Genomic DNA, 51,210 nt, shown 5'->3' with positions numbered 1-51,210 from the left:
GACCAGCCACGACGGCGCCGCACCCGAAGTCCGCCCCGGCCCGGCAGCACCCCAAAGGGGCGCGGGCCCGTATCCGATATGCGGCTGCCGCCACGTGGACGCGACCAGCCACGACGGCGCCGCAGTCGACACACGGCATACCGCGGCACTTCCGGACATCGCGGCGCCCCCAGCGGAGCGTTCCCGTGGCCCGGAGGCTCGGCGGCTGATCCGGATGCGGGCGATCCTCGCCCTGGACTCCGACCGGGTGACCGAGGCCCACGACCAGGTCGTCCCGCTGCTCGCCGCGACCGGCGAACCGGCCGGGGCCGAGGAGACCGTGGCGACCCTGGTGGCGCTGACCCGGATCCAGGTGCGTGCCGGGCACTGCCGGGAGGCGCTGCGCACCGCGGCCCGCTGCTCGCGCGCCCTGCCCGAGGCGGCTCCGGCGCTCTACGCGGCGGCCCTCGCCGCGACCACCGGCGGCACCCCCGCGGAGGCCCGGCAACTGGCCGCACAGGCGGTCCGCGCCTCGGAGGCCGACGGCGACCGGCTGTTCCTGCTGCGCGCCCTCGCCGTCCTCGGGCAGGCCGAACTCCTCGGCGGCGATCCGCGCGGGGCGGCGGCCGCCGTCGAGGCGCTGCAACGCGTCAGGGAACTCGGCGAGGCCATGTGCGCCGCCGACCCGCCGCTGCTGCACTGGCACGGCGATCTGGCCGAGGCCCTGGTCGTCCTCGGCGAGACGGAGGCGGCCGGGGCGGTGCTCCACGACGCCCGCGCGCGGGTGCCGGACGGGGCGCCCGGCAGTGTCCTGGCGGCGCTGGACCGGGCGGAGGGGCTGCGCGAGGCGGGGCTCGGCCGGGCCCGGGAGGGCGCGGAACGGCTGCGCACTGCCGTCGAGCGGCTGCGCCCGCTGCCGCTCCCCGTGGAGCTGGTCCGCACCCTGATCGCGCTCGGCGCGGTCGAGCGCCGGGCCCGCCGCCGCAACGCGGCCCGGGAGGCACTCTCCGAGGCTCTGGAGACGGCGACCCGGATCGGCGCGGCCCCGTTCGCGGCCCGCGCCAGGGACGAACTGGCCCGGCTGGCGGCCGGGGAGCGCGGCGCCGAGGCGGGCCCGGGCAGGCCCGACCTCACGCCGACGGAGGCGAGGATCGCCGAACTGGTCGGCGGCGGGGCGACCAACAGGGAGGTCGCCGCCGAGCTGTTCATCAGCGTCAAGACGGTCGAGGGGGCGCTGTCCCGGGTCTACCGCAAGGTCGGCGTCCGCTCGCGCACCGCGCTGGCGCACGCGATGGCGGTCGCCGTCATCGCCGCCGGCGCGGCGGTGGACACCGGCGACGACGACCAACCCGCGCCCACCGCACAGACGGTGACGGTGAGCCAGGCCGGGCGGGTCCGGCTCCCCCGCCCGCTCGACACACGCCGTTGACGTGACACAGGCAGTTAACACACAACGCAAGGGTTCCCCCGCTTACGGGGGTGGGGCCGCAGTTCCTACGGTGATCCCGTTCCGCTTCCGGAACACTCCCCACCCCCCACCCCCGGAGGAATTTCGGTGAAGTCACGCCTGAAACTGCTCGGTCTGGTCGCCGCGCCGGCGCTGATCGCGGCGGTCGTCCCCGCCGCCTACGCGGCCGACGCCCCGCACACCGCCCGGGCCGCCGTCGCCGGGGACGTCCTGCCCGGCCTGAAGCACGACGCGTCCCGCACCGGCGAGGTCGCCTCGGGCAAGCGCATATCGGTGGCGATCAGCCTGACCCCCCGCGGCGGCAGCGCCCTCGACACCTTCATCGCCAAGGTCAGCGACCCGCACTCGGCCTCCTACGGCCACTACCTGACGAAGGGCCAGTTCGCGGCCCGGTTCGGCCGGACCGACGCCGAGGTCAAGCAGCTGAAGGACTACCTGCGTGCGCAGGGCGTCACCGTCGGCAAGGTGCACTCCGGGAACCTGCTGGTCGACGCCAGCGGCACCGCCGCCCAGCTGCGGAAGGCGTTCGGCACCCGGCTGTCGACCTGGAAGGACTCGGCGACGGGCCGCTCCTTCTACGCCAACGACAGCGCGCCGACGCTGCCTTCCTCCCTCGCCGCCATCGTCAGCGACGTGGCCGGCCTCAACAACCGCGTCCAGCTGCACCACCAGGCGACCCCGCACACCGTCTCCCCGCACAACGGCCCCGGCGGCGGCTACACCCCGGCGCAGCTCAAGGGCGGCTACAACGTCTCCGGCACGTACACCGGCAGCGGCCAGAAGATCGCGCTCCTGGAGTTCGACGGCTTCCAGCAGTCCAACATCACCAAGTACGACACCAACTACAGCCTCGGCTCACCCACCCCGACCGTGTCCAAGGTGGACGGCGGCTCCGGTGCGCTCGGCGACGGCCAGGTCGAGGTCGAGCTGGACATCGAGGTCCTGCACGCGATCGCCCCGAAGGCGAACGTGACGGTCTTCGAGGGTCCCAACTCGGACGCCGGTGAGGTCGACACGTACCAGGCCATCGTCGACAGCGGCATCCCGACCACCTCGATCAGCTGGGGCGCGGCCGAGTCCGCCCGCACCACCTCCAACATCAACGCGGTGGACGCGGTCTTCAAGGCGGGCGCCGCCGAGGGCCTCGGCTTCTACGCGGCCTCCGGTGACGACGGCTCCGACGACGCGGGCGACGGCGGCACCTCCGTCGACTACCCGGCCAGCGACCCGTACGTCACGGGCGTCGGCGGCACCAAGCTGACCGTCACCTCAGCCAACGCCTTCAGCAAGGAGGTGGCCTGGTCCGGCGGCGGTGGCGGCAAGTCCTCCGTCTTCAAGATCCCGAGCTGGCAGACGGCCGTCCAGAAGAGCGCGGGCGGCGGCTACCGCCAGGTCCCGGACGTCTCGGCGCACGCCAACCCGAGCCCCGGTGTCTCCATCTACTCGCAGGGCTCGTGGTCCTCGGTCGGCGGCACCAGCGCGGCGGCCCCCGAGTGGGCGGCGTTCGCGGCCCTCTACAACCAGCAGGCCGCGGCGGCCGGCAAGGCCAACCTCGGCTTCGCCAACCCCGCCCTGTACGCGGCGAGCGGCACCGGCTTCCACGACATCACCAGCGGCAGCAACGGCGCCTACTCCGCGGCCACCGGCTGGGACTTCACCACGGGCTGGGGCTCGTACAACGCCTCGACCCTGGCGACGAAGCTCCTCGGCTGACGCCACGCCCCTGAACCACCCGCCCCTGCGCGCACCGGGAACCGCCCGGCCCGCGCGGGGGCGGTCGTGCTCACCGGCCCTCACCGCACGTCGTTCTCACCTGACGTCGACGAAGTCCCCGGCCGCGGTGGCCGGGCCGGTGGTGGCCGTGCCGGCGAAGACGAACCGGAAGTAGCCGTCGGCCTTGGCCTTGGTGGTGGTCCTCAGCGCTCCGGCGCTGCCGCTGGTGACGGTCTTCAGGGTGGTGTAGGTGGAGCCGCCCTTCTTGCGGAACTGCAGCTCGACCGCCTGCCCCCGGTAGCCGGTGTAGCTGCCGCTCTCCCAGTTCGCGCGGCTGAGCTTGCCGGTGACGGTGATGGTCCTGCCCTTCTTCACCGGCTCGGGCGAGGCGTTCACCGTCACCTTGGCCAGCCGCTTGACCCGGGCCGTGCCGGCCTCGTCGATCTCCGTCCAGTCGTCGGTACGGTCCTGGGCCCCGGCGAGCACCTTCCAGGTGCCGGCGAGGCCGTTGTGGCCGAAGTCCCGCGCGGCGTCCACGGCGATGCTCACCTCGCAGGTGGAGGTGGTGGGGTCGGTGGCCGACACGGTGCAGATACCCGTCGGCGGGTACAGCGGCAGGTGGCCGTCCTCGTCGTCGGTGTTCGGTCCGTGCCACAGGTAGGCCCAGGAGGCGGCGACGCCGTCCGGGTCGGTCGCCGTCCAGGTGATGGTGACGGTCTTCTTGGTGGTGAGGCCGAGGACGATGTCCTTGCCGCCGTTGACGACGACGTGCGAGAACACCGTGTCACTGGACGCGGCCCGGTCCGCCGCCCGGGCCGCTGCCGGGAGCACCGACACGGAGAGGGCGGAAAGGCCGGTGGCAAGGGATACGGCGGCGAGGGCCGGGCGGATGCGCATGGGATACCCCTTCGGGATCGACGGCTCGCCGCCTCCGTACGGCGAGTCCTGATGCTGTGTCACACCCGCTAGACATGCGAAGAAGGGCCATGGTTGCCCTGTTGTTCCCTCCGTGTTCACAGAGATCGGACGGGTCCCGCCGCTCCGCCGGGGATCAGGATCCGCGCAGGACCCGGTTGGCCCCGCCACGACCGTGGTCACGAGGACCCAGCCGACGCTGACCAGGACGTCCACCGCCCACCGCAGGGCGCCGTGGGAGCTGTCCGACCGCTCCTGCCCGAAGTCGACCACCGGAAGCAGCAGGTCGAGGGGGTACCCGGCCGGCTGGAAGTCCGGGGGCGTACCGGCGCCGTAGGGCGGTGGCGGCCAGGTCGCAAACAGCGCGGTGCCGACGGTGAGGTCCTGGAGGAGGCAATCCGGGGTTGTTGGCATCCGTGGGCGACAGAGGGGGCTCTGCTCCGGCGGCGGGGACGCCGGTGGTCACCGCGATGCCGGGGCGCCGGAGCCCGCGCCCCCCCTCGGCCCGTGGGCCCGCACCTCCCGCGCATGCCGTGCGGTGCGCGCCGGCCGTGCCCTCCCTCGCCGGCACCGGGCGGTCAGAGCCGGTCGGAATGCGCCCTGTTGACGCCATACGGTGTTCGGCACCGGGCTCGGAGGGGCATCGTGAAGACAAGGCGGTACGGCGGCGGAGCCGTCCCGCGCGACCGTGTGGGCCGGGGGGCGCGAAGGACCTGTCGACTCTTTCAGCAGGCCGGTGTCCGACTTCCGGCGCGGCGTGCGCGCCCCCTACCATCACACCCTGCCCATGGGTGCTGACCCACGGCGGTCGCGCGGCGCTGCGTACGCGCGGTATCGCCGGCCATGCCGGACACCGCGCGGACCGTGACGGAGGGGGGAGAAGGCCATGGTGACAGCGCGGGGCGCCCGCTTACCGCGACCGTTCGGGGCGGTTCCCCCGATCGTCCTCGCCGGCGCCGGGGCACTGGCCGCCGGCACCGTGTGCGGGCTGGTCCTGCAGGTCACGGGCGTCGCGGACACCTCGGCCCTGGTGGACTCCCGCAGCTATGTGTTCGGCGCCGGGCTGCTGCTCGCCGTGGGCCTGTACGGCAGCACGTACGGCATCGACCTGAAGGCGCTCCGCGCCGACCTGCGCGGGGTGGTGGCGGCGGTCACCCTGGGCGTGGTGCTGAAGGCCGCGCTGATCACCGGGACGATGCTGCTGGTCTTCCGCAGGCCGGAAGCGCTGGTTCTGGGGGTCGCGGTGGCCCAGATCGACCCGCTGTCGGTGGCCGCCCTCGGCCGGAACGACCGGATGTCGCCACGGGCACGGTCGCTGCTGACGGCGTGGGCGTCCTTCGACGACCCGATGACCGTCCTGCTCACGCTGTACCTGGCGGGCATGGCCTACCCGTTGACCGGCGGCACGGGCACGCCCGGGATCACCGGCGGCGGCACCGGCGGCTATCTGGCCGGGCTCGGCCTCAACGCCGCGCTGCTGGCCGGTGTGCTGCTGCTGTGGTTCACGGGGCGCCGGCTGGTCTCCCGGGCGCCCGACACCCCGCCGGCCCGGCGGACCGTGGGCGGGGCCGCGGTGCTGCTGGTCGGGGCGCTGCTGGTGCTGGCCGCCGCGCAGCAGCTGATGCTCGCGGTGGCGCTGGCCGGTCTGGTGGTGCGCTCCACCGTCCTCGGCAAGGTGCTCGACCGCGCGGTCGGCGGCGCGTACCTGGCCGCGTTCTCGGCGCTCGGCCTGCTGCTCGCGCACGGGGTGGCGTGGTGGCCGGGACTCGTCCTGGGCGTGGCGGCGTTCGGCGCCCAGGCCGTGGTGGCGCTCACCGTCATGCCGCTGTTCGTCAAGGGGCTGGCGCGCACCGACCGGATCGAGCTGGGCCTCGGCCAGCAGAACGGCATCACGGCCGTCCTCATCGCCCTCACTCTTGAGCGTGATTTTCCGGGCACCGCCGCCACGGTCGGTCCGGCCGTCATCACCGTCAACATCCTTTACGGCGCCGGGCAGGCGCTGCGCTCCCGTCCTCCGCGCCTGCGGCGCGGCGGCGGTGCCGGGGAGGACGCCGGGGAACTCGCCGCGGAGCCCGGGCGTCAGTCCCTGTACGGCCAGGAGACCCGGGGCGAGAACGTGCTGGAGCGGCGGTCGGTCGCGTAGCCGCCGGCACCCGCGAGTCGTACCAACCACCGGACGCCGGTGGCCGAACGGGGAGAGACGCATGACGCAGACGACGGAACGCGGTCGGCACGGGTTATCGGGGCGGGGTGCCCGTGCGCGGGGGGTTCGTGCGCTGGATGCCCGTGCGCCGGATGCCGGGCCCGCGCGGCGGACCGCCGCGTTCCGGCACCGGCCGGGGCTCTCCGCGGTCGCGCTCACCGCGGTCTGCGCCTGCGGGGCCGCGCTGTTGCTGTCGGCCGCCGCCCCGGCGTGGGCCGGGCCTGCCGGGTCCAAGGAGCGGGACGTCCAGCTCGTGTACTGCCTGGACCCCGCCCGCCTCGACAGCCTGGTCGCCGCGGCGGTGCGCCTGCGGCTGCTGCGCGCGGACAGCACGACGGGCCCGGCCGGGGTGCGGCCCGTCGGCTCCGCCGAGCGGCTGACCGCGCAGGAGTGGGCCGACCGGCACGAGGCCGACTTCTCCCGGGCCTGTTCCGCGCTGATGGCCGCCACGTCCGGCTCCCCCGCCACGGCGGCGGGGAAGGACGGAGGCGGCGGGGGCGGCGGCTGGCTGACGGCGCTCTGGCAGGGCGTGCTGCTGTCGGCTGCCGGTGCGCTGCTCACCCTGCTCGGCCAGACCTCGGAACGCGTCTCCGCCGAACGGCGGGAGCTGCGCAGGCGGTTGGCCGCGGAGGAGGCCGCGTTCCGGTCGACGGCGCGCACCTATCTGACGGACTACGAGAGCGATCCCCGGGGCGCCGACCACCCGGCGGTGCGTGCGGCGCGCGAGGCGCTGGCGGCCACGCTGCTGCGGGTGCCGGGCCCCGAGGTCCGGCGGCGCGCCGCACGGCGCCTCGCCGAGGGGCTGCCGCTGCCCCGGCCGCTGCCCGCCGTGCGCAACGGCACGGTGCTCGGCGCGGACGCCCGTACCGGCGAGGCCCGCGGGCCCGGCGAGGCGCTGGACACCCTGCCGGGCGCCGTGTCGGACCTCGACCGCCCGCCCGGCTACTGGAGCCTGCGCGCGGTACGGGAACGGAGCACACGGCACCCACGGAACACACCGCACACACCGCACACACCGGATACGACGCCGGGGGCGGCCGTATGACCCAGTCCGTGGAGACGAACCCCTACGGCGTCCGCGTGCCGGGCGACGGTTCCGGGCTGTGGTGGGCGACCGAACCGCTGGACGACCATCCGCTGGTGGCCTGGGAGGAGGACAGCCATGCCCGGGCGTGGGTGGACGTGGACCACGCCGAGGAGCAGGTGCGCAAGTTCGAGGCGAGCCTCGCCCGGCTGCCCGAGATGATCCTGCCGCAGGTGGACCGCGGGCACGTGGTGGTGGTGACCGGGCCGGTCGGCATGGGGAAGACCACCCTCATCCACCGGTGCGTCCATCTGATGCAGGAGCGGCTGCGGGAGGCCGCCGAGCGGGCCGGGCACAGCCGGCTGGGACCTGACGACATCCGGCCGCCGCGTCCCGTGGTGGTGATGACCGGCGGGTACCGCAACCACCCCGACTCCGTGAGCGTGGACGAGCGGGGCCGCTTCGCCACCACCGAGGGCATCAACAGCGCCATCCGGAAGAAGATCGTGTCCGAGCTCGAACTCCGGTTCACCGACGCCGTCAAGGGCCGGGTACCGGTCGACGGGTCGGTCCTGGACACGTTCGCGGAGATCAGCCGGCTGCTCGCGGAACAGGACGCGATGCTGCTGGCCCTGGTGCCGCACCTGGGCTGGCGTGACGACATGGGCTCGGTGCGCACCGAGTTCCTCAGGAGCTGCCTGAGACACGCGCGCAGCCGGATCGTACTGTTCGTCGAGGTGGGTCACCACGACCCGCACACCGCACACGACGAGGTGATCGCGGTCCTGGGCAGCCAGCCCGCGCTCACCCACCTCTCGCTCGGCAGCCTCAGCCCGGAGGACACCGTGAAGTTCAGCCAGGCGGCGCGCGGGGAGCATCCCGACCCCGACGCCTTACCGTCGACGGCACCGGACGCGCCCCGCGATCCGGAGGCCTGGCGCCGCTCGGACGTACGGGAACTGCGGAAGATCTGCTTCAGCGTCGCCGAGGAACAGCGCAGAAGACACGGCCGGGTGCGGGTCACCGCCTCCGACCTGCCCACGCCCACCCCCGATCTGGCCTCCCTGGCCCGCGTACCGCCGAGGGCGGAGCGGGCGGCGGTGACCGCGGCGGCGGCCCGGCCGTACGGGGCGGCGACACCCGCTCCGCTCCCCGTGCCCCCGCAGCCGGCACCCCCGCCCTCGCCCGGCGCCTGACCGGCCCTTGCCCGGGCCGCCCGCATCCCAGGACCCGGTCCCCACATCCGCCCCCGCCCCGCCGCTCGGAACGCCCGAACCGGACACACGAGGAGTGCCCCCGTGGCCCCAGACAGTGGAGAGATCTGGCACAGGAACCCGTTCCCCCGCAGCCCTGTCGTACGCCTGGGGCCGTCGTCCGATCTGGGGGACGCGGCGGTCCAGGGCGCCGACTCCGGCAACGCCCACATCGACACCCCGCTCGTCGCCGACCTGGAGGGGCTCGTCGACGACTACTTCGCGCCGCCCGCCGCGGGCGGCCGGCGCGGCCTGGCCGTCGCCCTGGTGGGCGGGTTCGGGCTGGGCAAGAGCCACGCGCTGCGCAGGGCGTACCAGAAGGTGCGCACGGACCGCCCCGAGGCGGCGATGTGGACCGTGGACGAACCGGCCCAGGACATGGGGCGGCTCTACCGGGACCGGCTGCGCGGCCCCACCGACCTCCCGCAGGGCCGCCAGGCCTTCGAGGAACTGGTCCGGGACTACTACGCGTACGTGACGGCCGGCTGGGTCGGCGCCCAGGAGGACGACCCGCGCCGCACCGCCCTGCAGGACATCGCGGCCGGTCTGCGCGACCGCACCCTCGACCCGGACAAGGTGGTCTCGGCGCTGCGCTACGACCCCGAGGTGATCCACGCCGATCTCCGCGGCACCCTGGGCGAGGTCACCGAGCACCGCGGGTTCGCCACCGCGCTCGCGCTGCTGCTGGAGCCGCCGTTCAAGCCCATGGTGTGGCAGTGGCTGCGCGGCGGGGAGCCCGCGGAGCCGCTGCGCGAACGCGGGGTCACCGAGCCCATCGGCCCGGCCGCGGACCGCGCGGACACCGTCGCCGGCATCGACCGGGTCTTCGACGCGCTCGCCGTCCAGGGCTTCCTGCACGGCCGGGTCGGCCGGCCGTACGTGCTGCTCATGGACTCCCTGGAGAAGGTGCTGGACTGGCGGGAGGAGCTCCGGCGCACCTTCATGGACGCCTTCGAACGCCTCGTCAACATCTACACCAGCCACGGCGGTCTGCTGGTGTTCTGCACCTCGACGGACGGGCTGCGGGCGCTGCGCCCCAGCGTCCACGAGCGGATGGTGCAGCTGTGGGCGAACGGTCTGGACGAGGACCGCACCCGGCAGCTGGTGGCCCGCTACCTGGCCGCCGGCGAACCGGCGGCCGACGCCGCCCGGCCGGCCACCGGGCCCTTCGACGAGGAGGGGCTGCGGCTGGTGTACGGGCTGGCCGAGGGGGTGCCCCGCCGGGTGCTCAGGATCTGCCGCGAGGCCTGGCAGATCAGCGAGGACGACGACGGGCTGGTGCGCGCGGTGCCGGGGGCGACGGTGCTGACGGCGGCCCGGCGGCTGCACGAGCGGGTGACGTACGAGCAGGTGCTCAGCGATGTCCACGACGCGCTGGACCTGGGCCAGTGGCGGATCGCCTCGCGCGACCCGGTGCCGGTCCGGCTGTCCCGCTCGGCCAACAAGCGGGAGGAGGTCATGTACTGGCTGTCGCCCGCCCCGAACTCGTATCTCGCCGTGATCTACGCCCGGTCGCTCCTGCTGGCCGACGACGCCGAACGGGTCACCGCCCTGGTGCACGGGTTGCGCAGCGCGGTGAGTCCGGGACGGTTCGAGGCGCTGCTGGTCGTCAACGGACTGGTGTCGCAGGCGATGCAGGACCGGCTCTGGCGGTCCATCGGGTCCCGGCCGCTGGTGTACCGGCAGACCGGCTTCCCGCAGAGCGTGCACGAGGCGCTGCTGCATTTGGCGCAGCGGCTGGTGACGGAGCGGCGCGACGGCGACCTCGTCGAACTGGGCGAGCAGCTGCGCCGCGACCTGGACCAGCAGACGGCACGGCTGGAGGAGTTGAGCCGGGCGATGGCCGCGCTGGCCCTGGAGCCGCGCCCGGGTACGCCGGCCACGGCCACGGTGCTGCCGCCCGTCTCCCGGGGCGCCGGCGGCGAGTTCGGGGAGGAGCTGCCGGGACCGGTGGGGCGGCGGTTCCGGGACGCGCTGGTGATGCTGGAGGGGGTCACCCGGCAGGCGGCGGACCGGGCCGTGGCCCGCCGTTCCGCGACGAGCTCGGCGGAGCTGAGCGTCTTCGGCTGCGCCACCCTCGTCCAGGCCCTGACGGAGAAGTTCCGCAGCTCCGTGGCGGTCTGGTCGGCGGCCACCGCGGACACCGCGCCGACCGAGCGTCAGCTCGGCGAACTGCGCCGGATCTGCCGGGAGTACGAGCGGGCGGTCGAGGTACTGCCGGTGCATCTGCTGGACGACACCGACCAGGCGCACGCGCCGGCCCCCGCCGGTACCGTCGAGGGCCTGGCCGAGGAGGTGTGGGGGACGCTCAGCGCGACGGCTGCGGCATGACCTCGGGCACCGCCCGGGCGAGTCCCGCCAGGCGCCGGTCGGCGTGGCCGACCTGCCGCTGGTCGAGGGTGACGCCCAGCATGAAGGAGCGGGGCGAGGTCCACAGCACGTAGACGGCGCCCTCCTGGACGTCGAGGACGATCCGGTCGAGCGGGGCGCGGTCGACGATCGGCGGGCCGACCGGGCCGATCGCGTCGGTGAGGCGGACCAGATGGCCGCGCAGGCTGCGGGACAGGTCACGGTAGGCGGTGCGCCGGGTGCGCACGCTGACGCCGAGGAAGCGCGGGCCGAGGGAGTGCGCCTCGAAGACGTCGCCGACGCAGACCAGGGTCCAGTCCTGGTAGTAGGCGGCGTAGTGCAGGTCGGTGGTGTTCACGTGCTCGCGCCACAGGTCGCGCATCCGCTGCTCGTACGCGGTGTCGGCGGCGGCGGCCGTGCCGAAGTCGATGCGCGGGCTGCCGTCCTCCACCGCCTGCGGGCGCGGCCCGTCCGGATGGGGCTCGGCCGCGGTGTCGCCGCCGAGCAGTTCGTCGGGCAGGGAGTGCACCTCGGTACGGACCCGGGCCACCAGGCGGTTCATCGTGGCATCCATCGCCGGCACGCCGTCGGGGCCGTCCGCGGTGGCCGCCAGGAACTCGCCGGGCCGGGCCCGGCCGCCCCACAGCCCGCCGCGCTGGTTGACGACGACGGTACGCATCAGCTCACCGGTGCCCAACGGGCGCAGCACACCGCCGAGATCCTGCGCGGACAGCAGCAGCCGGCTGCCGGGCAGGGCCTCGTTGCGGGCCTCGTCGCCGGCCTCGGTGACCAGGGAGCTGAGCGGGGCCCTGGGCACGCGCAGGACGGCGAAGTCGAGGATGCCGTTGCTGTAGTGGCAGAGCGACCGCACGGCGGGCGTCGCCGCGACCGCCTCCTCGCACATCTCCGTGATCCGGCCGTGGCCGGCGACGGTCCAGTGGGACTCCTTGAGCGTCTGCGGGTGCCGGTTCGCGGGTGCTGCCACAGGGGGTCGCCTTTCCGTGGGGTGCTGCGCTACCGCCTCGCGCGGGTCACACGCCGGGCAGCTCCAGGTCGATGTCGTAGCCGGAGGTCGGTGCGGGGCGGCCGGTGTCGGTGCCGGCGAGCAGGTCGAGGTGGGCGCGGACCCGCTGCCCGTCGGGCCGGTCCGCCATCCCCAGGTCGCGCAGCCGGTCCAGCGCGGACCTGCCGAACGCGACGGCCTCCCCGGTACGGCCGGCCGCCGCGAGGGTGACGGCGAGGGAGTGCTCCGCCGCCGCGACCCAGGGGTGGCCCCGGCCCACCGCGTGGCCGAGGAGGGCGGCGGCGCCGCGCCCGACCGCCTCGGCCTCGGCCAGTCCCGCCTCGGCGTCCGGCAGGCCCGCCTCGGCCGAGTCCCGCAGGTAGACCCCGTGCCGTACCTGGCACAGCGCGCTGTACGGGTGGCCCAGTCCGAACAGCCGGGCGACGGCCTCCGCGCACTGCCGTGCCTGCTGCTCGGCCTCCTGGGCCTTGCCGAGCGCGTGCAGGTCGGCGGCGTAGCTGAACTGGCAGCGCAGGGTGTCGTAGCGGTCGGCGCCGAACCGGCTCAGGTAGACGTTCAGGGCCTGCTGGTCGCGCTCGTGGGCGAGTTCGTAGCCGTAGCGGGGGTCCTTCACGGCGGGGAAGCCGTCGGCGAAGCGGCGTTCGCTGATCGCGAGGCCCACCTCGGCCCGGAGCCGGACCATGCCGGAGGCGTCGCCGAGCCGGCGCAGCTGGCGGCGCAGCAGGTCGCGGGACTCGCCGTCGCGTCCGACGCAGCGGTAGAGGTAGGCGAGCAGGTCGGCCTGCCCCCAGGCGACCGGGTCGTCGGGGCCGCCGACGGCCTGGCGGTGGCGGAAGCGGTTCTGGACGCGGGCCAGGGCGGGGGCGACCCGCCCGGTGAGTGCCTCGGTGAGGGCGAGGTTGTGCTCCACCTGGATGGTGGCCTGGTGCTTGGGGCCCAGCAGCAGCGTCAGCCCGTCCAGGGCGGGCCGCAGTTCGAGCAGCGCGTCCTCGAACCTGCCGAGGGCGCGCAGGGTGGCGGCGTAGGAGTCGGCGGAGAGCAGGGTGCGCGGGTGGGTGAGGCCGAGCAGCCGGCGGTGGCCGCGCAGGGCCTCCTGGGCGAGTTCCCGGGAGTGTTCGTAGGCGCCGCGCAGCCGGTGCGCGCGGGCGGTGAAGTTGAGCAGGCGCAGGTATTCCGGGGACTGTTCGTCGCCGTCGCGCCGCCACTCCTCGCGGGCCCGGCCGGCGATGTCCAGGAGGCGGTCGAGGTCGGCGGTCTCGGCGCGCCCGCCGAGGGCGCCCAGGTGCCTGAGCAGCGAGCGGCGCACCCGGGGCCGGGGGTCCTCCCACATGCGCAGCGAGTACACCTCGCGGGCCCAGTCGGCGGGCAGGTCCTGGTTCTCCTGCTGGCTGTACTCGGCGAGGACGCCGCGCAGCACCGACTCGATGTGCTCTCGCTCCTCGGGGTCCATGCGGGCGCGGATCAGGTCGCGCAGTCCGTGGTGCTGGGCGAGCGGCTGCTGTCGGCGGTCGAAGTCGACGTCGAGCAGGCCGACCCGGCCGAGCGCCCACAGGGCGACGCTCACCATGTGCTCGTCGGGCAGCTGGACGTCGTCGGGGTGGCGGGGGACGGTCCGGGACCGGCCGTTGCCGGGGTCGGCCTCGTCGTCGCGGCCCAGTTCGGACAGGATGCGCCGGGAGCGGAGCAGTTCCAGGCCCATGCCGCGGCCGGTGAGCAGGGACGCGGCGTCCAGCAGCCACCCCAGGGCGTCCCGGTCGGGGCTCTCGGCGCTCCAGGCGGCGGCGCCCGGGGTGGTCAGGGCGAAACGCCGGGCGACCTGGACCATCACCTCGACGGCGGAGACGGCCGGGACGGTGCGCAGCAACTCGGTCTTGTCTGCGCGGAATTCGGCGACCAGATCCGCGACGGCCGCGCGGACGGCGGCCTCCGGGGTGAGGTGGTCGTCGCTCCGGTGCAGCGCGGTGCGTTCGGCGAGGCAGTGGCCGGCCAGGTTCAGGGCGTGCGGGACGGAGTCGACGACGCCGGCGATCTGGGCGGCCTGCTGTGCGCTGATCTCCGCGACCCGGTCGGTGAGCAGCGCGCGGCTCTCCTGCGCGGTCATCGCGGGCATCGCGAGGGGGGTCAGGTGCGGTGGCCGTTCCTCGGTGTCCGGTGCCTGGTCCGGCAGCACCCGGCTGGTGATCAGGACGTGGCCGTCGCGGTGCGGTACGGGGAGCAGGCCGTGCAGTTCGGCGGGGTCGACGGCACCGTCGTAGACGATGAGCCAGCTGCCCACGTCGCCGTCGGGGCGCGACAGGCGGGTGAGCAGGCGGGAGACGGTGTCGGCGGCCGGGGCGCCGAGCCGGTCCTCGCGGGTGCCGAGGCGTCCGGCCAGCCGGGCCAGCCCGCGTTCCACCCGCAGGAGTTCCCAGGCGCGCACCCACCACACGACGTCGTAGCCGGGGCCCAGACGGTGGCACAGCTCCAGGGCGGCCTCGCTCTTGCCCCAGCCGCTGGGGGCGTGCAGCACCAGGCAGGCGCCGTCGCCGCCGGCCTCGCGCAGCCGCCGGCCGAGGGTGGCGAGGAGTTCGTCGCGGTCGGTGAAGGCGCGGTTGCGGGGGCCCAGGTTGGTGGTCTCCGGCAGCCTCGGGAAGAGGACGGCCGCGGCGGGGACGCCTTCGGCGGTGCCGAGGCCGAGGCCGGCGTAGAGCAGCCGCAGTGCCTCGTCCTCGTCGGCCTGGCGCAGGTCGATGCGCTCGTGGTGGGCGGCCGCGGCGTGCGGGAACGACTCGTCGACCAGGACGATGCGCACATCGGTGTGGGAGAGCGCGCCGATCTGGGCGAGCAGGGTGTCGTCGGCGTCGTCGGGGGCGAGGAACAGCAGGGCCGCGCCGTGTTCGGGCCGTTCGCCGGTGTAGGTGTCGGCGCGGCGCAGTTCGCCGTGCACGCCCTTGGCGGCCAGCCGGTCGCAGAGCCAGGCGGCCCAGGCGGCGTGCCGTACGGAGTGCACGACGGTGACATGGGTGAGGCCCGGGACGCGGCGGGCGCGCAGCCAGTCGGCGAGCCGCTCGTAGTAGGGGCGCAGCCCGGCCACCGTGCCGGCCTCCTCGGCCTCGACGGCCAGGCTGCGGCTGTCCTGGTACAGCGGGTTGTACGGGATCTCCAGGAACGGCGTGTCCCGTTCGCCGACGGCCCGGGCGAACCCGCGGAACCGGCGGCGGGCCCGCTCGCGCGCCTCGCGCAGCCGGTCGTGCACGCCGACGTCGCTCTTCAGGCCGAGGGTGAGCAGCCGTACGGGGCGTCCGGTGCGGTGGGCGGTCAGGTCCTCGGCGAGGGCGGCGGCGCCGTCGATGGACCAGGCGGTCATCGCGAAGCAGAAGACGAGCGCGTCGGCGAACGCGGCCGCGTCGGCGGGTTCCGCCGCCTCGGGCGTGTCCGGTACCGGGGCCTCGACGAGGACGTGGTCGTAGGACCGGGCGACCGGGTCGTCGCCGAGCGCGGCGAGCGCGGTGCCGCCGACGGCGGCGGTGCGCACCTCGCCGGGGACCGGCGGCGGCAGGGGCGGGGCGGCCTCGGGGTCGCCGGCGCGGCCGTCGACGAGCAGGACGCTGCGGCCCGCCTCGGCGAGCACGTCCGCGGTGTTGCGCAGGGTGGTGCTCAGGCCGAGGTTCTCCGAGGTCGCGAGGAAGACAGCGAACGGACCGGGGCTGTCAGGGGAGTTGGCGACGGGCATGACCTCTCCGCTCAGCGCGACACGACAGGGGAAGACGGCAGGGGAGGTGACGGCCGGACAGGATGACCAACACCCCCACCAAGACGGACAAACCGGGCGCGCGATGCCGACAGTACAGGGCGGACGCCACCGCCGGCGGCTCGGCCGCCCCAGGGGGTGCCCGGCGGATCAGGTCGGCGGGAAGCAACGCCGCTGGGGGTACCCCCTATGCGCCCCATGCCTCAGGTGGTGCTCTCTTTGTGTCCGGTGACGAACGGATCGCCCTCGGCACAGCTGTCGTACACCCGGCGCAGGGTCGCGCCCAGCACCGTGTCGGGCAGGGCCGCGACGTCGTCGGGCGACAGGACCGAGAGGTCGAGAACCGCCGACTCGACGTCGAACTCCGGAATCCCGGCGCGCCGGATCCGCGCCTCCTCGCCGACGGCGTCCTCATCCACTGCCATGGTGTCCGCTCCACGGGTCTCGGGGCCTGGGCGGGTCCGCCGTCCCAGCGTAGCTCCGTCAGGCTGTCGACGGCAGGCGTACGGCGCGCCCGACGGTGCGTCAACTGCTTCCGCAAGGGCTTGCGTTGGCTCATTAACGATATTGACGCTGAACACACGGCGAACGAATACTGGTGGCACAGAGTGCGCCGCCGACCGCGTCCGCCGAGGTCCGCGGTGTACGCCGTCGGGGGGAAGCGGATGAGTCGACCGCCACTGCGCCATGCCGAGCCACCCTGGCCGAGGACCGTCGACGTGGCGGAGCGCCGGGCGGCAGGCTGGGTCCCGCGACCGTTCCACTCCTTCGTGCTGAAGGTCCACAGCCGCTGCGACCTGGCCTGCGACTACTGCTACATGTACCGCTCCCACGACCAGAGCTGGCGCGGCCTGCCGCGCGCCATGGCGCCGGCGACCGTACGGCGTGTCGCCGAGCGGATCGCCGAACACCTCTCCGCCCACGGCGTGTCCGAGGCCGGCGTGGTGCTGCACGGGGGCGAGCCCCTCCTCCTGGACGACGAGACACTCGTCCACACCGTCGAGGAGCTGCGCACGGCGGTCGGCGACGGAGTGCGGCTGCGTCTGTCGCTGCAGACCAACGGCATGCGGCTGACGGAGGAACGGCTCGCGCTGTGCGACGCGTTGGGCCTGCGCATAGGGGTGAGCACCGACGGCGGGCGGGCCGCCCACGACCGGCACCGGCGCGGCGCCGACGGACGCGGCAGCCACGCCCGGGTGAACGCGGCGCTCGGACGGCTGGCGAGCGAGCGCCACCGCCATCTGTTCGGCGCCCTGCTGTGCACGGTCGACCTGCGCAACGACCCGGTCCGCACCTACGAGGACCTCCTCGAACACCGCCCGCCGACGCTGGACTTCCTGCTCCCGCTGGGTACCTGGCACACCCCGCCCCCGGGCCTGGACCCGAGCGGCAGACTGACCCCCTACGCGGACTGGCTGTGGGCGGTCTTCGAACGCTGGTACGGCGCACCGGTCAGGGAGACCGGGATACGGCTCCTCGACGACCTGCTGGCCCTGCTGCTGGGCGCCACCCCGCGCACGGAGGCGCTGGGCCTGTCCCCCGTGCGCTACGCGGTGGTCGACACCGACGGCTCCCTCACCCAGGACGACGCGCTGCGCACGGCGTACGACGGGGCCGCGGCCACCGGGCTCGACGTGTGGGGGGCCTCCTTCGACACGCTGCTGCTGCACCCCGGGGTCGCGGCCCGCCAGTGGGGCGCCGACGCGCTGTGCGCGCACTGCCTGGCCTGCCCCCTGCACCGGGTGTGCGGCGGCGGCCACTACGCCACCCGCTACCGGCCCGGCACCGGCTTCGCCAACCCCAGTGTCTACTGCGCCGATCTGGCGGAACTGATCCGGCGGGTACGGCACCGGCTGGGCATGGACCTGGCGCGCGCAGGAGAAAAGACGGAGAGGCTGCGGGGCACGGGGCCCCGGCCTGTGGAGGCGGTATGACGCCGGTGCCGCATGGTATGCCGGGCGTGATGTTCGACGCGGTCGCCGCGGGCGGTGGCGGGGCCGCGGCCCTGGAACTGCTGGCGCGCGCGGAACACAGCAGGCGCCTGGCCTGCGCCTACGCCGTGACGCGCACCGCCGGGGAGCTGGGCGGCGCGGTGGCCGGGGAGGCCGGCCGGGCCTGGGACCTGCTCGACGCCGCCACCCGCGCGGACCCCGTGGCCGCGGCGGCCGTCCTGTCCCATCCGGCGGCGGGCCCCGCGCTGTTCGGCCTGCTGGCGCGGCTGGTGCGCGAGCGGGAGGGAAAGACCGGGGAAGAGACGGTGGAGGGGACCGGGCACGGCGGGCCGCCGATCCGGTGGTTCACCGCGCTGGCCGCCGCGGCGGCGGTCCGGGCGGGGCTGCCCGGGCAGGTGGAGTGGCCGGTGGACGGCGACCGGGTGGCGCTGCCCTCGCTCGGCCGGACCCGCTTCCCCGGCGCCCGCCCCGGCGACCGGGCGCGACTGCGGGTCACCGCGGACGGCCGGTCCCTGCTCTCCCTGACCGACGCGTCCGGGACCGACACGGACGGACCGGTACCGGTGCCCGCGCGGGGGTACGGCGGCACGGGCCGCTGGCAGGGCGCCCGGCTGCTGGACACCCTGGACGGGGGCGCGCCGCTGCTGCTGGACGTCCTGGACCACCCGTACTTCCCGAACGCGGCACCGCACCCCGCGGACCTCGGAGCCGAGGAGACCCGGCACTGGGAGACCGTGGCCCGCGAGGCCTGCGCGCTGCTGCGCGCGGACCTCCCCCAGGCCTACGCGGAGCTGGCCGCCGGCCCCCTGCTCCTGGTGCCGCTGGTGAGCCGCGGCCCCGGGCAGGTCAGCGGCAGCAGCGCGGAGGCGTTCGGCTGCGTGGCGCTGTCCCCTCCGGCCACCGGGACGACGTTCGCGGTGACCCTGGTGCACGAGACACAGCACAACAAACTGGCGGCCCTGCTGCACCTCTTCGACCTCCTCGAACCCAGCGGCGCCGAGCGGTTCTACGCCCCCTGGCGCCCCGACCCCCGGCCACTGCTCGGCCTCTTCCACGGGGCGTACGCGCACCTGGGCGTGGCCCGGTTCTGGAACGCCCGCCGCGCGTCCGAGCCGGACCCGGCGCTGCGCGCCACCGCGCACGTCCTCTTCGCCCGCTGGCGCCTCGCCGCCCGCGAGGCGACGCTCACCGTCCTGGCCTCGAACCGCCTGACCGGGCTGGGCGAGCGCTTCGCCGGGCAGATGCTCACCGCCCTGGACGCCCTGTGCGCCCTACCGGTCCCCGCCGCCGCCCGGCACCGCGCCGAGTCCGCGGCCCAGGCCCACCACACGGCCTGGCGGGCCCGCAACGGCACCACGTTGCGGGTGCCGGCGCGGGAGGGCTGACCGTGCGCGCGGCTGACCGGCCGGTCAGCCCTGGACCAGCACCAGGACTCCGCCCGCCAGCAGGAACAGGCCGCCCGTCAGGGCGATCCCGGCGAGCACGGCGAGCACCGGCGGCCGCAGGATCAAGGATGCGGACGGCGCGGACGGCGCACTCAGCTGCCTGCGGCGCAGCCCGAGGGCCCGGATCCCGGCGAGCACGCCCATGAAACCTATGATCAGATACGACATTCGCATGCCTCCGTTCCCGGTGACGGTGTGCACCAGTGATCGGCCGAGGCACCGGCCTCGGCGAAGCGGTCATCCATCCACGTTCCCCCACCGCGCTTCGAAGTCCGGCGGCCATTCCTGCGAGAAGTCGAAGAGCGCGGGATCGCTTCTCCTCCGTTCGGCCTCTCGCCAGGAGGGCCGCCCGGAGACCACGAAACTCGTCCCTTCGGGATCGATCAGGTAGGTCGACTCGCCGTCCTCCGCGGGGATTCCCGCGACATCCGACACGCGCCGGAACTCCGCGGGCGAAGCCCGGCGAACACGGAGAGACTTGTACGTCGGGCGGAGGAGCATGCATTCGACATGCCCGAAGTAGACCTCCACGCGCGTCGTCGTGCCGTCCAGCCGAGACGGATCACTCCTGATGATCAGCTGTCGATGCGAGGGGTCGTAGCTCCAGACCTGGAACACCCGACCCGTTCTCGCGAATTCGGTCACACTCACAGCCCTCACCATCCGGGATCGTTCAACTCGACTGGCTCCCCGCCCCAGTACCACTCTATGGACGACCACTCCCGGCGCCCCAGGATGACGGCGCGGGCCACGACCCCCAGTTCCCAGGCGGTCTGGTTGCCGCTCTTCTGTGCCCGTTGCCAGTCGGCACCGGCAAGCGCCCGGCCCCGTGGCAGCGTCTTGTCGAACGCCTCCTGTGCGGTGCCGAACTCGTTCCCCTCCTCGTCGAGCAGGCCGTCCAGGGAGAACGTGATCCGCACCCGCGGATTGTTCGCGGCATCGGGAACGGCGTTCATCCAGTTCGGCCGGCCGTTGACGTCGCTCACATCACCCCACGGCTTCTTCCCGTTGAGAGTGAACCGGCTTCCGCCGTCCTGCTCGTTGAGCGTCTTGGCGAGATTGTCCCCGATCTGGTGGGGGCCGTTCACGCCCAGCACGAGGTGGTCTCCGTCCTCGATCTTGGATCCGCAGACGTTGTGCACCAGTACCGGCAGCCCGCCCGCGAGCACGTAGTACGTGTGCAGTTCGCGGACCGTCAGGTTGTAGCGGTAGGCCGCTCCCGGTGTCGCCCGGGTCCGGGCGATCAGGACGTGGTGGCCGTCCTCCGTGAGAAGGGTGTGGCCCGCCACGAGCCCGCCCGCCGGTGTCCAGGCGTGGGCGGTCGCGTCCCAGAAGGGATGCCTGGACGTGGTGTGCAGAGTCGCCGTGCGGCCGTGGCCGAGGCTCAGCGTGACGTCGACCAGGTCCTTGTCGCGGTTGACCAGGGTGGCGACGACCTCACGGGCGCCCTTGTGCCTGCCGTCGGCGGCGTCCGCGGACTCGACCCGGTCCCCGGTCCTGATCTTCCCGATCGCCTTGGTCTTCCCGCCCGCCATGAGGACCTTCGTGTCCGGCGAGAAGCTGCACTGGGTGACCTCCTCGGTGCCCGAGTTGCCGGTACCCGGGTCGTCCGAGGCCGCCGCCGACTTCTGGGCGGCCGCCGCCTCGTGCTGGGCGTCGGCCTTCTTCGGCTTCGCCGCGTTCGAACCCGCGGAGTCGCTCGCGGACTCCTTGCCGGCGCCGGAGGCCGCCGCCGCGTCGCCGGAGCCGCCCGAGCCGCCGGTGGCGTCGTGCGGGGCCGGCTCGGCTGCGGCCTTGGGCGCCGCGTCGCCTCCGCCGCCTGCCGGTGGTGACTCCCCTTCGTCCGCCGCGAACCCGCCGCCCGCGCAGCCCATCGCCGCGCAGTCGGCGCCGTACATGCCCGCGACCATTCCCGCGCCCTCGGCCGCGCCGAGGACACAGGCGGGGGCGGCGACCACGGTTCCGGCGCAGGCGGAGACGACCACCGCGACGGCGACCACGACGACCACGACCGTGACGACGGTCTCGACGACGGGCAGGGCCTTCTTGAAGTAGTGCCCGGCGCAGCCGAAGAAACCGTGGCACCCTCCGCTGTGGTGCTTCTTCTGCCCGCTGGAGGTGCTGGTGTCGGCGTACGCCTTGTCGTTGGCCGCGGCGCACTTGGCGTCGCAGCCGCCTCCCCCGCCACCGTCCATCATCAGCATCAGACCGCTCGGGTCCGAGCCGCTGGACGGGTTGTCCCCAGCGTAGGTGTAGCCGCCCATCTGGTTGGGATCGCCCGGTTCGAAGACCGGGTCGAGGGTGAGGAACCGGCCCAGGACGGGGTCGTAGTCACGGGCGCCGAGCAGGTCGAGGCCGGTCGTGGCGTCGACGGGCTGCCCGAGGAAACCGTGGTTCTCGTCCGGTGCCACCCAGGAAGCCGGCTTGGTGCCGCGCGGGTTGCCCCAGGGGTCGTAGGCACGGCGGGTGACGCCCAGCGAGGAGGCGTCGACGGCCGTGACGGGCGTGCCCTGGCCACCGGCGACCTGGTAGCTGACCGAGCCGCTGCTGGAGCGGGTGACGGTGGTGCCGTCCGGTCCGGTGACGTTGCGCAGGCCGGTCCAGGTCTTGGCGGAGACGTTGAGGGTGATCTGCTCGGCGCCGAAGAGGTAGAGGACGCGCGTCTTGTCGGTGCCGTCGACCGCGGCCGTCTGCTCCAGCAGGTCGCCCTGGGCGTCGTACAGGTACTTGCTGGTGTTCGTGTGGGTGCCGGAGGTGGTGGCGACCGTGGCGGTGCGGCCCTCGGCGTCGTAGGTGAAGGTCTGGCTCTGGCCGGCCGCCACCGCGCCGGTCGCGGCGTTGGTCCAGGTCTGGCCGCTGCCGCCGCAGGTGGCGACGGTCAGCTGGGTGGCGTTGGTGGCGGAGGCGCCCGGGTCGGTCAGGCAGAGCGCGGTGTTGGCGTTGCTGACCAGGGTGCCGGTGGTGGTGAGCTTCCACTTCTGGGTGGCGTCGGTCTTGCAGGTGTCGATCACCACGAGGGTGCCGCTGGTGGTGGCGTTGCCCGTGGTGTCCAGGCACATGCCGAGGACCTTCACCGTGCCGTCGGTGGCGATCGTCCACTTCTGGCCGGTGCCCGTACCGCAGGTGTTGATCTGCACCTTGGCGCCGGCGGTCGTGGAGTTGCCGGCGTCCTCGACGCACTTCTTGCCGCCGCCGGAGAGCGCGAACGCGGTGGACAGCGGGCCGGTCGAGGTGACCTTCCGGCTCACGGTGTCGCCGTCGTCGGCGTTGTTGTACGACGGATCGGTGTACGTGGAGGTGGTGGTGGCGGTTCCGGTGGCGGGGTTGGCCGTGGTGGCCGTGCCCGCCTGGTCGGGCAGGGTCGCCGTCGTCGTGCCGTCCGTGCCGGTGTAACCGACGGTCTGCGTGGTGTCGTCGAGCGCGTTGCCGGTGGTGTCGTGGTTCACCATGCCGGTGCGGTCGCCGAGCTGGTCGTAGGTGTAGGTCTGCCAGTACGGCGCCGGGCCGCCGACCGTCGACGTCTTGATCGGCGATGTGGAGGTGGTCTGCACCCGCGCGGTGGTGCAGCCGCCGACGGCGCCGACCGTCGCCGCGCCCGGGTCGGTGATACCGGCGGTGTCGGTCCAGGCGGCGGTCAGCCGCTGGAAGGAGTCGTAGGTGAAGCACTGGGTGTCGTGCGTGGTGTTGTTCTGCAGGTCGTCGACGGCGGTGAGCTCGCCGGCCTGGTTGTAGCGGAGGTTGACCACGTCCAGGGCGGTGCTGGACGTCTGCAGCATGCTGCTGGCCTGGGTGACCCGGCCGGTGGTGGCGTCGTACTGCGCGAAGGTCGCGAGCTCCTTGCCGCTCGGGCCGTAGTTGGCCTGCAGCACCCGCCCGAAGGCGTCGTGGACGGCGGTGTCCAGATAGGCCGGCGTGTTGGCGGAGTTGATGAAGCCGCCGATGCCGTCGAGGTTGCCCTGCTGGGTGTAGCCGTAGTCGATGTCCTCGGCGGGCAGGTTGCCGTCCGCCTGGTAGTGCGTGGTGGACAGCAGCCCGGTGTTCGGGGTGTAGCGGGACGTCGAGGTGTAGGTGACGGTGCCGGACGCGGGGGCGCTGCTCTGCCCGGCGGCCGCGAAACCGTCGGCGGCCGGGACGGTGACCGTGGTGGCCAGCGGCTGGTAGGCGGTGTCGTAGCCGGTGACCGCCTGGGTGTACGCCTTGCCCGCGGCGCCGCCGACATAGCGGGTGGCGGAGGTCTGGTAGCCCTTCTCCAGCGTGTCGTACACCCGGGAGGCCAGCAGCTTGGTGGAGTCCGGGCTGGCGGACCAGGGGCCGGAGTACTCGGCCGTGGAGCGGTTGTCCCAGTCGTAGGCGAAGGAGAGCACCTGACCGCGCGGGTCGGTGGTCTGCAGCAGATTGCCGGCGACGTCGTACAGGTCGTACGTGGTCTTCCCGGCGTTCGGGTCGGTCTGGGACGTCTTCTGGCCGAGCAGGTTGTAGGTGTACGACCAGCTGTTGCCCGCGGTGTCCTTGATCGAGTCGACCTGCCCGGCGGGGGTGTACGTGTAGCGGGTGGTGGCGTCGGCGGCCGGGACGGCGCCGGCCGTGCCCTGCTTCCACAGCAGCGAGCCGGCGGAGGAGACCACGGCCGCGGTGGAGTCGTTGCGCACCTGGAAGGTGGCGCCGGTGGTGGCCGTGAGGCCCGTGGTCCACAGCTGGGCGGCCGCCGTGCTGTAGAGGACCAGGTTGCCGTCGGTGCCGAACTTGGCCCAGGCGCCCGGGTTCCCGCCGGTCCCGGAGGACCAGACGGTCTTGCCGGTGGCGAGCGCGGACAGCACCAGGTTGCCGTCGGCCTGCATCGTCAGGCGCACGCTGTCGGAGGTCAGCGAGGTGCCGGACGGGATGACGGAGCCACCGGTGAGGGTGACCGTGGACCCGGTGTTCTTCACCACCGTGGCGGTGGTCTGGCCGACGGCGTTGGTGAAGGCGGCGGTGGAGCGGCCTCCGGCCGGTGCCGTGGTGTCGACCTCGTCGGCGCCCGGGTAGGCGGCGGACGTGTGCCACTGCTCGACGGCCTGGTGCCACAGGGTCTGCCGCAGCGGCCGGCCCTCGCCGTCGTAGGTGGTGGTGGTCTCCGACGGGATCTGGTTCTCGTTCGCCGCGTACAACGTGGTCGACGGGGGGTTGGCCGGCTCGGAGTAGCCGGCGTACGACGCGGTCAGCCAGCCGTGCGAGTCGTAGAAGGTGTCCGAGACGATACGGCCGGAGTTGGTGTCGCCCATCGCCGTCGACTGGCTCTGCCGCGGCTGCAGCATGCCGTCGTAGAGGGTGATCGAGGTGGCGTACGTGCCGTCCTCGCGCAGTGTCCTCGTGGTGACCGCGGACGGCGCTCCCGGCTGCGTGATCGTGCCGCCGGGCGCGGGAACGGCGCCCGGGTTGATGGAGTAGTCGAAGGTCTCGTCCGCGCTCTGCCCGGCCGCCTTGTCCCGGCCGGGCAGCCACACCGCGGTGCGCCGGCCGAGCGCGTCGTAGGTCGTGTCGGTCGCCCGGCCGTTGGCGTCGACGCTCTCCAGGGTCAGTCCGCGCAGCGCGTCGAGGGTGGACTTGACCTGCCAGTTCTTGCTGTTGACGGAGGTCTCGGCGGTGGCGTTGGTGTTGCCGCCGGAGCTGCTCCAGGCCGGGGCGAAGTCGGTGTGCGTCTTCTGTCCGGTGGCATCGTAGGCGTCGGTGACGCGGCCGGCGCCGTCGTACGTCATGGCGGACGTGGTCTGCCAGTTCTCGGTGGTGCCGGTGTAACCGGTCGCGGTCTGGGTGCCGGTGACCTGGCCGGCGGCGCTGACCTGCCCGAAGGTGCCCAGGCCGGACGGCGTGCCGTCACCGGCGTAGTAGATCTTCTTGTCCGTCAGCAGGCTGCTCGCGCTCGCCGCGGTGGCGCAGTCGCCGACGACCGAGGTGACCCGGTCCGCGTAGGTCAGCATCATCGTGTTCGACGCGGGCGGGTCGGCGTAGGTCGTGGTGGCGCACTTCTCCTGCTTGGGATCGGTGCCGTCGCCGTGGCCGTCGACCGTCGAGACGCGGCCCTGGCCGTCGTACGCGGTGTCGGTGGTGGTGTGCCGCCAGCTGCCGTCGGCCAGCAGCTGGTACTCCCGGGAGCTGCTGGCCTTGATCCGGTGGGCGGTGAGGTCGGGCAGCGTGGCCAGGCCCGGCTCGGTGTCGCCGGGGTTGTCCTCCTGGGTCCAGTCCGTCCACGGGGTCCGGTTGGCGGAGGCCGTGGTGGTGAAGGTGAACGGGCCGTTGACGCTGGCCGCGTCGACGGTGCCGCCCGCCTTGGTGTACGTCTCGTCCTCCAGCGTGGTGCCGGCGAGCTGGTCGGCGTCGGTGACGCTCAGGACCGTGCTGCCGCCCACCTTGGCGTCGACGCTGACGGAGCGCCGGGTGCCGTCGGCCTTGTAGTCGCCGTCCATGCCCTGCAGATAGGTGGTCGTCTGCTGGGTGACCGGCTCGGGGGCCTGGCCGGTCTGCACGGTGACCGTGCGGAAGCCGCGGAACTGGTCCCAGGTGCGGTACTGGTCGTCGGTCTGCGCCGAGTCGTCGCGGTGCCAGGCCGGGCCGGCGTAGCTGTAGCGGGAGATCTGGGTCTCGGAGCCGGCGGGGCTGTTCTGGGCGTCCGGCTTGTACTGGCCGGCGATGGTCAGGTCGGACACGGCCACACTGTTCACGGTGACCTTGTTGAACCAGTCGGCGATCGGCTTGGAGGCGCCGGGGACCGTCCAGTAGACGGGGTAGCAGGACTCGGTGTTGACGTCGGCCTGCTTGATGTCGAGCGACTTGCCCTGGCAGGGCTGGGAGTTGTACTCGACGGCTATCGACTCACCGGTCTCCGTCTGGATGCTGGAGATCCGGGGCCGGTACAGCGGCGGGGCGGACGGGGAGTCGTCGTTCACCCGGTTGTCGATCTCGGTGCCGGTGAAGGACACCTGGTTCAGTGCAATGTCGCTGTTGCCGTTGTCGTAGGTGTCCTTGCCGGTGTGCCGGATGGACTGCAGCCACATCACGGCCTGCAGCATCCCGGCGTCCTTCGGGTCCACCGTGGTGCCGGTGACCGGGTCGACGGTGCCGCCCGCGTCCGAGTAGACCTGGCCCAGCTTGTAGGTGTCGACCGCGGTGAGCTGGTCGGTTGCCTTCACATGGACCTTGGTGGTGATGGAGTCCAGGCGGGTGGTGCTCCAGAAGCTGGGGCCCGAGGTGACGCACACGTCGTCGGGGACCTTGGTGGCGCCGTCCGGGAGCTTGGTCTTGTCGGTGGAGTCGCAGTGCAGGTCCCACGGCACGTCCGGCCAGTGGGTGGCGGTGGAGTCCTTGAGGTTGCCGGCCGAGCAGTCGGTGAACGTGTCGGTGGTCTGGCAGCGCTGGGCCAGACCGAAGTCCACCTCGGCGGCGGGGGTGCGCCCGGCCTGCTCGTCGGCCAGCTTGTAGCCGTAGGAGATCAGGGTCAGCGCGCCGCCACGGGTGTACGACGTCAGGGTGCCGGTGTCGTCGGGGTCGTCGGTCTCAGCCGCCTGGCCGCCGCCGAGGTCGTAGTAGTTGGACTCCGTGGTGTAGTCGTAGCGCTGCACGAACCCGTTCGGCGCGACCACGAAGTCGAGGTTCCAGCGCCAGCCCTCGGGCTTGTCGCACTGGGACTTCTTGCCGTCGGTGTCGCTGTGGCACGGGTCGGACGACCGCGGGTGCAGCACCGGGACGCCCCAGGCCGAGTGCGTGGAGTCGTCGGCGGGGTTCGCGGACATGGTGGCGTCGGTGCCCGGGCCGCTCGGCGCGTGGTCGGCGCCGAAGTAGGCGGCGGTGCCGTCGGTGGTCAGCACCCGGTAGTAGACGCCGTCGTGCAGGCCGTTGGCCGCACCGGACAGCTCCTGTACGACGGTGCCGTCGTCGCCCTGAATGCGCCACTGCTTGATCTCGCCGGCCACAGCGGAGTCGACGCCGTCGGGCACCAGCACACCGGAGTGCGAGCCGAAGGACAGTGTGGCGTTTTCGCCGCCCCAGCACTCGTCCGCCGAGCCCTTGACGAGCTTCTTGCCGTCGGAGTCGAGGAGCGAGCTGCAACTGCGGTAGCCGCGCTCGACATAGCCGACCTGGTAGCTCCAGCCGTCGCCGACCCACGAGGACTGGGAGTTGCGGGCGGTGGTCTCGCCGTCGACGGACTGGGAGTCGTAGCTCAGGCCCACGGAGGGGGCGTTGCCGCCGAGGGCGGCCGGCACGGAGACCGGGTAGGCGTAGGTGAACGAGCCGGTGGCCGAGGCCTGCCAGGTGCCGGCGGCGGAGAGGGTCGTGGCGCCGTAGTCGCCCTGGGAGCCGGAGGTGCCGGAGGTGACCGCGAGGGCCGTGGTGCCGGCGGCGGCCGTCGCGGCCAGCGGTGCGGTGCGGGCCGACATGGTGGTCGGTCCGTCCGCGCTGTCGGTCGGCCTCGGGGTCGTGGTGCCGGTGGGCTCGGGGGTGGTGGTGCCGGTACCGGTGGGCGACGAGGTGGCGCCGGTGCGGTCGGCCGGACTCGGGGTGGCGCCGCTGTCGCCGGTCGGCTTCGACGTGTCCTTGCCGGGGTGGGCCGGCTCGGTGGCGTCGGTGCCGTCGGTGTCCTGCTTCCCGCCGGACGCGGGAGCCAGGGTGACGGTCGCCGTCAGCTGCTCCGCTGCGGCCCGGTTGGTGAACCGCAGCGGGGTGGCCTTCTGGCACTCCGGCCGTTCCGGGGTGGTCAGCGCGCAGCCGGGCAGCTGCACCAGCCGCAGCCGGGAGCCGTAACCGCCGCCGTACGCCCGGGCGATGGACGAGTAGTCGACGACCACCCGCACCTTGCCGTCGGCGGACGTCGTCCCGGAGGGGGTGATGCCGAGCAGCATGCCGTTGGCGCCGGTCCGCAGCGTCTGGGTGTGGGAGGCGGTCCGTACCTGCACCGCGCCGACCCCGTGCCGCTTGCCGGCGGGCCCCACCCAGACGGGCAGGGCACCTGCCTTGACCGGCTTCGCGGTGCCGTGCGTGCCGAGGTCGACAGTGGCGGTGCCGGCCTTCGGCCACTGGGCGGCCCGCGCCCGGTAGCTGCCCAGCGGCCGGTAGCCCTTGGGGTGCTGCTGCGTCTTCGGCTGCAGGAGGTGTGCCCCTACGGCCGGGGTCGTGGGGAGCTTCTTCGGACGCCAGACGGAACCGTCGAAGGCAAAGCCGCCGTGGTGGCCGAAACCATCGTCGTTCGAGTGGCCCGGGAGGAAGCCGGGCATACCGAACCCCGTGGCGATCGCGACCGGCAGCAGGAGCGCGAGCAGGGCGACCGGGACGGCCCACAGACCCGGTCCGCCCAGAAATCTTCTGTGCCACACGCCCGCGAACCAGCGCCGTCTGCCACTCACGTGTCATCCCCCCAGAACACGACCCTGAGGGGCCGTCACCTCACAGATCACACAGGTGGGTGATCGACCGGAGGCTAGATACGGCCATGATCACGGCTCAAGACCCTTTGCGATTTACTTGAAAAGACCATGCATGAACTTGGCAAGTCCTGTGTAGTTTCTGTGCCGCAATTGATCACTTCTCTGTGGCATCCGGGCTTCCCCCACCCCGCTGCCCGCGACCCGAAGGAAGCCCGCCCACGTGCACAGACACAGACCGCCGATACGCCCCGGCCGCGGACGCGCCGACACGGCCCGCCGAGTGGCCCTCTTCGCCGCCGCCCTGGGCCTGTTGACGGCCCTGCCGGCGCTGCCCGCCCTGGCCGACGACGCCGCCTCCGCACCGGCCGACCCGCTGCTGGCGGCCCAGGCGCAGGCCGAGTCGAGCGGCCGGACCGTCCCGGTGGACGCGCTGACCACCGAGGTCTCCACCACCGAGGCACTGCCGGACGGCACGTTCACCAGCACCACCAGCGTGCTGCCGACCCGGGTGTTCAAGGACGGCGCGTGGACCCCGCTGGACGCCACCCTGGTCTCCGACGGCCGGGGCGGATACGCTCCGCAGGCCACCCCGAACGGGGTCACGCTCTCCGGCGGCGGTGACGGCCCGCTGGTCACCCTCACCCATGCCGACGGCCCGAGCATGGCGCTGACCCTGCCGTTCACGCTGCCGAAGCCCCAGGTAAGCGGGGACACCGCGGTGTATCCCGCGGTGCTGCCCGGCGTCGACCTGTCGGTGTCCGTCACCGACCAGGGCGGCTTCAGCGACGTCCTGGTCGTGCACGACGCGGACGCGGCGGCCGACCCCCGGCTGAAGAAGCTCACCCTGGCCGCCGACACCCACGGCCTCTCGCTGGCCACCGCCGACGGCGACACCATGACCGCCACCGCCGCCGACGGCGATCTGGCGTACACCAGCCCGCAGCCGGTGATGTGGGACTCCGGCACCGACTCCACCACCACGCCCGCGAAGACCGACGGCCCGGCGTCCGGCACCGCCTCCTCCGTGGACGGCCCCGGCCCCGGCGCCGACACCGAGCCGGTCGCCATGACCGCCACCAGCAAGGCGGTGACCCTGACCCCGGACGCGGGCATGCTCACCGGCCCGGACACCACGTACCCGGTGTACATCGACCCGTACACCAACCCGGTCTCCTCCACCGCCGGCCACTACACCGAGGTCTACTCCAGCTCGGCCTGCGACAACTCGCCGCAGTACGACAAGGCGCAGACCAACGGCCAGGGCGTCGGCTACCAGCGCTGGGGCGGCGCCTGCGGGGTCGGCCTGGAGCGCTCGTACTGGGCGATCAACACCGGCGGACTGCACTCCTCGTTCGTCGTCTACGACGCCTATGTAAAGATCTCCACCACGTTCGCGGCGAGCTACGACTGCAGCCAGAACCAGCCGCTGACCCTGCACACCACCAACGCGATCAGCTCCGGCACCGACTGGCTGTCCCGGCCCGGCGTGCACGACACCGCCTTCCCGCCGGTGAGCACCACCGTGCCGAGCGGCGCCAACTCCGGCAGCTCCTGCAGCAACAGCACCGCCACCTTCCATGTGAAGGACCAGGCCCAGAAGATCGCCGACCAGGACGGCAACGGCTACGACGCCGACGGCACCTTCGGCAGCGGCGCCAACACCTGGACCATCGGCCTGTACGGCAACGAGTCGGAGACCTCCGGCAACACCGACTACCTGCGCATGTCGACAACGCTGACGCTGACCACCAAGTTCGACATCCCGCCGGGCATCCCCACCAACCTGCACACCACCCCCGGCGCCACCGGTGCCACGGACGCCTGCACCACCAGCGGGGCCGGCTGGATCGGCGCCACCACGTACTCCGACGCGGGCAGTGACATCACCCTGCACTCCACCGTCACCTCGCAGATCTCCGGCGAGAACGTCAGGGCGCACTACTACGTCTGGGACCGCACGGTCGACCCCGACGGCGACGGCAACGGCGCCTCCGTCTCGACCCCGGACAGCGGCTGGCTGGCCTCCGGCACCGACGCGCCGATGAAGATCGGCGCCACCCTCAAGGACGGCCACCAGTACGGCTGGGACGTCTACGCCGAGGACGACTCCCCCGACCAGAACCTGACCTCCGGCAAGTCCGAACACTGCTGGTTCAGCACCGACTTCACCGCGCCGCCGACCCCGGAGGTGACCGGCAACTCCTCCTTCCCGCAGGTCGGTTCGGGCGCCGCCGATCCGGTGGTGTACGCCGGCCCGGGCAAGACCACCGCGTTCACCGTGGCCGGCGCCGACAGCCCGGCCGCCGACACCAGTTGCACCCCGGGCGCCTGCAGGTCCAGCGGCATGGCGTCCTTCCTGTGGCAGCTCGACTCGCCGCCCACCGCGGCCGACGGCCAGCCGGCCACGGTCTCCGGCACGGACGCCCAGGGCCGTTCGACCGCGACCATCCCCGTCCCGATCCGGGACTGGGGCGTGCACACCCTGTACGTGGCCGGCGTCGACAAGGCGGGCAACATCTCGACCAGCCCCGCCAGTTACACCTTCACGGTGCCATGGAACCCGGCCACCACCGTCAAGCCGGGTGACATCTCCGGCGACGGCGTGCCCGACCTGCTCGCCACCACCAAGACCGGCGACCTCGACCTGATCCCGGGCGACCACGACCCGGCCCAGACCGCCGCCCCGGCCCAGACCGGGCCGGTCGCCGACACCCCGCCGCCGGTCACCGGCCCGGTCACGGTGTCCACGAAGGAGGAGTCGCCCGACGGCACGGGCTGGAACAACTACCTGATCGCCCACCGCGGCAACCTGCACGGCGCGAACGGCGACGACCTGTGGGCGTACAACAGGACGAGCCAGCAGCTCTACGTCGTCAAGAACGACCTGGACCCGGTCGACGACGCGGCCTTCCCCAGGAAGCCCTGGTCCACGTTCGGCGGCTTCATCGACCAGCGCTACGACCTGGTCGGCAAGGACACCTGCGCGCCCTCCGACGTCGTCGCGGACGACACCCGCTGCCGCACCACCGACTACAACAGCACGAGCTGGAACATCAGCCAGCTCATCACTCCGGGCAACGTGTTCGGCAACACCAACGACTACCCGGCCGTCATCACCGTCGAGAACAAGGAGCTGTGGATCTACCAGTCCGACGGCGGCTACCACCTGAAGAACCCGATCCTGCTCGGCGACGGCGACTGGACGGGCCAGACCCTGATCGCCGCGGGCACCTTCAAGGGCAAGCCGGTCCTGTGGTCCCGCGACAAGGCCACCGGCGAGCTGTACAGCTACCCGATCACCGTCGACCCGACCACCCTGGTGCCGGCCCTGCTCCACCCAGCCACCCGCACCGACCTGCGGCTCGCCCTGCCGACAGCGGCCTACCCGGTCGTCGCCTCCCCCGGTGACGTCAACAGCCCGGTCCAGACGGGCGACACCAACCCCGGCGCCGCGGACGGCATCCCGGACCTGTACACCGTCGACGCCTCCGGCCAGCTCCTGGAGTACAACTACCGGCAGAGCCTGGTCTTGACCTCACCGCCCACCTACGACTTCGCCCCGCCGGTCTCGCTGGGCTCGGTCACGGACACCGCCACCCACTGGTGGCAGCTCGGCGAGGGCAGCGGCACGACCGGCGCGGACAGCACCGGCACCCTGAACGCGACCCTGTCCGGCGCCTACTCCTGGACCACCGACAGCACCCGAGGCAAAGCCGTCACCCTGACCGGCACCACCGGATACGGCGCCACGACCGGCCCGGCCGTGGACACCTCCAAGAGCTTCACCGTCTCGGCCTGGGTGAAGCTCGCCGCGCTGGACAGCGTGAACAGCACGTTCCTCTCCCAGAACGGCACCACCAACAACGGCTTCCAGCTGTACTACTCCTCCGCCTCGCAGGTCTGGGCGTTCGGACGGCACAGCACGGACGCGACCGGCACGGTGTGGCGGGCGACGTACGGCAGCAAGGCGGTCGCGGGCCGGTGGACCCACCTGGTCGGCGTGTACGACGCGTCCGCCAAGGAGATCCGCCTGTACGTCGACGGCAGGCTGACGGGCTCCAGGGACTGGACCTACACCCCCTGGAACGCCACCGGGCCCGTCCAGATCGGCCGCAAGCTGGCCGCCGGCACCTACGGCGAGTACGCCGACGGGGCGATCAGCGACGTCCGTCTCTACCCGACCGCCCTGCCCCCGGCCGACGCGGCGGCCCAGGGCGACTACCCCAAGGTGACCCAGCTCGACTGAGCACCACGGCCCTACGGGCACCCGCTGAGGGGCCGGAGCGAGAGCTCCGGCCCCTCCTCATGTGCGCCCGCGTCCCAGCTCCGTCCCAGCGGCACCGCGTCCCCGCAGGTCACCGGTGTGTGACTGTCCCGGCGTCCCCGTCCGGGCCGGGCGCGCCCGGCCCGGGGGTCGGCCGGGCCAGCATGATCCGGGCCGGGAGCTCCCGGCCAACTCACATGAGGGGGAAACGAGATGGGACGGAGGACGCTTCTGCGGGGTCTGACCCTCGCCGTGGCAGCGGTCCTGCCCCTGTACGGGACTGCCGCGGTGCAGGCGGCCCAGTCCGTGACCACCGCGGCGACCGCGGTCGCGGTCTGTGGGCACACGAGCGAACAGCCCACACTGCAGCGGGGATCGACGGGGGATCCGACGGTCGAGGCGCAGTGCGAACTCGACCTGGCGACGAAGCCGAGCCGGTACACGCCGATCGCGGCGGACGGCTCGTTCGGGCCGGCGACGGAGACACGCGTCAAGGAGTTCCAGGCGTGCGCCGGGCTGAGCGTGGACGGGGTGCTCGGCCCGCAGACCTGGGCGGCCCTGAACACCTGGGCCGCCGCGCCGCACACCTGCGCCACCCAGGGCACCTCGGCCACCGCGCAGACCACCGTGTGCGGCCACACCGACACCCGCCCGACCCTGCGCAAGGGCGCCAACGGCGTCGAGGTCAAGGAGGTGCAGTGCCGGCTGAACCTGGCCATGGAGCCGTTCCACTACCCGCCGCTGACGATCGACGGCGACTTCGGGGGCGGCACCGAGGGCCGGGTCGTCGAGCTCCAGCACTGCGCCGGGCTCAGCGCCGACGGGGTCGTGGGCCCGAACACCTGGGCGAAGCTGGCGGACTGGTCCAGCCGTAACGCGTACTGCGCACCGCCGCGCCCCGCCGGCTACCCGATCGACGGCCTGGACACCGCCAAGTACCAGCACCCGGGCGGCGCGCCGATCGACTGGAAGGCCGTGAAGGCCTCGGGTGTCGAGTTCGCGACGATCAAGGCCACCCGGGGCCTGAACGTCACCGACGAGTACCTCGCCACCGACCTGCCCGCGGCCCGGGCGGCGGGGCTGGCCGTCGCGCCCTACCACTTCTACACGGGCTCGGCGGCCGACACGGGCGCCGCCCAGGCCGACCGGTTCATCGCCGCGGTGCGGGCGACCGGCTACACCGGGCAGCGGGCGGGCGACCTGCCGCCGGTGTTCGACCTGGAACGCATGGACGACGGCACCGGGCGCTGCCCGACCTACGGCACGGTGGCCGACGCCAAGGCCTGGCTGGACAAGGTGGAGGCGGCCTTCGGCCGTACGCCGGTCATCTACACCCAGAAGTCCTTCCTGGACGACTGCCTGGGCTCGACCACCGCGTTCGCCCGGTATCCGATGCAACTCGCGGACTACCGTCAGTCGATCACCCAGCCGCCGCTGCCGAACGGCTCGACGACCTGGACGATGTGGCAGTACACCGACGCCGCGATCTTCCCTGGCATCAAGGCCCCGGCCACCGGTGACGTGTTCAACGGCACCCAGGCCGACCTGGACCGGCTGGCCAACCGGACCTCCGCACTCACCACCGCCTCGGCCGCCTCGGCCGTCACGGCCCGCACCGCCGCGACGACCTGCTACGGCGGAGCGGTCACGGTGCACTACGGGGAGGTCCTCGACTTCGGCCCGTACCGGACCACGAGCCGCTGCGCCGACATCAACATGCGCGTCGTCGGAGGCGACGCGGAGTACGTCGTCGCCTGCGTGAAGTTCGAGAAGACCGGCGTCTGCAACCGCTGGACCAAGGTCGGCTGGAGCTGGACGACCATCGCCACCGACGTCCTGGACGGGACCAGGTTCACCGTGCCCAACGGCGTGGACCTGGAAGGCAGTTCGGCCACCATCCAGATCGCCTTCTGACCCCCGGCCACAGGGAGACCACCATGATCCGCAACAGAACGCTGGCGTCGGCCCTGTTCACCACGGCCGCACTGCTGGCCGTGGGCGTCGCGCCCGCCTCGGCACAGTCCTCGGCCGCCGCCACCAGCTGCTACGGCGGCGCGAAGACCCTGACGTACCACTACCAGGCGGCCGCCAAGGAGTACGGCACCTACACCACGTCCTCGCGGTGCAACGACATCAACCTGCGGCTCATCACGGACGAGCCGGGCGTGTACCTGGACGCTTGTGTGGTGTTCGTCGACCACACCGCCAAGTGCAACAACGACGACGCCTACACCACGCACGGTACCGAGTGGGGAACCGTCGCCACCGACGTCAAGGACGGCACCCACTTCGTCCTGCGCATCCACGCCTACGACACCGACGCGCAGAACGTGACGTTCCAGATCGCCTACTGACCTCCTCCGGCCTCTTCGAAAGGACGACCATGACCTTCTCCTCCCGTCCCCTGGACCGACGCACCATGCTGCGCGGCACGCTGGCCGCCGGCGCCGGCGTCGCGTTCGGTCAGCTGCTGTTCTCCGGCACCGCGCAGGCCTACTCCTGGTCGCGCACCCTGGAACAGGGCGCCACCGGCGCCGATGTGACCGAGCTGCAGATCCGGATCGCGGGCTGGGCGGCGGACAGCGCGAGCCACAGCCGGGTGAGCATCGACGGCGACTTCGGCTCCGGTACGGCCGCGGCCGTGCGCCGGTTCCAGACGGCGTACGGCCTGACCGCCGACGCCAGCGTCGGACCCAACACCCAGGCGAAGCTCAACGCGCTGGAGCAGTCCGACGGTTCCACGCTCCACTTCAACTGGAGCGAGTTCGTGAACCAGTCGGACGGCACCTTCAACGGCGGCAAGCTGAGCGCGTCGGCGGTGAAGGAGAACGTCCGCCGCTGCATGTACAAGCTGGAGGCGCTCCGCAAGAAGCTGGGCGACAAGCCGATCACGGTCAACTCCGGCTTCCGCAGCATCGCGCACAACGCCGAGATCGGCGGGGCCAGCGACAGCATGCACCTGTACGGCACGGCCGCCGACCTGGACGTACCCGGCGTCGCCACCAAGACCGTCTACCAGAAGGCGGAGACCTGCGGGTTCTCCGGGCTGGAGACGTACACGGTCGACCACCAGCACGTCGACAGCCGGGCCGACCTCGGCCGCGACTGGTGGTGGGAGGACGGCACGATCTGAGGCCGTCGCATCCGGGGGAGCGGAGCTCCGGGTACCGCCGCGGCGGTACCCGGAGCTCCGGGCATCAGCTCTTCGGTGTGTCCTTCAGCGCGGCCTGGCAGGAGGGCCAGTCGTGGAAGTCGTGCCGGACGCTCCACAGCCGGTGGGCCGCCCTGATGTTCCAGTCCGGGTCGAACGCCTTGAGCGGGGTGCCGTCGAGGTCCCGCAGTCGGGCGTCGGAGATCTGGAACACGCCCCAGTTGCGGCTGCCGTTGGTGTTGGGCAGCACGTACAGCGGGTCGAGGAAGGAGGCACAGCGGGCCACGGCCACGGCGGTGCCGGGATCCTCGACGAACACCTCACGGACCCGCTTCGCCACCCTGGCCGACGACCAGGTGGTCATGTTCACCTGGTGCGCGTACAGCGCCTTCTTGGTGGCGTCGTCGGCGACGCTGGTGGCCGGCAGCCCCGCCAGCACCTGGAACGCGGTCAGCCGGCGCAGGGTCTCCGGCCCGAAGTCGCCGTCGATGGCGAGCCTGCCCTTCGCCCGCGCCAGCAGGGTCTGGACCTCGCGCACACAGTCGTCGTGCTGCCCCATGCTCACGGTCCTGCACGCCGGGGAGTCCAGCACCCTGTCGCCGGACGCCGACGGGTCACCGTCGGTGCTGTCGCCGGGCAGCCACACGAACCCGGCCACCAGCACCACCGCGACCACGGCGGCCAGCACGGCCGCACGGGGGGACAGTTTGTCGGGCACCCGGAACCGCCGCGGCCGCCCGGTCTCCGCCACCGCCGGGGTGACGTCGTCCGGTTCGGGTTCCGCTTCGGGTTCAGGTTCCCGTTCCCGCTCCGGCTCCGGGGTCTCCTCGGCGGCCGTGGCCGGTACGTCCCGTTCGGTGTCCGCCAGCGCCCACAGCCGGTGCACCTCGCGGAGCTCCTCCGCGCTGGCACCGCACACCTTGGCGAAGGCGTGCACCACCCGGTAGTCCGTCGGGACGCTGAGGCCGGAGCAGTACCGGTGCAGGCTGGACCCGCTGACGCCCGCCTCCTTGCCGAGCCGGTCGTAGCCCCGGCCGCTGCGGTCCTTCAGCATCCGAAGGCAGGCGGCGAACTTCTCGCCGTGCGGAGAGGCGACCACACGTCCCCCGTTGCTCAGACCACTTACTGACGGGTAGAAGCTACCGCGAGAAAGCGGCACGCGTGCCCTTTCCCTGCCACAAAACGACCGTCAACATCCTTTCTAACAACGCGAATTGACAAAGAGCGACCGTCTGTCGCCGGTGCCGTCGCCGGGCCTGCGGCCGCACGGTGCCCTAGGCCGTTCCCGGTGCCACCGGCACGCACCGCCGGGCGAGGCCCGCCGCGACCAGGTAGGCGAGCGCGCCGACGGCCATGCTGACACGCAGCCCGGTGCCGTAGTCGGCGGCCGTGGCGAGCAGGCTGCCGCCGAGCGCGACGCCGGTGGCGCTGCCGATCTGGCGGGTGGTGTTGAACAGGGCGGAGGCGGCGCCCGAGTACGCCGCGGGTGCGGCGCCCATCACGGTGGCGGTCGAGCCGGTGAGGGCGAAGGAGGTGCCGAACCCCGCGGCCATCATCGGGGCCACCAGCAGCGGGTAGGCGGGGTCGGGCCCCGCCGCGGCCCACCCGGCCAGCCCCAGGGCGGCCAGCAGCATGCCGGAGACCACCAGCGGACGGTCGCCGGTGCGGCGGGACAGCCGCCCGGACAGGACCGAGGCGAACATGGTCATCGCCACCGCCGGGAACAGCGCCAGCCCGGTACCGAGGGCGCTGAAGCCGCGCTGGTGCTGGAAGTCGAGGCTGGCGGTGAACACCATGCCGTAGAAGCCGAAGTTGAACAGCAGGCCGATGGCGGCTCCCCCGCTCATCGCCGGGGAGCGCAGCAGTTCCGGCGGAAGGACGGGAGAGCGGGCCAGCCGCTCGCGCACCGCGAACGCCACGGCGGCCAGCGCGGCCAGGCCCACCCCGGCGAGCACGGCCGGATCGGACCAGCCCCGCCGTCCGGCCTCGTTGAGCGCGCCGGTCAGCAGCGCCACCGTCGCCACCACGGCGATCTGCGCCGGCCAGTCCAGGGCCCGGGCGGCGCGCCGGGGCGAGCGGGCCACGTGCCGCAGCGTCAGCACCAGGCAGGCCGCTCCCACGGGCAGGTTGATCAAGAACACCCAGCGCCACCCCAGCGTGGCGACGAGCAGCCCGCCCAGCAGCGGGCCGGCGGCGGCCGCGATGCCCGCCATCGACCCCCACAGCCCGAAGGCCCGCGAGCGGGCGGCCGGGGTCGGGTAGGCCTGCCGGAGCAGGGCCAGGGAACCGGGCACGATCAGCGCCGCACCGAGCCCCTCCGCCAGCCGCGCCGCCACCAGCGACGGGGTACTGGCCGCGAGCGCGCACGCGGCCGAGGACACCACGAACAGCGCCACACCCCAGCAGAACACCCGACGGCTCCCCAGCCGGTCCCCCAGCGCGCCGCCGGTCAGCAGGAACCCGGCGAAGACCAGGGTGTACCCGTCGGTGATCCACTGGATGCCGGTGAGCGAGGCCGACAGCTCCCGGCCGATCACCGGCACGGCGACGTTGATGGCCGTCACGTCCAGGATCACCATGAAATACCCGGCGCACACCGCCGGCAGCGGTGCCCAGGACCACCGCCCCGGCTCCGGGGACGACTCCGCGAACGCCACGGAAGCCACCATAGGCGACATGTCCGGGTCTGCAAGATCGCCCGGCGGCAGTAGCCTGGAGAGGAGTGGCACCGGGACGGACGGAGCCTCCCGATGCACTCCCCGGCCGAGGGGGACGCGACAGAGGGAGGCGGAGCGCCATGCCCTGGAGTCTGAACGGCACGTATCTGGAGAGCTGCAACTGCGACGTGGTGTGCCCCTGCACCACCTCGGGCCTGACCGCCCCCGCCGACCACGAGCGCTGCCAGGTGACCTTCGCGTTCCATGTGGACCGCGGCACCGTGGACGGCGTGGACGTCTCCGACCGCAGCGTCGCCGTCTTCATCGACGCGCCCCGGGTGATGGCCGACGGCGGCTGGCAGGTGGCGCTGTACCTCGACGCCGCGGCCGACGAGGGCCAGGCGGACGCGCTGGGCCGGGTCTTCTCCGGCCAGGCCGGCGGCCCGATGGCGGCGCTCGCCCCACTCATCGGCGAGGTCCTCGGGGTGCAGCGCGTGCCCATCGACTACCGCGACGACGGCCGCCGCCACGCCGCCCGGGTCGGCGACGCCATCGACATCGAGATCGAGGACCAGGTCGCCCCGCAGTTCGGCGAGAACGGCCCGGTCATGACCCTGACCGGCATCTTCCACCCGGTGAACAGCACGCTGACCGTCGCCCGCTCCACGCGGGCCACCGGCGCCGGCGTGTACGGCCGCTCCTGGGACTTCTCAGGCGGGAACGCCCACTCGGCGCCCTTCACATGGTCCGCGTGACCGGCCGTTCGGTCGCCGTCCGCCACGGGGCGAGCCCCGCCGCACTGCTGCTGGTCGCGGCGGCCGCCGCCTGGGTCTGGCTGGTAACCCGCTGGGGCGACACGCAGACGATGCCGGGCACCATGGGCCTGGCGCTGCCCGCCTTCCTGGCCGTGTGGACGCTGATGACGGCCGCCATGATGCTGCCCGCCACGGCACCCGTCGCCGCGCTGTACGCCCGCACCATCACCGCGCACCGCACGCCGCGCATGGCCGTCTTCACCCTCGCCTACCTGCTGGTCTGGGCCGCGGCCGGGCTGCCTGCGTACGCCCTGGCGGCCGGCCTGGACCGGGCGACGGCCCTCCCCGCCACCGCGGGGACGGCGGTGGCCGCGGCCGTCTTCGCCCTCAACGGCGTCTACCAGCTCACCCCCCTCAAGGACCGCTGCCTGGCGAAGTGCCGCTCCCCGGTCGGCGTGATGCTCCGCTACGCCTCCTACCCGCGCCCCTCGCGCGACCTGCGCGCCGGAGTCCACCACGGGGCCTTCTGCCTGGGCTGCTGCTGGTCGCTGATGGTGCTGCTGGCGGCCTTCGGCGCCATGAACCTCTGGGCCATGGCGGCCCTGACCGCCGTGATCACCACGGAAAAACTGGCCCCGGCCGGCCATCTGGTGGCCCGCGCCGTGGGCCTCACCTCACTCGCCCTGGCCGTCGCCGTCTTCTGGCTCCCCGCACTGGCCCCGGGCCTCACCGGCGGCGGCATGACCGGCATGTGAGGCCGGAACCTCACCGTGGTACAGCACACGGACCGCGTACGCGTCGGCCGGAAGCCCGATCAGGTACTCACTGAAGTAGCGGCGCCGCGCGTCGTTCGCGACGTCCAGCCAGTGCCCCTCCAGGGTCAGCAGGGCGTTCGAGGGCAGGATGTCCGGGCACGGGCGTCCGGAGGTACATGCCGGCCGGTGTCAGGTTGAAACCGGGGCGCAGCCTCTCGGGATCGGCGAGGGTGGCGAGCACGGCATAGCCGGTGAGCTGCGGCTCGGTACCGACGAAGTCGAAGCCCGCGAGCCCGCGCACCGTACTGCGTCCACCGTCGCAACCGACGAGCCGGCGCGCGGGATACGCGTCGTCGCCGGCCCGCGCGACCACGGTCTCACCGTCCTGCTCGACGGCCGAGACCGTGACACCGCGCCCGATCTCCACGCCGAGCTCGGCCGCCCGCTTCGACAGCACGGACTCGGCCGCTTCGAGACTGGTCATCAGACCGTCCGCGGCCGGGCTGGGAAGCCGGAACGGGAGGGCGGTGACGTCGACCCTGTCCGCGTCGAGCATCATGCCGGCGAAGTGACCCGCCTGGCGCGGGGGCGACAGCTCGTCCGCGGCGGCGTACGTGCCGGTGACGTCGTCGACGCCCGACGCCGTCAGCAGCGGGACCAGCATCCCGCGGCGGTGGAACGCCTCGACCGACGCGGCGGACAGCCCCCGCATCCCGAGCGGAACCGCCTTCCAGAGCGAGCGGGGCTCCGTCTCCCGTTCCAGGACCAGCACCGAGCACCCGGCGAGCCCGAGCTCGCAGGCCAGGAACAGACCGACCGGCCCGGCGCCCACGACCACCACGTCATGCATGAGCGTCTCCTTTCGAGGAGCCGGTGCATCCGGGGCATACGGGGATCAGGCGGTGGGATCCGATCATGGTGACTCCTTGCGTGTCGTTCGGCTGCCGCACGTTCCGGCTACGGGACTTCGAGAAACATCCCGAACCTCACCGACACACCGCCGACAACTGCCCGCCCGGGCCGGACAGATGACCTGCACGTCAGCTCCTCGGGGGGGGTGAGTCACCGCGCACTCGGCCGCGCACCGCGCAGGAACACGGCGCTGGTGAGGGTGCCGAGGAGGACGAGGGCGGCGTTGACCGCGATGGCCGTCCTCAGTCCGCCGAGGACGGCCGAGGCTCCCGTGCCGGTCGTCGCGGCGGTGGCGACGGCGCTCATGACCGGCGTGCCCATGGTGATGCCGATCTGCTGGGTCATGGTCGCGAGCCCGGTGGCCAGGCCCTGTTCGTGGTCGGCGAGACCGGAGGTGGCGGTGACCATGAATCCGACGATGACGAGCATGTTGCCCACACCGCCGGCGAAGGTGGCGACCAGCAGCAGCCACATCCAGGAGCGGTCGTCGCCGAGGCCGAGCAGCGCGGCCGTGAACACGGTCTGCAGGATGCCGCCGGTGATCAGCGTCCGCTTGCTGCCGATCCGCCCGATGGCCCTCGGGGCGACCGAGCCGCCGACGACCGTTCCGATGCCCAGCACACCGAAGGACAGACCGGCGGCCAGCGGGGAGAAGCCGAGCACCTCCTGGAGGTAGAGGGTCAGCAGGAAGACCAGCGAGGTCTCGGTGAGGAAGGCGATCAGACCGGCGACATTGCCCCAGGCCACCGAACGCCTGCCGAGCACCCCGAGCGGCACCAGTGGGGCGCTCACCTTGCGCTCGACCGCCCAGAACACGATCAGCAGCAGCACGCCGGCCGAAAGCGACAGCAGGGCGCTCGCGGAGCCCCAGCCGTGCTCACCGGCCTGCGTGAGGCCGAGGACGACGGCCAGCAGACCGAGGGTGACGCTGACGGCACCGGGCACGTCCAGCTTCGGGCGCTCGTCGGGCCGGGACTCCTTGATGACCGTCGGGGCGACGATCAGGACGGCGACGGCGACGGGCACGTTGATGAAGAACGCCCAGCGCCAGGAGAGCAGGTCGGTCAGCAGGCCGCCGAGGATCGCGCCGGTGGTGAATCCGGCGGACATCAGAGCGCCGTTGAGGCCGAGGGCCTTCTCCCGCAGCGGGCCCTCCGGGAACGAGGTCGTCATCAGCGCGAGGCCGGCCGGGGTCACCGCGGCGGTCGCGAGCCCCTGGAGGACGCGGGCCGTGATCAGCACCTCCGGGTTCTGCGCCAGACCGCCCACCAGCGAGGCCGCGCCCAGCACCACCAGACCGCCGAGGAAGAGCCGGCGGCGGCCGAACAGGTCCGCGACCCGCCCGAACAGCAGGGTGAAGCCCGCCGCGCACAGGGCGAACGCGGTGCCGATCCACTGCAGATGCGCCAGCGAGAAGCCCAGGCCCTCGCCGATCACCGGCAGCGCCACGTTCAGGATGGAGAAGTCCACGGCCAGCATGAACTGGGCCGCGAGCAGCAGCACCAGCACCAGTCGCAGGCGCGGGGTGAGGACGGCCGGGGCCGTTCCCACAGCCGTACCGGCCGTCTCCGAATCAGTGACGGACATGACGTCGAGTCCCCTTCGTTCGAGCTTCCGCAGTCCGTCTCTCGCGCGCACCGCCGGAAAGGAGACTCGTCCCGGCCCGCGGCCCCAGCCAGCACCCTGTCTCGCACAGCCGCCGTGAGGGTGGTCATCACATGACCACCCTCACGACTCACGACCTGCGCGGCAGGCGGGCATCATGGAGGCGAACGAACGGGAGGCATCGATGGACGCTCCGTCCGAACTGGGCGACTTCCTCAAGTCCCGCCGTGCCGCACTGCGGCCGCAGGACGTCGGCATCACCCCGCATCCGACCCGCCGCCGGGTCAGCGGGCTGCGCCGCGAGGAGCTGGCCATGCTCTCCGGGGTCAGCATCACCCACTACACCCGTCTCGAACAGGGCCGCGCCCTCAGCGCCTCGGACTCCGTGCTGGACTCGATCGCGCGCACCCTGCGGCTCACCGACGACGAGACCGCGCACCTCAAGGACCTGGCCCGTCCCACCGCGACCCACCCCACCGCGACCCGCCGCACCGCCCCCCGCGCGGAGCAGGCCGGCCCCTCGGCACGGCAGTTGCTGGCGGCCATGTCGGAGGTACCGGCGCTGGTCCTGGACCGCCGCAACGACGTCCTGGCCTGGAACCGGCTGGGACACGCACTGCTCGCCGCGCACCTGCCCGCGGACAGCCCCGAGACGCCGGGCACCCGGCCCAATGTGACGCGGATGCTGTTCCTGGACGACCGCTACCGCGCGCTGTACACCGACTGGGACGACGAGGCACAGCTCGCGGTCGCCTCGCTGCGGCTGATCGCCGGCCGGCACCCCGACGACCGCCGGCTGACCGCACTGGTCGGACAACTCACCGTCCAGTGCGACGAGTTCGCCTCCCGCTGGGCCCGCCATCCGGTGCGCACCTGCACCTCCGGGGTGAAGCAGCTGCGCCACCCCCTGGTCGGCACCATGGACCTGAGCTTCGAGAACCTCGTCATCCCCGGCACGTCCGGCCAGCGCCTGATCGCCTACACGGCCGAACCCGGCTCACCTTCCGAGGCGGCTCTGCGCCTGCTGGGCAGCACGGCCGCACGTGCGGCCGAGAACACCTCCGCGACGGTGTGAGCCCGGACCCGTCGGCAACGTGCGTTCCGCTCGGCCGTCCTTCCCCGCCCGGCGGCAGGCGCGGAAAACCCCTCCAGTGCTGTCAGTCCCCCCTGTTAGCTTCGTGCACCTGTGTGATCCACAGGTATCAAGCACCCACAGGGGAGGGCCAGTTGAGCAGATTCAGATGGACGGGTCGACGGAGACGGGCGGTGGTGGGGAGCTGTGCGGCGGCGCTGTTGGCCACGGCCGCCCAGGCCGCGCACGCGGTGGACAACCTGCCGCCGAAGCAGCCGCTCGTCCAGGACCTCCGGTCGGGAGGCAAGGCCTGCGCGACCGGCGAAGACATGCCGTACGTCTCGGCGCCGCCCACACTCAGCGCAGTGCTGTACGACCCCGAGGAGGACAATCAGCCCTCCGGGTCCAGCCCGGTCAGCGGCGAGTTCGAAGCCTGGTGGACGGACACGGCCGGGGTGGAGCAGCGGCGCGCCTACACCACCATCACCCTGTCGTCGGGGTCGACCCAGTACTGGAGGATGCCGAACGACATCCCGGCGAACACCGTCGTCTCCTGGCATGTCCGCGCAAACGACGGCAAGTCGACCTCCGCGTGGAGCGACGAGGGCGACGGCTCGGCCTGCTCGTTCGTGTACGACGACGTGAGTCCGGAGAAGGCCACGATCACCTCTCCCGACTACCCCGAGCCCGAGGATGTGTTCTGGGTCGACGGGGTGGGCGTCTACGGGCACTTCACCGTGGACTCGCCCTCCGACGACGTGGTGTCGTACACGTACGGCTTCCCGGGTGGCCCTTACGGAACCGTCTCCGCGGAGCGCCCGGGCGCGGCCGTGACCATTCCGTACCTGCCGCTCACTTCGGGACCCAAATGGCTGACGGTCCATGCGATCGACCGGTCGGGCCGCAGCAGCGCGGAGTCGCGTTACGACTTCAACGTGAAGACCGGCCGCGCTCCCGTCGCCCACTGGAAGCTGGACGACCCTGCGGGCTCCCGTGCGGCCGCCGCCGAGACCGGCACCGCCGCCCGTGCCGGGACCGGCGTGACCTTCGGCGGCCCGGCGCCCGCGGGCACCGCGACCGCCGCCACGGTCAGCCTCGACGGCAGCGGCCACGGCTTTCTCACTCCGGACGCCCCGGCGGCCGACATCCGCAGGACCTTCGCGGTGAGCGCGTGGGTACGGCCCGCCGAAACCGACCGCAACATGACCGTCGCCAGCCAGGACGCCGACGGGGCGCCCGGCTTCAGCCTCGGCCTGAACTGTCAGGACTCGGGGCCCGCCTGGTCGTTCGCGATCGGCGGCGCACGGGTGTCCGGCGGCGCCCCCGAGACCGGCGAGTGGACCCATCTGCTGGGGCTCTACGACGCCGAGACCGGAAAGGCGCGGCTGTACGTCAACGGCCACGAGGTCGCCGCCGCGGCCGACGCGACTCCCGCCGAGGCGGCCGGCGCCTTCCAGATCGGGCGCGCCCGCGGGGCTGCCGGCTACCGGGACCGGTGGCACGGCGACATCGGTGACGTCCAGGTCCACGACCGGGTCGTGGTGCCGGACGAGGCGGCCGAACTGGCGTACCGCAAGCCGAAACTGCTCGGCCACTGGTCGCTGGAGAACGCGACGGACGGCGTGAGCCCCGAGCAGTCGGACGGCGCACCGCTGCGGCTCGGCACGGGCGCTTCGATCTACCGGGGCTCCGACGATTCCTGTATCCCGGACATCGACCCCGACTGCACTTATGTACCGCCGCCACTCGTCGGCGAGGGACATCTGCGTCTGGACGGCGAGAACGGTTATGCCGCTGCCGACGGACCCGTCGTGGACACCGGGGACAGCTTCACCCTCGGCGTCGTCGTACGCCTCGCGGACTCCGAGCCCGCCCACCCGATGACCGTGCTCTCGCAGGCCGGTGAGCACACCGACGCCTTCAAGGTGCGTTACGAGCCGTCCACACACACCTGGCAACTGGTGATGCCGGAGAAGGACGAGGCCGGAGCCCCGGAGAGGGTGGTGTCCCGGATCGCGGGCGCGGACGGCGGCGAGGGTCAGGGCCATCGCCTCGCCGTGGTCTACGACGACGCCACCGACACGATCAAGCTCTACCTCGACGGCTACACCAGCGCCGACGCGACCACGACCCTTCCCGACGGCCGGCCCAGCACCGGCGCCCTCCAGATCGGCCGGGCCGAGGTCGGTGACGGCTGGGGCGAATACCTGCACGGCGACGTGGACGAGCTACAGGCCTACTCCGGCGCACTGCGGGACAAGGACATCATCGCCCTGGGATGGAGCACGGACCCTTGCCTCTGCTGACCGTTCCTATTCAGTGAGCAGGAGTGAGTCTTGGACCCATTCCTGGTCACTGCGGGCATCCCGAACGGTTTTGGGTGTCCTGGTCGCCCGCGTACTCGCCGCGTCCGGCGGCACGGATCGTGTCCGTGGTCCGGGGATGCGGGGGCGGGGTCCCTCACGTCCAGGGGCACGCCGGTCGGCCTGGACGGTCCGATGCCCGTGCACATCGCTCTGGTGTGCACGGGGCGGTGTCGTCCGTCGCCGGATCGGGTGTCCCTGGGCGCGTCGTCCGATCGCGATGCTCGCTGCATCGTGCCGGGTGGTCTTACGGGTGGGGCTGGCCATCGGCTTTTGCCAGTGCTGGGAGCCCCACTTGCTGGTGTAGGCCGGGTCCACGGCGATGATCGTGATACCGGTGGCGTCGGCCATGGAGGTCAGCCGGGCGCGGAGCTTGCCGGTCGGCATGCCGGAGATGAGCTGCCGGAATCGGCGCTTGCGCCCGTGCTTCTCTCTGGTTTTCTCGGCCTGGAAGTCGAGGTCTTCGACCGCGATGGCCTTGACGCCGCAGGCTTTCGTCCAGTTCAGCAGCCGCGTGAGGGCGTGCCGTACCTGGGCGTCGCGGTGCTGGGCGGTGCCGGACAGGTCGTAGAAGAACCGGCGCGGCCGGCCGATCGGGTTGCCGTGCGTGTCGAGACGCCATACGGCGAGGTGGTCAGCGTTGGTGTCCACGCCGACCACGCCCTGGGCCAGGGCCGTGGCCATGGGGATGGTCTTGGTGACCGGGTGTTGCCAGGAGGCGGTCAGGTACCAGCGTCCGCGCTGCACGTCATTGTGGATGCGGTAGGCGACCGCCCGGTTGGCCTCCACACGGTCGGCCCACTCCTGTGCCCGGTGAGGGAACCGTACCTTCGCGGTGAGTACGTACCGGCCATGCCTGGCGTTGGACAGGTCGGCGAGCGGGGAGGGGAGCTTGATCGATACTTCGCCCTCGGGGGTGATGCGGATCGTCTCGTTGCCGAACCTTTTCCCCGACTCGCCGTCGGCCTGGAGGAACCAGCGTGAGGCTTCCCAGCGTTCATGCCACTCGTCCTTGGTGAGCTGCGCTTGCTCAAGGTTGTGGCGGGTGCCCAGCAGACGTTTACCGCCGCGTACCACATGTACACGTCCGGCTTCTCTGTCGGCCTGAACCTGGTCGAGCCGCTCCTCAAGCACATGCAGCCGTCGCGTCTTCTGGAACCACTCGTGCGTGGAGCGGTATCCGCCGGGGGCGCGCTTGCTTCCCTTCTCCCCCACCAGGAGCGACAGCCGGTGCCGAATCGTCGTGATACCGGCTTCGAGGGATTGGACGTGCGCGGCCTGGCCGCGCCGGGCAAGCGCCCACTGGTCGTGAGTGGCCTTTGTGATCGCACCGGCCCACCTGGACGACGACTCGGCGGTCAGCTCCCGTTTCCGGGCCGCCCACGTGTCCGTGGAGTGCTCCAAGCCGTCACGGCAGCGGGTCTTGAGGTCCTTCGAGGCGAGCGACCCGAGATGTGCGCCGACCAGACGCAACACCTTTTCGTCTTCGGGAGTCAGGTGCTTGAGGCGGTCACGTACCGCCACACCGGACGGGCCGAGGGCGACGACCGGTGCGGCGACCGGGCGGAGGTCAGCCATGTCCGGCGGCCTCCAGTGCCTTGCGGGCGCGGTTCTTCGCCGACCTGCGCCCGTACAAGCGGGCGCAGAACGAGGTCAGCACCTCCACCATGTCCCGCACCAGGTCGTCTTCGACCTCGCCGTCGTCCAGGACCAGCAGGCGACGGCCCGTCGCGGACAAGGCGGCCTCGACAAGCTCGACGTTCATCCGGCCAAGCCGGTCCTTGTGCTCCACCACCACGCAGGTCACGTGCGGGTCGGCCAGCAGACGCCGGGCCCTGGAACGGCAGCCGTTCATCCCGGAAGCGATCTCCGCCTCAACACGAACGACTCGGTGACCGGCCTTCGCCGCCCACGCCGACAGCCGAGCGACCTGGCGTTCCAGATCGGTCTTCTGATCGTGCGAGGACACGCGGGCATACAGGCCCAGACCTCCGATGGCCTCGGGCGTGGTGTTCGCGTCGATGTTCACAAGGATCGTGCGGGGCCCGACCCGCTGAGCCGGTACCGGCAACATCCCCTCACGGAACCAGCGATACGCGGTCTGCGGATGCACGCCCTGCGTCTTCGCCCATTCCGTCAGATTCACACTCTGACAACGACACTCACTCATACATGGATACGCTCACTCACCTGACTTCGAGCACCAGCAGATGGAGACCCCTTCAGCTGGTCGGTGTGGCGCCCGAGGGCGTCGCCGACGGGGCCTCGGACGTGGTTCCGGTGTCGGGGCAGTCGGGGAGCGACAGACCGTCGGGGCCGCCGGTGAGCGCCGTGGCCGTGACCCAGCCGTGCCGCCGGTGCCGAGGAGCAGCTCGGCCCACAGGTCACTCGTGTAGCCGTGGGCCTGCACCGTCTCGCCGTGCGTCATGCACCGGGCCGGGTACTGGCCGCCCGGCTCGATGTGACTGGTCTGCTCCCCGGCCGTACCGGGGTCGGTGCGTACGGGTGCGTACGCGGCGCCTTCCACGGATGTGGTCCCCGGTACGGCGGTCTCGGAGGGCTGGCCGAAGGGCTGGTCGGCCCCGGCTCGCCGCCTTGCGGAAGCGGATGCCCCGGGCGCGTCGTCCGGACAGGCATCCATCGCAGGAACCCTGCGTGCTCCCCAGGCAGCGGGACAGCACTCGGGAAAGAGCCCCCACGAATCGTTGTGCGCCCCACTCGGATGCTGGTGCGCGGTCCGGCCCACGACGTCCCCCGGTAGGCCTCGGCCTGCTCCAGGTGCCCGCCCGGCAGGCCCGCGCCCTGCTGGCGCTGGGGCTGCGGGACTACGAGTCGGCGTACCGCGACGTCGCGTAGTTCGTCCCCACGGTCCGAACCTGTCTGGCCGCCGCCCTGCCCGCCTTGATCGCGTTGACGGTCGAGCCCGTGGACGCCCTGTGGGTGATCGTCTTCGCCACCGCGTACCAGCAACTACGCCCTGCAGCCGCGCGTCACCGCCGCACGGTCGACGTCCATCCCGCCGTGGCCTTCGGTTCCGTGCTCGCCGGCGCACCGGCGGGGGACACGGCCCGACAAGGCCGCGCGCGAAGCGACCGGCCCCTCGATCGCAGACGCCGTCTGCGACGACCCGCCCCGACGCCAGGCGGACAGGTCTGTGCAGGGTGGAAGCGGTCAGCCCTTGACCGCGGAGCTGGCGACCCCCTGCACGAACCACCGCTGGAAGAACGCGAAGACGACCAGGACGGGCAGCACCAGAAGCACACCGAAGGCGAGGACCTGGCCCCAGTCGACGGGCTGCTGGCCCTGGAAGACGCTCATCTCCAGCGGGAGCGGCCGCACCGAGGGGTCGGAGACCATCAGGACCGGCCACAGGAAGGCGCCCCACTGGGTGAGGAAGGTCAGGATGGCGACGGAGGCGAACACCGGCTTCGACATCGGGACGACGATCGCGAAGAAGGTCCGCCAGGGACCGGCGCCGTCGATGCGGGCGGCCTCCTCGATGCTCGGCGGGATCGCCCGGAAGAACGTCGCGAACTGGTAGACGGAGAAGGCGTTGGCGATGAAGGGGATCGCCTGCACGTAGATCGTGTTGCGCTGCTCGTTCAGCATGTAGAAGAGGGGGACCGCGACCGCTTCGAACGGCACCAGCATCAGCAGCAGGACGATGGCGAAGACGGCGTTCTGGCCGCGCCAGCGCAGCCGGGTCAGCCCGTAGGCGGCCATGGAGTTGACGATCAGCCCGCCGAGGACGGTGACGGTGGCCACCAGCAGCGAGACGCCCATGAACCGCCAGAAGTAGCCGGTCGCGTCGGAGTCGAAGTTGTTCAGGACGGCCGTGTAGTTGTGCAGGGTCAGGTGCGTGGGGAGGAAGCCGGTCAGTCCGCTCAGCACCTCGTCGGAGGGCTTGAAGCTGCCGATCAGCAGGTAGAGCACCGGCAGGACGAAGACGAACGCCAGCACGCTCAGGACGGTGTAGTCGAGGAAACGGCGCAGGGGGGTGCGGGTCATGATCAGTCCTCGTTGCCGGTGCGGACGACACGGCGCTGGATGAGCGTCAGGGCGACGACGATCAGGAAGAAGACGACGGTGATCGCGGATGCCTGGCCGATGTTGTTCTGGTCGAAGGCGGTGGTGACGGCCTCGTACATCACCGTGCGGGTGGCGTCCTCGTTCAGTCCGCCGCCGTGCACGAGGACGTAGATCTGGTCGAAGACCCGGAAGGACAGCACCGAGGTGAGCATCGCGACGAAGACGAGCGTGCCGCGGATGCCAGGCAGGGTGACATGCCGGAACTGCTGCCGGCGGGAGGCCCGGTCGAGCTCGGCGGCCTCGTAGAGCTCGCCGGGGATCTGCTGCAGGCCGGCCAGCAGGATGACCATCTGGAAGCCGACGCCCTGCCACACGGACAGCACGATGATCGAGGCCATCGCGGTGAGCCCGTTGCCGAGCCAGTCGAAGGCGCCCCAGTTGCCGAGACTCACCGTGTGCAGCGCGGAGTTGAGCAGGCCGTCGCCGCTGCGGGCGAGGATCAGCCGCCAGATGACGGCGACCAGCGCCATCGGGAAGACCACCGGCAGGAAGAACAGGGACCGGAAGACGCCGATGGCCTTGAGCTTGCGGTTGAGCAGGATCGCCAGGCCCAGCGCGAGCCCGGTCTGCAGGGGTACGACGACCACGGCGAAGGTCAGGTTGTTCAGCAGGGCCCGCAGGAACGGCCCGGACATGTCGGGGTCGGTGAAGAGCCGACGGTACTGCTCCATGCCGAAGAACCGCGGCGGCAGCGGTGAGCCGAGCCGCACGTTGTAGAAGGACAGGACGACGGCGTACCCGAACGGCACGCCGACGAAGGCGATCAGTCCGGTGAGCGCGGGCGCGGACATCAGCAGCCCGTGCAGCCGGTCACGGTTGAGGCGCCGGGGTCGTACGGCCTCGACGGCCGCCGGTGCGGGGCTCGGTTCCCGCCGGTCGGGCGTGGCGGGTGCGGGGTTCACGGTGGTCACGGTAGGAGTCCTCTTCCCGGCCGGGGGGGGGGGGGGGGGGGGGGGGGGGGGCGGGGGGGCCCCCCCCCGCCGGGGGGGGGGGGGGGGGGGGCGGGCGGGGGGGGGGGGGCGGGGGGGGGGGGGGGGGGGGGGGGGGTGGGGGGCCGGGGGGGGGGGGGGGGGGGCTGGTCGCGCAGTTCCTCCCCCAGCCTTCGGCCGGGGGACCCCCAGCGCCCCGTACGGGGCG

30 protein-coding genes and 1 pseudogene are annotated in these 51,210 nt (G+C 72.6%); 16 read left to right on the top strand and 15 right to left on the bottom strand.

The genetic code is table 11. The features are described 5' to 3' along the window. Together ACFZDK_RS05940 and ACFZDK_RS05935 are read left to right on the top strand one after the other, a co-directional pair. On the top strand, positions 1–1,408 hold a 1,408-nt coding region (locus ACFZDK_RS05940), incomplete at its 5' end, for a LuxR C-terminal-related transcriptional regulator (RefSeq protein WP_390970189.1). Between the two features lie 126 nt (positions 1,409–1,534). After that, complete coding sequence (locus ACFZDK_RS05935; protein ID WP_390970187.1) at positions 1,535–3,160, top strand: protease pro-enzyme activation domain-containing protein; 1,626 nt, start codon at positions 1,535–1,537, stop codon at positions 3,158–3,160. A 96-nt stretch (positions 3,161–3,256) separates the two neighbouring features. On the opposite strand, the gene ACFZDK_RS05930 is transcribed toward ACFZDK_RS05935, so the two are convergent. Further along, positions 3,257–4,057 (bottom strand): hypothetical protein, encoded by an 801-nt coding sequence (locus ACFZDK_RS05930; RefSeq protein WP_390970185.1) that lies wholly within the window; start codon positions 4,055–4,057, stop codon positions 3,257–3,259. Between the two features lie 904 nt (positions 4,058–4,961). Between ACFZDK_RS05930 and ACFZDK_RS05925 the strand changes: the two genes are divergently transcribed. The 4 genes from ACFZDK_RS05925 (at position 4,962) to ACFZDK_RS05910 (ending at position 10,886) form a co-directional block, all read left to right on the top strand. After that, entirely contained in the window at positions 4,962–6,218 is a 1,257-nt protein-coding gene (locus ACFZDK_RS05925) for a hypothetical protein (RefSeq protein WP_390970183.1), read from the top strand. Between the two features lie 61 nt (positions 6,219–6,279). After that, the gene (locus ACFZDK_RS05920) at positions 6,280–7,323 is read left to right on the top strand and encodes a hypothetical protein (RefSeq protein WP_390970181.1); all 1,044 of its coding nucleotides are present in this window, start codon (positions 6,280–6,282) and stop codon (positions 7,321–7,323) included. Continuing rightward, positions 7,320–8,498 (top strand): hypothetical protein, encoded by a 1,179-nt coding sequence (locus ACFZDK_RS05915; protein ID WP_390970180.1) that lies wholly within the window; start codon positions 7,320–7,322, stop codon positions 8,496–8,498. The genes ACFZDK_RS05920 and ACFZDK_RS05915 overlap by 4 nt, the downstream gene beginning before the upstream one ends. A gap of 102 nt (positions 8,499–8,600) precedes the next feature. Continuing rightward, positions 8,601–10,886: a hypothetical protein gene (locus ACFZDK_RS05910; RefSeq protein WP_390970178.1), complete on the top strand. Its 2,286-nt coding sequence runs from the start codon at positions 8,601–8,603 to the stop codon at positions 10,884–10,886. Here the strand turns inward: ACFZDK_RS05910 and ACFZDK_RS05905 are convergent. The 3 genes from ACFZDK_RS05905 to fxsA all read right to left on the bottom strand — a co-directional run bounded on the left by ACFZDK_RS05905 (position 10,864) and on the right by fxsA (position 16,083). Further along, positions 10,864–11,889: a hypothetical protein gene (locus ACFZDK_RS05905; protein ID WP_390970177.1), complete on the bottom strand. Its 1,026-nt coding sequence runs from the start codon at positions 11,887–11,889 to the stop codon at positions 10,864–10,866. The genes ACFZDK_RS05910 and ACFZDK_RS05905 overlap by 23 nt on opposite strands. Positions 11,890–11,935: 46 nt before the next feature. Then, positions 11,936–15,640 carry an FxSxx-COOH system tetratricopeptide repeat protein gene (gene fxsT / locus ACFZDK_RS05900; protein WP_390970175.1) on the bottom strand — a complete coding sequence of 1,235 codons (3,705 nt, stop codon included), beginning with the start codon at positions 15,638–15,640 and terminating at the stop codon, positions 11,936–11,938. Positions 15,641–15,861: 221 nt separating this feature from the next. After that, positions 15,862–16,083: an FxSxx-COOH cyclophane-containing RiPP peptide gene (gene fxsA, locus ACFZDK_RS05895; RefSeq protein WP_390970173.1), complete on the bottom strand. Its 222-nt coding sequence runs from the start codon at positions 16,081–16,083 to the stop codon at positions 15,862–15,864. A gap of 240 nt (positions 16,084–16,323) precedes the next feature. Between fxsA and ACFZDK_RS05890 the strand changes: the two genes are divergently transcribed. Then, positions 16,324–17,592, top strand: coding sequence for an FxsB family cyclophane-forming radical SAM/SPASM peptide maturase (locus ACFZDK_RS05890; RefSeq protein ID WP_390970172.1), 1,269 nt, complete (start codon positions 16,324–16,326; stop codon positions 17,590–17,592). Then, positions 17,589–18,995 (top strand): aKG-HExxH-type peptide beta-hydroxylase, encoded by a 1,407-nt coding sequence (locus ACFZDK_RS05885; RefSeq protein WP_390970170.1) that lies wholly within the window; start codon positions 17,589–17,591, stop codon positions 18,993–18,995. The genes ACFZDK_RS05890 and ACFZDK_RS05885 overlap by 4 nt, the downstream gene beginning before the upstream one ends. 24 nt (positions 18,996–19,019) lie before the next feature. Here the strand turns inward: ACFZDK_RS05885 and ACFZDK_RS05880 are convergent, their stop codons facing one another. The 3 genes from ACFZDK_RS05880 to ACFZDK_RS05870 form a co-directional block, all read right to left on the bottom strand. Further along, positions 19,020–19,223: a hypothetical protein gene (locus ACFZDK_RS05880; RefSeq protein WP_390970169.1), complete on the bottom strand. Its 204-nt coding sequence runs from the start codon at positions 19,221–19,223 to the stop codon at positions 19,020–19,022. 69 nt (positions 19,224–19,292) lie between these two features. After that, positions 19,293–19,706 carry a hypothetical protein gene (locus tag ACFZDK_RS05875; RefSeq protein ID WP_390970167.1) on the bottom strand — a complete coding sequence of 138 codons (414 nt, stop codon included), beginning with the start codon at positions 19,704–19,706 and terminating at the stop codon, positions 19,293–19,295. Between the two features lie 5 nt (positions 19,707–19,711). Then, positions 19,712–28,429, bottom strand: a complete 8,718-nt coding sequence (locus ACFZDK_RS05870) for a ricin-type beta-trefoil lectin domain protein (protein ID WP_390970165.1) — start codon at positions 28,427–28,429, stop codon at positions 19,712–19,714. 241 nt (positions 28,430–28,670) lie between these two features. Between ACFZDK_RS05870 and ACFZDK_RS05865 the strand changes: the two genes are divergently transcribed. The 4 genes from ACFZDK_RS05865 (at position 28,671) to ACFZDK_RS05850 (ending at position 35,847) form a co-directional block, all read left to right on the top strand. Next, a complete protein-coding gene (locus ACFZDK_RS05865; protein WP_390970163.1) occupies positions 28,671–32,696 on the top strand; it encodes a LamG-like jellyroll fold domain-containing protein in 4,026 nt (1,341 codons plus the stop codon). Positions 32,697–32,927: 231 nt separating this feature from the next. After that, positions 32,928–34,628, top strand: a complete 1,701-nt coding sequence (locus ACFZDK_RS05860) for a GH25 family lysozyme (protein ID WP_390970161.1) — start codon at positions 32,928–32,930, stop codon at positions 34,626–34,628. Between the two features lie 23 nt (positions 34,629–34,651). Beyond that, positions 34,652–35,068: a hypothetical protein gene (locus ACFZDK_RS05855; RefSeq protein ID WP_390970159.1), complete on the top strand. Its 417-nt coding sequence runs from the start codon at positions 34,652–34,654 to the stop codon at positions 35,066–35,068. Positions 35,069–35,097: 29 nt separating this feature from the next. Continuing rightward, positions 35,098–35,847 carry a D-Ala-D-Ala carboxypeptidase family metallohydrolase gene (locus ACFZDK_RS05850; RefSeq protein ID WP_390970157.1) on the top strand — a complete coding sequence of 250 codons (750 nt, stop codon included), beginning with the start codon at positions 35,098–35,100 and terminating at the stop codon, positions 35,845–35,847. Between the two features lie 64 nt (positions 35,848–35,911). Here ACFZDK_RS05850 and ACFZDK_RS05845 read toward each other — a convergent pair whose 3' ends face one another. Next, on the bottom strand, positions 35,912–36,964 hold the full coding sequence (locus ACFZDK_RS05845; protein WP_390970155.1) for a helix-turn-helix domain-containing protein: 1,053 nt from the start codon (positions 36,962–36,964) through the stop codon (positions 35,912–35,914). Between the two features lie 175 nt (positions 36,965–37,139). Next, positions 37,140–38,534, bottom strand: coding sequence for a DHA2 family efflux MFS transporter permease subunit (locus ACFZDK_RS05840; protein ID WP_390970153.1), 1,395 nt, complete (start codon positions 38,532–38,534; stop codon positions 37,140–37,142). A gap of 128 nt (positions 38,535–38,662) precedes the next feature. Here ACFZDK_RS05840 and ACFZDK_RS05835 point away from each other — a divergent pair, with 128 nt between their 5' ends. Both ACFZDK_RS05835 and ACFZDK_RS05830 read left to right on the top strand, forming a co-directional pair. Then, a complete protein-coding gene (locus ACFZDK_RS05835) occupies positions 38,663–39,277 on the top strand; it encodes a DUF1326 domain-containing protein (protein ID WP_390970151.1) in 615 nt (204 codons plus the stop codon). Continuing rightward, positions 39,274–40,032: a DUF2182 domain-containing protein gene (locus ACFZDK_RS05830; RefSeq protein WP_390970150.1), complete on the top strand. Its 759-nt coding sequence runs from the start codon at positions 39,274–39,276 to the stop codon at positions 40,030–40,032. The genes ACFZDK_RS05835 and ACFZDK_RS05830 overlap by 4 nt, the downstream gene beginning before the upstream one ends. Before the next feature lie 148 nt (positions 40,033–40,180). Here ACFZDK_RS05830 and ACFZDK_RS05825 read toward each other — a convergent pair. Together ACFZDK_RS05825 and ACFZDK_RS05820 are read right to left on the bottom strand one after the other, a co-directional pair. Next, positions 40,181–40,882, bottom strand: a pseudogene (locus ACFZDK_RS05825) (FAD-dependent oxidoreductase); the annotation flags it as partial. Between the two features lie 212 nt (positions 40,883–41,094). Further along, the gene (locus tag ACFZDK_RS05820) at positions 41,095–42,531 is read right to left on the bottom strand and encodes an MFS transporter (protein ID WP_390970148.1); all 1,437 of its coding nucleotides are present in this window, start codon (positions 42,529–42,531) and stop codon (positions 41,095–41,097) included. A 202-nt stretch (positions 42,532–42,733) separates the two neighbouring features. Here ACFZDK_RS05820 and ACFZDK_RS05815 point away from each other — a divergent pair, with 202 nt between their 5' ends. Further along, on the top strand, positions 42,734–43,624 hold the full coding sequence (locus ACFZDK_RS05815) for a helix-turn-helix domain-containing protein (protein ID WP_390970146.1): 891 nt from the start codon (positions 42,734–42,736) through the stop codon (positions 43,622–43,624). Positions 43,625–43,815: 191 nt separating this feature from the next. Beyond that, positions 43,816–45,927 (top strand): LamG-like jellyroll fold domain-containing protein, encoded by a 2,112-nt coding sequence (locus tag ACFZDK_RS05810; protein ID WP_390970144.1) that lies wholly within the window; start codon positions 43,816–43,818, stop codon positions 45,925–45,927. A gap of 6 nt (positions 45,928–45,933) precedes the next feature. On the opposite strand, the gene ACFZDK_RS05805 is transcribed toward ACFZDK_RS05810, so the two are convergent. The 4 genes from ACFZDK_RS05805 to ACFZDK_RS05790 all read right to left on the bottom strand — a co-directional run bounded on the left by ACFZDK_RS05805 (position 45,934) and on the right by ACFZDK_RS05790 (position 50,984). Continuing rightward, on the bottom strand, positions 45,934–47,562 hold the full coding sequence (locus tag ACFZDK_RS05805) for an IS200/IS605 family accessory protein TnpB-related protein (protein WP_390970142.1): 1,629 nt from the start codon (positions 47,560–47,562) through the stop codon (positions 45,934–45,936). Next, the gene (locus tag ACFZDK_RS05800) at positions 47,555–48,130 is read right to left on the bottom strand and encodes an IS607 family transposase (protein ID WP_390970139.1); all 576 of its coding nucleotides are present in this window, start codon (positions 48,128–48,130) and stop codon (positions 47,555–47,557) included. Before ACFZDK_RS05800 ends, ACFZDK_RS05805 begins: the two co-directional genes overlap by 8 nt. A gap of 1,025 nt (positions 48,131–49,155) precedes the next feature. Then, positions 49,156–49,992, bottom strand: coding sequence for an ABC transporter permease subunit (locus ACFZDK_RS05795; protein ID WP_390970137.1), 837 nt, complete (start codon positions 49,990–49,992; stop codon positions 49,156–49,158). A gap of 2 nt (positions 49,993–49,994) precedes the next feature. Next, positions 49,995–50,984 carry an ABC transporter permease subunit gene (locus ACFZDK_RS05790; RefSeq protein WP_390970135.1) on the bottom strand — a complete coding sequence of 330 codons (990 nt, stop codon included), beginning with the start codon at positions 50,982–50,984 and terminating at the stop codon, positions 49,995–49,997. Positions 50,985–51,210: the final 226 nt, after the last annotated feature.

It is taken from the genome of Streptomyces sp. NPDC007901, assembly GCF_042959465.1.
Classification (GTDB): domain Bacteria; phylum Actinomycetota; class Actinomycetes; order Streptomycetales; family Streptomycetaceae; genus Streptomyces.
The sequence above is the reverse complement of the archived record's forward strand: the minus strand, read 5'-3'. Positions and strand labels throughout refer to the sequence as shown.

Coding starts and splice junctions, on each gene's coding strand:
- ACFZDK_RS05815 (WP_390970146.1), top strand. CDS start 42,734: ATGGACGCTCCGTCCGAACTGGGCGACTTCCTCAAGTCCCGCCGTGCC.
- fxsT (WP_390970175.1), bottom strand. CDS start 15,640: ATGCCCGTCGCCAACTCCCCTGACAGCCCCGGTCCGTTCGCTGTCTTC.
- ACFZDK_RS05805 (WP_390970142.1), bottom strand. CDS start 47,562: ATGGCTGACCTCCGCCCGGTCGCCGCACCGGTCGTCGCCCTCGGCCCG.
- ACFZDK_RS05930 (WP_390970185.1), bottom strand. CDS start 4,057: ATGCGCATCCGCCCGGCCCTCGCCGCCGTATCCCTTGCCACCGGCCTT.
- ACFZDK_RS05925 (WP_390970183.1), top strand. CDS start 4,962: ATGGTGACAGCGCGGGGCGCCCGCTTACCGCGACCGTTCGGGGCGGTT.
- ACFZDK_RS05795 (WP_390970137.1), bottom strand. CDS start 49,992: ATGACCCGCACCCCCCTGCGCCGTTTCCTCGACTACACCGTCCTGAGC.
- ACFZDK_RS05885 (WP_390970170.1), top strand. CDS start 17,589: ATGACGCCGGTGCCGCATGGTATGCCGGGCGTGATGTTCGACGCGGTC.
- fxsA (WP_390970173.1), bottom strand. CDS start 16,083: ATGGCAGTGGATGAGGACGCCGTCGGCGAGGAGGCGCGGATCCGGCGC.
- ACFZDK_RS05880 (WP_390970169.1), bottom strand. CDS start 19,223: ATGTCGTATCTGATCATAGGTTTCATGGGCGTGCTCGCCGGGATCCGG.
- ACFZDK_RS05855 (WP_390970159.1), top strand. CDS start 34,652: ATGATCCGCAACAGAACGCTGGCGTCGGCCCTGTTCACCACGGCCGCA.
- ACFZDK_RS05850 (WP_390970157.1), top strand. CDS start 35,098: ATGACCTTCTCCTCCCGTCCCCTGGACCGACGCACCATGCTGCGCGGC.
- ACFZDK_RS05835 (WP_390970151.1), top strand. CDS start 38,663: ATGCCCTGGAGTCTGAACGGCACGTATCTGGAGAGCTGCAACTGCGAC.
- ACFZDK_RS05840 (WP_390970153.1), bottom strand. CDS start 38,534: ATGGTGGCTTCCGTGGCGTTCGCGGAGTCGTCCCCGGAGCCGGGGCGG.
- ACFZDK_RS05860 (WP_390970161.1), top strand. CDS start 32,928: ATGGGACGGAGGACGCTTCTGCGGGGTCTGACCCTCGCCGTGGCAGCG.
- ACFZDK_RS05820 (WP_390970148.1), bottom strand. CDS start 42,531: ATGTCCGTCACTGATTCGGAGACGGCCGGTACGGCTGTGGGAACGGCC.
- ACFZDK_RS05890 (WP_390970172.1), top strand. CDS start 16,324: ATGAGTCGACCGCCACTGCGCCATGCCGAGCCACCCTGGCCGAGGACC.
- ACFZDK_RS05915 (WP_390970180.1), top strand. CDS start 7,320: ATGACCCAGTCCGTGGAGACGAACCCCTACGGCGTCCGCGTGCCGGGC.
- ACFZDK_RS05920 (WP_390970181.1), top strand. CDS start 6,280: ATGACGCAGACGACGGAACGCGGTCGGCACGGGTTATCGGGGCGGGGT.